At 58.8% G+C, this 57,028-nt stretch carries 53 protein-coding genes, 2 tRNA genes and 1 pseudogene (1 of these 56 only partly in view); 41 read left to right on the plus strand and 15 right to left on the minus strand.

From position 1 onward, the window contains the following. From KFF05_00280 to KFF05_00290, 3 genes are all read left to right on the plus strand, one after another. Window positions 1-66 carry the 3' end of a D-cysteine desulfhydrase family protein gene (locus KFF05_00280; GenBank protein UTW51878.1) on the plus strand. It extends 1,023 nt beyond the left edge of the window, so only the last 66 of its 1,089 coding nucleotides appear in the window; its start codon lies off the left edge, out of view; it ends in the stop codon at window positions 64-66. 17 nt (window positions 67-83) lie between these two features. Beyond that, entirely contained in the window at window positions 84-1,478 is a 1,395-nt protein-coding gene (locus tag KFF05_00285) for a leucyl aminopeptidase family protein (protein ID UTW51879.1), read from the plus strand. A gap of 108 nt (window positions 1,479-1,586) precedes the next feature. Further along, a complete protein-coding gene (locus KFF05_00290) occupies window positions 1,587-1,961 on the plus strand; it encodes a MarR family transcriptional regulator (protein ID UTW51880.1) in 375 nt (124 codons plus the stop codon). A 157-nt stretch (window positions 1,962-2,118) separates the two neighbouring features. Here the strand turns inward: KFF05_00290 and KFF05_00295 are convergent, their stop codons facing one another. Next, a complete protein-coding gene (locus KFF05_00295; GenBank protein UTW51881.1) occupies window positions 2,119-3,081 on the minus strand; it encodes a complex I NDUFA9 subunit family protein in 963 nt (320 codons plus the stop codon). A 323-nt stretch (window positions 3,082-3,404) separates the two neighbouring features. Here KFF05_00295 and KFF05_00300 point away from each other — a divergent pair. The 9 genes from KFF05_00300 to ptsN all read left to right on the plus strand — a co-directional run bounded on the left by KFF05_00300 (window position 3,405) and on the right by ptsN (window position 10,691). Next, window positions 3,405-3,491, plus strand: a tRNA-Leu gene (locus tag KFF05_00300). Between the two features lie 60 nt (window positions 3,492-3,551). Continuing rightward, on the plus strand, window positions 3,552-4,190 hold the full coding sequence (locus KFF05_00305; protein ID UTW51882.1) for a ribonuclease D: 639 nt from the start codon (window positions 3,552-3,554) through the stop codon (window positions 4,188-4,190). Window positions 4,191-4,375: 185 nt separating this feature from the next. Further along, window positions 4,376-5,386 (plus strand): KpsF/GutQ family sugar-phosphate isomerase, encoded by a 1,011-nt coding sequence (locus tag KFF05_00310; GenBank protein UTW51883.1) that lies wholly within the window; start codon window positions 4,376-4,378, stop codon window positions 5,384-5,386. After that, window positions 5,383-6,000, plus strand: coding sequence for an LPS export ABC transporter periplasmic protein LptC (lptC, locus tag KFF05_00315; GenBank protein UTW51884.1), 618 nt, complete (start codon window positions 5,383-5,385; stop codon window positions 5,998-6,000). The genes KFF05_00310 and lptC overlap by 4 nt, the downstream gene beginning before the upstream one ends. Then, window positions 5,997-6,812 (plus strand): hypothetical protein, encoded by an 816-nt coding sequence (locus KFF05_00320; GenBank protein ID UTW51885.1) that lies wholly within the window; start codon window positions 5,997-5,999, stop codon window positions 6,810-6,812. Before lptC ends, KFF05_00320 begins: the two co-directional genes overlap by 4 nt. Before the next feature lie 7 nt (window positions 6,813-6,819). Further along, complete coding sequence (gene lptB / locus KFF05_00325; GenBank protein UTW51886.1) at window positions 6,820-7,602, plus strand: LPS export ABC transporter ATP-binding protein; 783 nt, start codon at window positions 6,820-6,822, stop codon at window positions 7,600-7,602. A 54-nt stretch (window positions 7,603-7,656) separates the two neighbouring features. Then, entirely contained in the window at window positions 7,657-9,255 is a 1,599-nt protein-coding gene (rpoN, locus tag KFF05_00330; protein UTW51887.1) for an RNA polymerase factor sigma-54, read from the plus strand. A gap of 338 nt (window positions 9,256-9,593) precedes the next feature. Next, entirely contained in the window at window positions 9,594-10,175 is a 582-nt protein-coding gene (raiA, locus tag KFF05_00335; protein UTW51888.1) for a ribosome-associated translation inhibitor RaiA, read from the plus strand. A 51-nt stretch (window positions 10,176-10,226) separates the two neighbouring features. Then, complete coding sequence (gene ptsN / locus KFF05_00340) at window positions 10,227-10,691, plus strand: PTS IIA-like nitrogen regulatory protein PtsN (protein UTW51889.1); 465 nt, start codon at window positions 10,227-10,229, stop codon at window positions 10,689-10,691. Window positions 10,692-10,844: 153 nt separating this feature from the next. On the opposite strand, the gene KFF05_00345 is transcribed toward ptsN, so the two are convergent. From KFF05_00345 to KFF05_00360, 4 genes are all read right to left on the minus strand, one after another. After that, the gene (locus tag KFF05_00345; GenBank protein ID UTW51890.1) at window positions 10,845-11,099 is read right to left on the minus strand and encodes a hypothetical protein; all 255 of its coding nucleotides are present in this window, start codon (window positions 11,097-11,099) and stop codon (window positions 10,845-10,847) included. Window positions 11,100-11,289: 190 nt separating this feature from the next. Beyond that, window positions 11,290-11,478 carry a hypothetical protein gene (locus tag KFF05_00350; GenBank protein UTW53512.1) on the minus strand — a complete coding sequence of 63 codons (189 nt, stop codon included), beginning with the start codon at window positions 11,476-11,478 and terminating at the stop codon, window positions 11,290-11,292. A 179-nt stretch (window positions 11,479-11,657) separates the two neighbouring features. After that, a complete protein-coding gene (locus KFF05_00355) occupies window positions 11,658-12,119 on the minus strand; it encodes an Hsp20 family protein (GenBank protein ID UTW51891.1) in 462 nt (153 codons plus the stop codon). 121 nt (window positions 12,120-12,240) lie between these two features. Then, window positions 12,241-13,197 carry a succinylglutamate desuccinylase/aspartoacylase family protein gene (locus KFF05_00360; GenBank protein UTW51892.1) on the minus strand — a complete coding sequence of 319 codons (957 nt, stop codon included), beginning with the start codon at window positions 13,195-13,197 and terminating at the stop codon, window positions 12,241-12,243. A gap of 186 nt (window positions 13,198-13,383) precedes the next feature. Here KFF05_00360 and KFF05_00365 point away from each other — a divergent pair, with 186 nt between their 5' ends. The 7 genes from KFF05_00365 to KFF05_00395 all read left to right on the plus strand — a co-directional run bounded on the left by KFF05_00365 (window position 13,384) and on the right by KFF05_00395 (window position 22,454). Continuing rightward, the gene (locus tag KFF05_00365; GenBank protein ID UTW53513.1) at window positions 13,384-14,961 is read left to right on the plus strand and encodes an ABC transporter substrate-binding protein; all 1,578 of its coding nucleotides are present in this window, start codon (window positions 13,384-13,386) and stop codon (window positions 14,959-14,961) included. 68 nt (window positions 14,962-15,029) lie between these two features. Continuing rightward, on the plus strand, window positions 15,030-16,007 hold the full coding sequence (locus KFF05_00370; GenBank protein UTW51893.1) for an ABC transporter permease: 978 nt from the start codon (window positions 15,030-15,032) through the stop codon (window positions 16,005-16,007). Then, the gene (locus KFF05_00375) at window positions 16,004-16,921 is read left to right on the plus strand and encodes an ABC transporter permease (GenBank protein UTW51894.1); all 918 of its coding nucleotides are present in this window, start codon (window positions 16,004-16,006) and stop codon (window positions 16,919-16,921) included. Before KFF05_00370 ends, KFF05_00375 begins: the two co-directional genes overlap by 4 nt. Window positions 16,922-16,938: 17 nt before the next feature. Continuing rightward, window positions 16,939-17,934: an ABC transporter ATP-binding protein gene (locus tag KFF05_00380; GenBank protein ID UTW51895.1), complete on the plus strand. Its 996-nt coding sequence runs from the start codon at window positions 16,939-16,941 to the stop codon at window positions 17,932-17,934. Further along, window positions 17,931-18,926, plus strand: coding sequence for an ATP-binding cassette domain-containing protein (locus KFF05_00385; GenBank protein ID UTW51896.1), 996 nt, complete (start codon window positions 17,931-17,933; stop codon window positions 18,924-18,926). Before KFF05_00380 ends, KFF05_00385 begins: the two co-directional genes overlap by 4 nt. Further along, window positions 18,923-19,807 (plus strand): N-formylglutamate amidohydrolase, encoded by an 885-nt coding sequence (locus tag KFF05_00390; protein UTW51897.1) that lies wholly within the window; start codon window positions 18,923-18,925, stop codon window positions 19,805-19,807. The genes KFF05_00385 and KFF05_00390 overlap by 4 nt, the downstream gene beginning before the upstream one ends. Before the next feature lie 103 nt (window positions 19,808-19,910). Next, entirely contained in the window at window positions 19,911-22,454 is a 2,544-nt protein-coding gene (locus KFF05_00395) for a PAS domain S-box protein (protein ID UTW51898.1), read from the plus strand. Between the two features lie 36 nt (window positions 22,455-22,490). On the opposite strand, the gene KFF05_00400 is transcribed toward KFF05_00395, so the two are convergent. Further along, window positions 22,491-23,459 carry an LLM class flavin-dependent oxidoreductase gene (locus tag KFF05_00400; protein ID UTW51899.1) on the minus strand — a complete coding sequence of 323 codons (969 nt, stop codon included), beginning with the start codon at window positions 23,457-23,459 and terminating at the stop codon, window positions 22,491-22,493. Between the two features lie 235 nt (window positions 23,460-23,694). Between KFF05_00400 and KFF05_00405 the strand changes: the two genes are divergently transcribed. From KFF05_00405 to KFF05_00420, 4 genes are all read left to right on the plus strand, one after another. After that, entirely contained in the window at window positions 23,695-24,696 is a 1,002-nt protein-coding gene (locus KFF05_00405; GenBank protein UTW51900.1) for a DUF3500 domain-containing protein, read from the plus strand. Window positions 24,697-25,089: 393 nt separating this feature from the next. After that, window positions 25,090-26,391, plus strand: coding sequence for a tyrosine-type recombinase/integrase (locus KFF05_00410; protein ID UTW51901.1), 1,302 nt, complete (start codon window positions 25,090-25,092; stop codon window positions 26,389-26,391). Further along, on the plus strand, window positions 26,388-27,107 hold the full coding sequence (locus tag KFF05_00415; GenBank protein ID UTW51902.1) for a hypothetical protein: 720 nt from the start codon (window positions 26,388-26,390) through the stop codon (window positions 27,105-27,107). Before KFF05_00410 ends, KFF05_00415 begins: the two co-directional genes overlap by 4 nt. A gap of 804 nt (window positions 27,108-27,911) precedes the next feature. After that, entirely contained in the window at window positions 27,912-29,072 is a 1,161-nt protein-coding gene (locus tag KFF05_00420) for an AAA family ATPase (protein ID UTW51903.1), read from the plus strand. Between the two features lie 267 nt (window positions 29,073-29,339). On the opposite strand, the gene KFF05_00425 is transcribed toward KFF05_00420, so the two are convergent. Then, a complete protein-coding gene (locus KFF05_00425; GenBank protein ID UTW51904.1) occupies window positions 29,340-29,819 on the minus strand; it encodes a hypothetical protein in 480 nt (159 codons plus the stop codon). 675 nt (window positions 29,820-30,494) lie between these two features. Here KFF05_00425 and KFF05_00430 point away from each other — a divergent pair. From KFF05_00430 to KFF05_00480, 11 genes are all read left to right on the plus strand, one after another. After that, window positions 30,495-30,734, plus strand: coding sequence for a helix-turn-helix transcriptional regulator (locus KFF05_00430; GenBank protein ID UTW51905.1), 240 nt, complete (start codon window positions 30,495-30,497; stop codon window positions 30,732-30,734). A gap of 211 nt (window positions 30,735-30,945) precedes the next feature. Beyond that, window positions 30,946-31,428 carry a DUF2321 domain-containing protein gene (locus KFF05_00435; protein UTW51906.1) on the plus strand — a complete coding sequence of 161 codons (483 nt, stop codon included), beginning with the start codon at window positions 30,946-30,948 and terminating at the stop codon, window positions 31,426-31,428. Between the two features lie 45 nt (window positions 31,429-31,473). Next, entirely contained in the window at window positions 31,474-35,505 is a 4,032-nt protein-coding gene (locus KFF05_00440) for a hypothetical protein (protein UTW51907.1), read from the plus strand. A 38-nt stretch (window positions 35,506-35,543) separates the two neighbouring features. Next, window positions 35,544-36,083 (plus strand): hypothetical protein, encoded by a 540-nt coding sequence (locus KFF05_00445; GenBank protein ID UTW51908.1) that lies wholly within the window; start codon window positions 35,544-35,546, stop codon window positions 36,081-36,083. Between the two features lie 3 nt (window positions 36,084-36,086). Then, entirely contained in the window at window positions 36,087-36,989 is a 903-nt protein-coding gene (locus KFF05_00450; protein UTW51909.1) for a hypothetical protein, read from the plus strand. Window positions 36,990-38,374: 1,385 nt separating this feature from the next. Further along, complete coding sequence (locus tag KFF05_00455) at window positions 38,375-39,529, plus strand: hypothetical protein (protein UTW51910.1); 1,155 nt, start codon at window positions 38,375-38,377, stop codon at window positions 39,527-39,529. Between the two features lie 41 nt (window positions 39,530-39,570). Next, a complete protein-coding gene (locus KFF05_00460; GenBank protein UTW51911.1) occupies window positions 39,571-40,194 on the plus strand; it encodes a hypothetical protein in 624 nt (207 codons plus the stop codon). Continuing rightward, window positions 40,191-40,514, plus strand: coding sequence for a hypothetical protein (locus KFF05_00465; protein ID UTW51912.1), 324 nt, complete (start codon window positions 40,191-40,193; stop codon window positions 40,512-40,514). Before KFF05_00460 ends, KFF05_00465 begins: the two co-directional genes overlap by 4 nt. Window positions 40,515-40,725: 211 nt before the next feature. Next, window positions 40,726-41,238, plus strand: coding sequence for a hypothetical protein (locus KFF05_00470; GenBank protein ID UTW51913.1), 513 nt, complete (start codon window positions 40,726-40,728; stop codon window positions 41,236-41,238). Window positions 41,239-41,354: 116 nt separating this feature from the next. Further along, complete coding sequence (locus KFF05_00475) at window positions 41,355-41,606, plus strand: hypothetical protein (protein ID UTW51914.1); 252 nt, start codon at window positions 41,355-41,357, stop codon at window positions 41,604-41,606. Beyond that, on the plus strand, window positions 41,603-42,211 hold the full coding sequence (locus tag KFF05_00480; protein ID UTW51915.1) for a zeta toxin family protein: 609 nt from the start codon (window positions 41,603-41,605) through the stop codon (window positions 42,209-42,211). The genes KFF05_00475 and KFF05_00480 overlap by 4 nt, the downstream gene beginning before the upstream one ends. A 141-nt stretch (window positions 42,212-42,352) precedes the next feature. Here the strand turns inward: KFF05_00480 and KFF05_00485 are convergent, their stop codons facing one another. From KFF05_00485 to KFF05_00495, 3 genes are all read right to left on the minus strand, one after another. Then, complete coding sequence (locus tag KFF05_00485) at window positions 42,353-43,201, minus strand: hypothetical protein (protein ID UTW51916.1); 849 nt, start codon at window positions 43,199-43,201, stop codon at window positions 42,353-42,355. A gap of 108 nt (window positions 43,202-43,309) precedes the next feature. Beyond that, complete coding sequence (locus KFF05_00490) at window positions 43,310-44,110, minus strand: hypothetical protein (GenBank protein UTW51917.1); 801 nt, start codon at window positions 44,108-44,110, stop codon at window positions 43,310-43,312. After that, window positions 44,107-45,708 (minus strand): hypothetical protein, encoded by a 1,602-nt coding sequence (locus KFF05_00495; GenBank protein ID UTW51918.1) that lies wholly within the window; start codon window positions 45,706-45,708, stop codon window positions 44,107-44,109. The genes KFF05_00490 and KFF05_00495 overlap by 4 nt, the downstream gene beginning before the upstream one ends. A 122-nt stretch (window positions 45,709-45,830) precedes the next feature. Here KFF05_00495 and KFF05_00500 point away from each other — a divergent pair, with 122 nt between their 5' ends. The 4 genes from KFF05_00500 (at window position 45,831) to KFF05_00515 (ending at window position 49,791) form a co-directional block, all read left to right on the plus strand. After that, complete coding sequence (locus KFF05_00500; GenBank protein ID UTW51919.1) at window positions 45,831-46,706, plus strand: WYL domain-containing protein; 876 nt, start codon at window positions 45,831-45,833, stop codon at window positions 46,704-46,706. Next, entirely contained in the window at window positions 46,685-47,593 is a 909-nt protein-coding gene (locus KFF05_00505; GenBank protein ID UTW51920.1) for a cyclic nucleotide-binding domain-containing protein, read from the plus strand. The genes KFF05_00500 and KFF05_00505 overlap by 22 nt, the downstream gene beginning before the upstream one ends. 483 nt (window positions 47,594-48,076) lie before the next feature. After that, window positions 48,077-48,544 (plus strand): translesion error-prone DNA polymerase V autoproteolytic subunit, encoded by a 468-nt coding sequence (gene umuD, locus KFF05_00510; GenBank protein UTW51921.1) that lies wholly within the window; start codon window positions 48,077-48,079, stop codon window positions 48,542-48,544. Further along, window positions 48,541-49,791 (plus strand): Y-family DNA polymerase, encoded by a 1,251-nt coding sequence (locus KFF05_00515; protein ID UTW51922.1) that lies wholly within the window; start codon window positions 48,541-48,543, stop codon window positions 49,789-49,791. Before umuD ends, KFF05_00515 begins: the two co-directional genes overlap by 4 nt. A gap of 276 nt (window positions 49,792-50,067) precedes the next feature. Here the strand turns inward: KFF05_00515 and KFF05_00520 are convergent, their stop codons facing one another. The 3 genes from KFF05_00520 to KFF05_00530 are packed head-to-tail and all read right to left on the minus strand — an operon-like array spanning window position 50,068 to window position 52,467. After that, window positions 50,068-51,435 (minus strand): relaxase/mobilization nuclease domain-containing protein, encoded by a 1,368-nt coding sequence (locus tag KFF05_00520; GenBank protein ID UTW51923.1) that lies wholly within the window; start codon window positions 51,433-51,435, stop codon window positions 50,068-50,070. Beyond that, window positions 51,432-51,785, minus strand: coding sequence for a conjugal transfer protein TraJ (locus KFF05_00525; GenBank protein UTW51924.1), 354 nt, complete (start codon window positions 51,783-51,785; stop codon window positions 51,432-51,434). The genes KFF05_00520 and KFF05_00525 overlap by 4 nt, the downstream gene beginning before the upstream one ends. 16 nt (window positions 51,786-51,801) lie before the next feature. Next, complete coding sequence (locus tag KFF05_00530) at window positions 51,802-52,467, minus strand: hypothetical protein (protein UTW51925.1); 666 nt, start codon at window positions 52,465-52,467, stop codon at window positions 51,802-51,804. A gap of 293 nt (window positions 52,468-52,760) precedes the next feature. Here KFF05_00530 and KFF05_00535 point away from each other — a divergent pair. Then, window positions 52,761-53,750, plus strand: a pseudogene (locus KFF05_00535) (site-specific integrase). Between the two features lie 188 nt (window positions 53,751-53,938). On the opposite strand, the gene KFF05_00540 reads toward KFF05_00535, so the two are convergent. Next, a tRNA-Ala gene (locus tag KFF05_00540) sits at window positions 53,939-54,014 on the minus strand. A 229-nt stretch (window positions 54,015-54,243) separates the two neighbouring features. Next, window positions 54,244-54,642 (minus strand): FYDLN acid domain-containing protein, encoded by a 399-nt coding sequence (locus KFF05_00545; protein UTW51926.1) that lies wholly within the window; start codon window positions 54,640-54,642, stop codon window positions 54,244-54,246. Between the two features lie 113 nt (window positions 54,643-54,755). Between KFF05_00545 and aroA the strand changes: the two genes are divergently transcribed. Together aroA and KFF05_00555 are read left to right on the plus strand one after the other, a co-directional pair. Continuing rightward, the gene (aroA, locus tag KFF05_00550; protein ID UTW51927.1) at window positions 54,756-56,231 is read left to right on the plus strand and encodes a 3-phosphoshikimate 1-carboxyvinyltransferase; all 1,476 of its coding nucleotides are present in this window, start codon (window positions 54,756-54,758) and stop codon (window positions 56,229-56,231) included. 15 nt (window positions 56,232-56,246) lie between these two features. Continuing rightward, the gene (locus KFF05_00555; GenBank protein ID UTW51928.1) at window positions 56,247-56,873 is read left to right on the plus strand and encodes a (d)CMP kinase; all 627 of its coding nucleotides are present in this window, start codon (window positions 56,247-56,249) and stop codon (window positions 56,871-56,873) included. Window positions 56,874-57,028: the final 155 nt, after the last annotated feature.

Consider the following 57,028-nt stretch of genomic DNA (forward strand, 5'->3'; position numbering starts at 1 on the left):
GCCTACGAGGCCGCCATCGACGAGGCCCTTGCCGCCGCGGGCCCGCAACCGCAACCAGGACAATGACCCGTTAGGGAAAGACCATGATGGACTGTTTCGCCAAGCCGGGGGCCGCCGCCGTCCCCGTTACTCCCGTCGCCGCCAAGGACTTCAAGGCCTGGCTTGCCAAGCAGGACGCCCCGACCCGCGCCTGGGTCACGGGCAACGGCTTCATGGCCGCGGCCGGGCGCCATCTCGTGATCCCCAACGCCAAGGGCGGCGTCGGCCGCGTCGTGCTGGGCCGGGGCGAGGCCGCCAGCATGTGGGATTTCGGTGATCTGCCCAAGAAACTGCCGGCCGGGCGCTATGTGCTCGACGGCCTGAACGCCAAGAAGGACGCGGATGCTGCCACGGCGGCGGCGCTGGCCTGGGCGCTCGGCAGTTATCATTTCGGGCGCTACAAGGCGGGCGGCAAGATCGCGGCCAAGCTGGTCTGGCCGGCGGACTGTGACCGCGTCCGTGTCGAACGCGAAGCCAAGGGCACGATTTTGTGCCGCGACCTCATCAACACGCCGACCAACGACATGGGGCCGGGTGACCTGGCCGATGCGGCCCGCGCCTTGGGGCGTGCCTTCAAGGCCCGGGTGCGGGTGATCGAGGGCGATCAGCTTCTCAAGAAAAACTTTCCGGCCATCCATGCGGTCGGCCGCGCGTCGGACCGCGCGCCCCGGTTGATCGACCTGACCTGGGGGCCGGCCAATGCGCCCAAGGTGACCCTGGTCGGCAAGGGGGTGTGTTTCGATACGGGCGGGCTCGACATCAAGACCGCCGCCGGCATGAAGTTCATGAAAAAGGACATGGGCGGGGCCGCGCACGTGCTGGGTATCGCCAATGTGCTGATGGCGGCGGGGGCCAAGATCAGGCTGCGCGTGCTGATCCCGGCGGTGGAAAATTCGATCTCGGGCAACGCCATGCGGCCGCTCGACATCGTCGCGACGCGGCGCGGCACGACGGTGGAAATCGGCAATACGGACGCCGAGGGGCGGGTCATCCTGGCCGATGCCCTGTGGGATGCGGTGGCCGAATCGCCGGATCTTTTGATTGATTTCGCGACCCTGACGGGCGCGGCGCGGGTGGCGCTCGGCACGGATCTGCCGGCCCTGTTCTGCAACGACGACAAATTGGCCGCCGACATCACGGCCGCCGGTCAGGCGGTCGAAGACCCCCTGTGGCGCCTGCCGTTGTGGGACGGCTACCGATCCATGGTCGAGGGCGCGCAGGCGGATCTCACCAATTCGCCGGAGGGCGGTTACGCCGGGGCCATCACGGCGGCCCTGTTCCTGGAACATTTTGCGACGCCGGAAAAGGGCAAGCCCGTGCCCTGGGCCCATGTCGACCTGATGGCCTGGAACCTGAAGTCGCGGCCCGGCCGCCCCCAGGGCGGCGAGGCCATGGGGCTCCGTGCCATGGCGGCGATGATCCTCAGACGGTTCGCCTAGGCGGCTTGTCAGGGCCGGACAAATGAATTAGAAGTTCCGACAACGTAATGAAAGTCGGGGTGCCGGGCCGGACGGCGGTGGGATGGCCCGCACAGGGGAATTAAGTTCATGGAATTAAACGAACTTCAGGCATTGGACATCTGGCGCCGGGCGATTGTTTCCAGCGTGCGCCTGGATGCCCCGGACCTGTCGGCGCGCCAGATGGCGCTGCTGCTGACGGTGTATCTGACGCCGCCGCCCCATACGGTGCGCGGCATGGCGGATATCCTCAAAGTCTCCAAGCCGGCAGTGACACGGGCCGTTGACCGCCTGTCCGAATTGAATTTCGTGCGCCGCAAGGTCGATGAAAACGACCGCCGCAGCGTGCTGATTCAGCGCACGGTGCCGGGTTCCGTGTTCCTGCGCGAATTCGGCGAACTGATCACCGCCGCGGCCAAGCTGGGCCTGGCGACGGACGACACGGGGCTGCCGCCAGGATACTAAGCCAGGGCGCCGGTCCCGGAAGGTCTGAAATTCGGCCCGCATCGGAATCAAACCGAAAACCCATCGAACCGCTAAAACATCGAATCGACCCGAAAATCGGACCGGTCCAGGATCGAATGGCGTATTCGGCGCGTCCCGTTTTCGGGAAATGGCGGAATCAGGCGTTCTGCACGCCCTGCCAGGCATTGTTGCGGAACCGCATGAGATAGGTCGGCAGGATTGCTTCGGCCGCCCGGGGCGCGATACCCAGATTTTTCAAGGTCTTGACCTTATCGCCGACGACATTGTCCCGGCGCAGCAACTGCACCTGATCCGACGTCAGCGGCGGCACCGGCAGCAGGCCGAGGACCGCCGCCTGAATTCCCGCCGCCCAATAGGGCAGCGGCAGCAGGCAGCGCTTGCGGCCGGTCTGGGCCATCACAAGCTGCATCAGCTCGCGGAAGGAATAGACCGTGGGGCCGCCCAGTTCGAACACTTGGCCGGGGGCCTTGGCGTCGCTCAGCGCCGCCATCACGGCGTCGGCCACGTCACCGACATAGACCGGCTGGAACTTCGGCCCGCCGTCCTTGGCCGAGGCGGCGCCGATCACCGGCAGCACCGGCGACAGCCGGGCCAGGGAGGCGAAGCGGTTGAAGAAATCGTCCTCGGGTCCGAACACGATGCTGGGGCGCAGGATCGTCGCCTTGGCGAAGGCGGCTTTCACGGCGGCCTCGCCGGCGGCCTTGCTGCGCGCGTATTTGGCGGGCGACGAGGCGTCGGCGCCCAGGGCAGAGACATGAACCAGACGTTTCACCCCGGCGTCGGCGGCGGCCTGGGCCACGTTGCCGGCCCCTTCTTCATGGATTTTCTGGAAGGTCGCGCGGCCGCGCTCGTACAGGATGCCGACCAGATTGACGACCACGTCGGCCCCCTGGACGGCGCCGACGACCGTGTCGGCCCGCGCGACGTCGGCGGGCCATGGCACAACCTGACCGACATCGCCCATGGGTTTCAGGAACAGGGCGGATTCGGGATCCCGACCGGCAGCGCGGACACCATAGCCGGCGGCGGCCAGGCGGCGCACCACATGGCGGCCAATGAACCCGGAAGCGCCGAAAACGGTGGCGATGCGTCGATCCATGGATTGTTCCTCCTAAGGGATGGCCCTCCCGCAAGAAGGCCGGCCGGTTACGGCAGGTGATTTTTCAGGGAAAACATAGCAACGCCAAACGGATGTGTCGATTGCCTAAGCGGCCAAAGGGGCCTGAATTCCGGTGTTGGGGGCGGCCCAGAGCCTGGTCCGCGGCGTTCCCCCGCGAGGCGATGCTTGACAAGTCACAGCCCTACCTTTAACGAAGGCCGCTCACGCCGGGGAATTGCTCCGGCGGGTCAAGTTCCAAGCCGTTTTTTCGGCGATCCCGCGCCCTCCCCGATCGTTCTTCGGGGCCGAAGGCCGGGGCCCGTGCCCAGGTGGCGGAATTGGTAGACGCGCTGGCTTCAGGTGCCAGTTGCCGCAAGGCAGTGGAAGTTCGAGTCTTCTCCTGGGCACCATCTTTACCCCCGCAACGGGGGCGGCTTAAAGATTGATTGAATAATAAGGGCGGCAGTGTCATGGACGCGCCAAGTCAATCCGGAACTCCCGTCATTCATCTTCATCAAGGCGATTTGCCCGACGGTGTGACCTTCACCGGGTCGGTCGCCGTCGATTCCGAGACCCAGGGCCTGGACCTCAGCCGAGACCGGTTGTGCGTGGTGCAGCTTTCGGGCGGCGACGGGGTCTGCCATCTGGTGCAGATCGCGGCCGGGCAGCAGGCGGCGCCGAACCTGAAGGCGCTGATGGAAGACGTTTCGGTGATCAAGATCTTCCATTACGCCCGGTTCGACATCGCGGCCCTGAAACGCTGGCTCGCCATCGACTGCACGCCCGTCTATTGCACCAAGATCGCGTCCAAGCTGGTGCGCACCTATACCGACGGCCACGGCCTCAAGGACGTGGTTCGCGAACTGGTCGGCGTCGATCTGGACAAGCAGCAGCAATCCTCCGACTGGGCGCGCGCGACCCTCAGCCCGGCCCAGCAGGGCTATGCGGCCAATGACGTGCTCTATCTGCATCGGGTCAAGGCGGAACTCGACACCATGATCGCCCGTGAAGGGCGGCAACATCTGCTGCAGGCCTGCCTGGATTTCCTGCCCACGCGGGTCGATCTCGACCTTGCCGGCTGGGGTGCGGTCGACATCTTCCATCATTGATCTGCCCGCACCGTGCGGAGCGCCTCCGGTTGACGCTCGGGAATCGGCGGCGCATATTTAGGCAACGTATTTTTTGCGATTCGCCAGTATATTAGACATATTGGCATGAAGATTGCTGGCGCCCGAGGTCCCGCCTCCGGCGTGGCCTCGGCTGAAACCGATCGGCAACGGATAAGAACGGGATCATGAGCGCGGATCAAGCCAACACCCATGCGACCGCCGTCATTGGCGCAGACCCGGCAGGCGCCGATGATCTGGCCGTGGCGCGCCGCGTCCTGGCCATTGAAAGTGACGGGCTGAAGGCCCTGTCGGCGAGCCTGGGCGACGTCTTCGTGCGCGCCGTCGCGATCATGGCCGCCGCCCAAGGCCGCATCGTCGTCACCGGCATGGGCAAAAGCGGCCATGTCGGGCGCAAGATCGCGGCGACCCTGGCGTCCACGGGCACGCCGGCGATGTTCGTTCATCCGGCGGAGGCATCGCATGGCGATCTCGGCATGATCACATCGGCGGATGTCATCTTCGCGCTGTCCAATTCGGGCGAAACGGCGGAGCTTGCCGATCTGATCGCCTATGCCAAGCGCTTTGCCATTCCGCTTGTCGCGGTCACCGGCAAGGCGCAAAGCTCGCTCGCCGACAATGCCGATGCGGCCCTGATCTATCCCGATCCCCCGGAAGCCTGCCCCATGGGCCTGGCGCCGACGACCTCGACCACCGTGATGATGGGCCTGGGCGATGCGATTGCCATGGCGTTGCTGGAACGCAAGGGGTTCTCGTCCGGCGATTTCCACGCCCTGCATCCGGGCGGCAAGCTGGGCCGCCGCCTGATGAAGGTTTCCGACATCATGCACCAGGGCGACGAGTTGCCCCTGGTCGCCCCCGAAGTGCCGATGACCGAGGCCCTTTTGGTGATGACGGCCAAGCGGTTCGGCTGCCTGGGCGTGGTCGATGCAGGCGGGCGTCTGATGGGTGTCATCACCGATGGCGACCTGCGCCGCCACATGGCCGATAACGTGCTGGCGCGCAGTGCCGGCGACACGATGACGGCGGGCGGGGCCAGGATCGAGCCGGACCGTCTGGCGTCGGAGGCGCTCGGCATCATGAACGCCCGCGCGATCACCAACCTGTTCGTGGTCGAAAACGACCGTCCGGTCGGCATCCTGCATATTCACGACTGTCTTCGAGCGGGGATCGCGTGACCACGATGGCCATGGACTCCTATTCCGGGTTCGTCCAAGTCGCCAAGGTCATGTTGCCTGTTGCGGCGGTCGGGTTGATCGCTCTGGTTATTTTGTGGCCGCATCTGCGCACTGAGGATCTGCGGTTCCGCATCGGCTTCGCCGCCATTACCTCCAACGTCGACGGCGACCCCAATCTTCTCAATCCGCGCTATGTCGGCACCGACAACGACAACCAGCCCTATGCGGTGACCGCCGACATCGCCAAAAAACTTGATGGCGAAGGCATGGACATGCGCATCGGCCTGGAACTTCCGAAGGCGGACATCACGCTGAAGGACGGCACCTGGCTGGTGCTGACGGCGGAAAACGGCATCTATGCACGGCGCGCCAAGACGCTGGATCTAGCGGGCTCGGTCAATCTGTTTCACGATTCCGGTTACGAATTTCGCACGGAAAAGGCGACCCTCGATCTGGCAGAGGGGCTGGCCCGGGGAGATGATCCGGTCAAAGGTCAGGGGCCCTTCGGCACCTTGCAGGCGGAGGGCTTCCGGCTGCTGAACAAGGGCCGTACGATCCTGTTCACGGGCAAGTCCAAGATGGTGCTGAAGCCCGGCGCCAAGGGGGTGAAATGACGGGCGCGCGCATGCTTGCCGCCGTCGTGGCCACCTGGATGCTGGCCGGCCTGTCGGGTGCCGCCGTTGCCCAGTCCCTCAACCTGGGGGCCGGGGATGAGACGCCGATCGAGATTTTCGCCGACAACGGCATCGAATGGCAGCAGGACAATCTGGTGTTCCTGGCCAAGGGCAACGCCAAGGCCGTGCGCGGCGATATCACCGTGCTGGCCGATCAGTTGACGGCGTTTTATACGGAGCGCCCCGGCGGCAACACGGAGATCTACCGCCTGGACGCCGACGGCGCGGTCAGGATCAAGTCGCCGAGCCAGACGGCGAGCGGCGAAAAGGCCGTCTACGACGTGGGGCGCGAGATTCTGGTCCTGTCCGGCGGCACGCCCAAGATGGAGACCTCCGACGCCGTGATCACGGCGCGCCAGCAGCTTGAATATTGGGAGCAGCGCCAGATGGCGGTCGCCCGCGGCAAGGCCGAGGCGGTCAAGGACAAGCGCCGGGTGCGCGCCGACGTGCTTGCCGCCTTCTTCCGCAAGACCAAGGAAGGCGAAAGCAAGGTCTACCGGGTTGATGCCTATGACAACGTGTCCGTGCTGACCGAACGCGATCGCGCCTACGGTGACCGCGGGGTCTATAACGTGGAAACGGGTATCGTGACCTTGACGGGATCGGTTAGGATCGAACGCGGCAAGAACGAATTGAATGGCTGCAAGGCCGAGGTCAACCTGAACACCGGCATCAGCCGACTGTTCAGCTGTCCCGGCGGTCGGACCAAAGGCACCCTGTTGCCCGGTTCCGGCGATAGAACGGGAAAATAAGAACAGCATGAGCGAACTCGACAACCGCCCCGAACGTTCCGCCGCCAAGCCGCGCCTGATCGCGGACAACCAGGGTCTGATCGCAAATAACCTGGGCAAAAGTTTCAAGAAGCGGCCCGTGGTGCGCGGCGTCAGCGTCAGCATCCAACGCGGCGAGGTGGTCGGCCTGCTCGGCCCCAACGGCGCCGGCAAGACGACCTGCTTCTACATGATCACCGGCCTGGTGCAGCCCGATTACGGCACCATCGTTTTGGACGGACAGAATATCTCGGCCCTGCCCATGTACCGGCGCGCGCGCCTGGGCATCGGCTATTTGCCGCAGGAAGCATCGATCTTTCGCGGCCTTACCGTGGAGCAGAACATCCGTGCCGCGCTTGAGGTGGTCGAATCCAACCGCGACCGCCGGGAGGCGATCCTGGATGCCCTGTTGGCCGAATTTTCTATCACCCATCTACGGCGCACACCGGCCATCGCCCTGTCCGGTGGTGAGCGGCGGCGCGTCGAAATCGCCCGCGCGCTGGCGTCGAACCCGCATTTCGTGCTGCTGGACGAACCTTTCGCCGGCATCGATCCGATCGCCGTCGGCGACATCCGCGACCTTGTCGCCCATCTGAAGGACCGCGGCATCGGGGTGCTGATCACCGACCATAACGTGCGCGAGACACTCGACGTCATCGACCGCGCCTATATCATTCATGACGGCAGGATGCTCATGGAGGGCCGGCCGTCGGACATCGTCGGCAACGAGGACGTGCGCCGTGTCTATCTGGGCGACCGATTCAGCCTTTAACATGAACCCGCCGGCTCGCCTGCGGATGCGCGCGACGGTCGGGGAGGCCGCGCCATGGCGTTGACGCCGCGCCTCGATCAACGCCAGAGCCAATCTCTGGTGATGACGCCGCAATTGCAGCAGGCGATCAAACTTCTGCAACTGTCCAACATCGAACTTGCTGAGTTCGTCGAGCAGGAGCTTGAGCAGAATCCGATGCTGGAGCGGGACGATGCCGAGGACCGCACCACAGAGGTCGAAGCGGCGGACGGCGGCGACGGGGCCCAGGCCGCCGATGCGGGAACGGACGGTGCCGTGCCCGGTGATGGGCCGGACGACGGGGGCCCCGCCGATGACGGCTCCGATGACGGCCCCGATGACGGAATGTCCATGGATTTCGGCGATGACGGCGACGGCGGTCCGGCCGACGGTGACATGGATGTGGCGCTCGACGATCTGTACACCCAGGACGGCCAGCCGGATGCGGTGCAGGCGGCCCCCGACGCCGGGTACGAGCCGACCCTGCCGACCTCCGCCGCCGGCGGCTATGACGACGACCTGCCGGGTCTGGACCAGACCCTGTCGTCCGACGTCACGCTGCGCGATCATCTGATGGAACAACTCGGCATGGACGTCAGCGATGTGGTCGATCGCATGATCGGCGCCTACCTGATCGACAGTCTGGATGAGACCGGATATCTGACCATCGACCTCATGGCCGTTGCCGAGGCGCTGGATTGCGCGCCCGAGCGGGTCGAGGCCGTGCTCAAACACCTGCAGCAATTCGACCCGCCCGGCATCTTCGCGCGCGACCTGAAGGAATGCCTGGCGCTGCAGTTGGCCGACCGCGACCGTCTGGACCCAGCCATGGCGGCCTTCGTCGACAATCTGGATTTGGTCGCCCGCCGCGAATTCAAGACGTTGGCCAAAGTCTGCGGCGTCGACGCGGAAGACATCGCCGACATGCTGGCGGAGCTTAAGTCGCTCGACCCCAAACCGGCGCTGTCGTTCGGCGGCGAGCTTGCCCAGCCGGTGATCCCCGATGTGCTGATGCGCGCCCGGCCGTCCGGCGGTTGGCACATCGAACTCAACCCCGATACCTTGCCGCGGGTCCTGGTCAACAACCAGTACTACGCCGAGATCAGCACCAAGAAGGCATCCAAGGTCGACCGCCAGTACATCACCGAACAGTATCAGTCGGCGAACTGGCTGGTGAAATCGCTGCACCAGCGGGCGACGACGATCCTCAAGGTGGCCAAGGAAATCGTGCGTCAGCAGGACGCCTTCTTCCTGAAGGGGGTGCAGCATCTGCGGCCGCTGGTCCTGCGCGACATCGCCGATATCATCGACATGCACGAAAGCACGGTCAGCCGGGTCACCGCGAACAAGTACATCGCGTCGCCGCGGGGCATTTTCGAATTGAAGTATTTCTTTACCTCGTCGATTTCACGGTCCGACGGTGGCGAGGCGTTTTCCGCCGAGGCCATCAAGGCGCGGATTCGCGCCATGATCGACGGTGAGCCCCCGGCCCAGGTTCTGTCCGATGACAAACTGGTCGAAATTTTGCGTGCCGACGGCGTCGATATCGCCCGGCGCACGGTGGCCAAATACCGCGAGGCCTTGGGCATTCCGTCGTCCGTGCAGCGCCGCCGCCAGAAAAGCCTCAGTAATTAACGCCGGGTCAATTCGCCCGGGCTTCCGGTCTCGGGCGATCTTGAGAAATTCAACATCTTAATAATTATTAACGACACTGGGCGATTTGCCCCTCCTGACCGAATGGGATGGTTGACAGCGGCGGGTGTCGGAACTAATTTCCGGGCCTTCGTCGAGGCGGACCGATGTCCATGACTGACCGGTCCCGTCAATGTCCTTTCGGCCACTTTGGGTGGCCGTACGCGAGCCCGAGAAAGGGCCCGTCCGGCAAGGCGCCTAAACGTGCATGTTTCGCCGGCCGGAAAGGCACTGATCGCACGGCTTAACCACTGGAAAGAAGAAACGGCTAAGACCGGGACATGAATATCACCATTAAGGGCAAGAACCTGGATGTGGGCGACGCGCTGCGAAGCCACGCCGAAGGCCAGATTGCGGACGCGGTCACCAAGTATTTCGACCGCGCGCTTGAGGCAAATGTCGTGCTGTCCAAATCGGGGCACACGTTTAATGCCGAAATTTCGGTGCATCCCATGGGCGGTGTCGTCGTCCACGGACGGGGCGCCAACGACGATCCCTACGCGGCCTTCGATCAGGCGGCGGAACGTATCGCCAAGCAGCTTCGCCGCTACCACCGGCGTCTGACCAGCCATCACGAGAACAAGGCCGCCCAGGAAAGCTTCCGGGCGCAGCATTTCGTGGTGCAGGCGGAACCGGAACACGAAGAACTGCCCGAAGAGGGGCAGCCGACAATCATTGCCGAATTGCCCACGGAAATTCCGACCCTGTCGGTCAGTGCCGCGGTTATGCGCATGGATCTGGCGGACGTTCGGGTGCAGATGTTCCGTGACAGCAAGTCGGGACGCCTGAACGTCGTCTACCGGCGCGATGACGGCAACATCGGCTGGATCGATCCGGTCGACGGCCGCTCCGCCGACGCGTAAGGGTGCTTTGGGCGCCCCCGGAAGGCGTCCGCGAAAGGCAAAGGACTGGTTATGGAAATCCGCGACCTCCTCACCTCCGACAGCGTGATCGCCAATTTGCGTGTGACCAGCAAGAAGCAGGCGCTGCAGGAATTGGCGGGTGCTGTTTCGCGCGTCACCGATTTGGACGAACGCGCGGTGTTCGACGTTCTGATGGAACGGGAAAAACTGGGCACCACCGGCGTGGGCAACGGTATCGCCATTCCCCACGGCAAGCTGCCCGGCCTGGACAAGCTCTACGGCATGTTCGCGCGCATGGAAAAGCCCATTGATTTCCAGGCCATCGACGAACAGCCGGTCGACCTGATTTTCCTGCTGCTGGCGCCGGAATCGGCGGGGGCGGACCATCTCAAGGCCCTGGCCCGGGTGTCCCGGCTGCTGCGCGACCGCGCGACCTGCGACAAGCTGCGCGGCACGGACAACGCGGAAGCGCTCTACGCCATCCTCAGCAACTCCGCCGACGTTCAGGCGGCCTGAGCCGCCTAAGATCATCCTGATTTAAACGAAAATCGACCGGGACGGCAAAGCCGCCCGGGATATGCGCCGTTCAGGTGGCTTGCTTATTCATGAATCTCGACGGCAGGCGCGGGGCCTTTGGGGCCCCGTCCGCATTTCCGCCGTCAATCGCGGCTAGTGAAGCGTGGCGACCGCGAAGTCGTTCTTGAACGCCGTCGCTTCGGCCAACTCGAAGCTTTCCGCCCAGCCCAGTTCCTCGCCCGACGCCGAATAGACGCCGAAGGCCTTGCTGCCTTCGGCCGCGACCGGTTTCACGAAGACGATCTTGTCCGATCCCAGGGCGAGAAAATCCGTTCCCGACATGCGGCGCAGCGCCATGGCCTTGAAATTGCCGACAGGCTTGCTGTTCGAGTGAGTGTTGTCCGACATCAGTCGTTCTCCCGACTGGCGGTTCCCGTTTCCCCCGCATTCTCCGGGGCCCGTGATGGGCCTGACTGAAGCCCGTTTCTCGGGCCCGAGGGAAACCGCATCCATTCCCTATTCTCGGCAAAAACGGTTAACCGATCCTTTAACCGACGGACAAAAACGGGCCTGTCGGCGGGAATAACGGATACCGGACTTAGTGGACGGAAAACGGCTCCAGGTCGTTCTGGCGCACGGTCGCCTGGGCGACGGCGAGGGATTCCGCATAGCCGAGCGGCTGTCCGAAGGCGGAAAAGATGCCGTAGACGGGTTTGCCGTCGACCTCGATGGCCTTGACGAAGGCCGTGGTCTCGGCGCCCAGGGCCAGGAAATCCTCGGCAGACAGGCTGCCGGGGGCCGGCGGGACATGGTTGTCGGGGGCATTGGTGTTCATGGCTTGAAACTCCTTCTGGTGCCGCGCCCCGTTTTCCGGGCACGCGGTTTTAGGATTTCTTCATGCGCCGCCTGAGAATCTCGGCGGCATCCGGGCGGCGGGGGCGGATGCCGGGACGTGTCGTGCGGGGCCTATTCCTCGGGCGCCACGTCGATGGTGCGGCCCGGTTTCTTTTTCACCCCGCCCTTTTCGATGGCGATGGTCTTGACCTCGGGTTCCGGGACGTGGCGTTCAAGGTCGATGTGCAGCAATCCGTTATCCAGATGTGCGCGCACGATCTCGATGCCCTCGGCCAGGACGAAGCTGCGCTGAAACTGGCGTGCCGCGATGCCACGGTGCAAGTAGATGCGCTCGGCCCCGTCGTCTTGCTGGCGGCCGCGGATAACCAATTGGTTTTCCTCGACCGTGACGGACAGATCGTCGTCGGTGAACCCGGCGACGGCCAGCGTGATGCGCAGCAGATTGTCGCCCACCTGTTCGATATTGTAGGGGGGGTAGCCCTCACCGGAGACCTTGGCGGCCTGGTCGAGCATGCGTTCGAAATGTTCGAAACCCAAGAGCAGGGGGCTGTTGAAGGCGCCGAGCCGAGACATGGGCGTTCTCCTCTGGTGTCATGAGCGAAAACGGCCGAAGGGCCCGCGCAGCGGCAGCACCCTTCGTATCCCTTAATTTGGCAGGAAAAGCCCCCCTGTCAATGGCCGGAAGATGCCGAGATCAGCCGACGACGCGGGCCAGACGGACCGCCGTCGCCCCCCGGTTGAGTCGCCGTGACGGCATGATCAGCACGCAATCATCGTGCGGCGTGACCACGGGCTCGTCGCCGTCGTAACCCAGCACCGTGCCCGCCTTGGCAATCGTCTCAAGCCCGCGGTAATCCTCGGCAAAACGAAAGCGGTCGGTGCGGATGGTGACCGGATGGGTGACTTCGACGATCTTCTGCTTCGGCGGCTGCGGCCCCAGATGGGGGCCCGCGAAATCCATATCCACGGCGCCCGTGTACAGCAGAAAGCGCAGCGCCGTTTCCTTGGCCATGATCTCCGATGATTGTTCCCAATGTTGGCCGCATTCGACCAGAAGCGCGTCCCTGGGCGAGGCCTCGTTGCGGAAATCCGCGTAATCGCGCATGCGCCGGCCGGCGGCATGGCCTTCGTCCATGACCACCAGTTCCGGCACGCCGGTGCCTTCGGCCAGCCTGCGCCCCTTGTCGAGGGGGCCTGACAGCATCAAGGCTCCCGTGGCGTGCTGCATGGAATGGATATCCAAAAGCCGGTCGACCGTGTCGAGGAACGGGCGAACTTCCCGGGCGCGCGTCAGCTCGACCGATTGACGCGGGCCGTCCAGGGTCTCGGCATCCCACAGGCGGTTGAAATCCTCTTCGACGAAACGCGACGCCAGGGGCTCCGCCGGATCGAAGCGGGTATAGGCGGCGACGTTCATGAACCCCAGCGACAGTCTGCCCCGCTTGGGCCGCACGTCCAGTTTCATCAGCCAATCGAGGGCGATGGCGCCGCACAGTTCGTTGCCGTGCACCACCGCCGTGATCATCACGTGGGGGCCCTGTTCAGCCGCCTCGAAGCTGGTGATGTAATCGATGCCCGTGTTGCCCGCTTTGTAGGGGCTGATGTCCGGGGCCTCAAGCTGTACGGGGTATTCGGCGTCGGCGGTCGTCATGGCGGTCCTTATCGGCGGAAAAAGGGTTCATATCGAACGATCAAAGCCTTCCCAGGTCAAGTCCCGAACATCACCCGGCAGCGGTGCTTGTCGGCGGCGCAGGTTTGATGCAACATGATTTCCAAGACCGGGCGTAATGACCCGGATCATACAGGGAGCCTAAACGAAATGTATTTCCGTAAATCAATGATCGCGGCGGCGGCGGGCCTGTGCCTGACCTTCGCCGCCGGCACGGCCGCGCAGGCCCAGGCCATCACCATCGGGCTCGGCACGGAGCCGACCTCGATCGACCCGCACTATCACAACCTGGGCCCCAACAACCAGATCGCCCAGCACATCTTTTCCCGCCTGATGGAGCAGGACCACAAGCAGCGTCTGATGCCCGGTCTGGCCACGGAATGGAAGCCGGTCGACGACACGACCTGGGAATTCAAGCTGCGGAAGGGCGTGAAGTTCCACGACGGATCGGAATTCAACGTCGACGACGTGATTTTCTCCATGGAGCGCGCGGCCGCACACCCGAACGCCAAGTCCAGCTTCAAGGTCTTCAGCCACAGCGGCGGCAAGACCTATGAGCGCGTCGACGACTACACGCTGCGCGTCAAGACGCCGGAGCCCTATCCCCTGATGGCGGTCGATCTGTCGAACGTGCACATCGTTTCCGACAAGGCCAAAGGCCATTGGGAAGGCGACTTCAACAACGGCAGCCAGGCCGCCGGCACGGGCCCCTACAAGTTCGTCAAGTGGATCAAGGGCGAGGTTCTGGAGTTCGAACGCAACGAAGATTATTGGGGCAAGAAGCCCCATTGGAAGTCCGTCGTGATCAAGCCGATCAAGTCGGCGCCGTCGCGTCTGGCGGCCCTTCTGGCCGGCGATGTGGACTTCATCGACCAAGTGCCGACGATCGACGTGGCGGGGCTCAAGAAAAACCCCAAGATTTCGCTCAGCCAAGGCATCTCCAACCGGGTGATCTATCTGCACCTGGACCAGTATCGGGACGTCACGCCCTTCGCCAAGGGCCCGAACGGCGAGGAGATCAAGAACCCGTTCAAGGACGTCCGCGTGCGCAAGGCGATTTCCATGGCCATCAACCGCGACCTGATCATCGAACGGGTCATGGAAGGCATCGCCGTGAAGGCCGGACAGCTTCTGCCCGACGGTTTCTTCGGCGTGTCCGACAAGCTGAAGCCCGACAACTACGACCCCAAGGCCGCCAAGGCCCTGTTGGCGGAGGCGGGCTATCCCAACGGCTTCCAGACGACGCTGCACGGCCCCAATGACCGCTACATCAACGACGCCAAGATCGTCGAGGCGGTGGCCCAGATGCTGTCGCGCATCGGCATCATGACGACCCCGGATACCATGCCGAAAAGCGTGTTCTTCAAACGCGGCAAGAACGGCGGGCCGGCCAAGCCGCCTGAATTCTCGTTCCTGCTGGTCGGCTGGGGCTCGGGCACGGGCGAGGCTTCGTCGCCGCTGCGCTCATTGCTCACCACCTATGACAAGGAAAAGGGCAACGGCTCTTCCAACCGTGGCCTCTATTCCAGCGCCAAGATGGAAGCCGTCCTGAACCAGGCCCTGGCCACGGTCGATGATACCAAGCGGGCGGCGCTGCTGGCCCAGGCCACGGAAATCGCCATCGGCGAAGACATGGGCCTGATCCCGCTGCACTACCAGGTCAACACCTGGGCCGCGAAGAAGGGCCTCAAGTACCTGGCGCGCACGGACGAGCGCACGGTCGCCTACGACATCCAGCCCGAGTAGGGGCACCGCCGGAACAAGGGGGGCGGCCAGCGGCGCGCCGCCCCCACGTCCGGCGGGGGGGGTAATCCATGACCGTTTTCATCATCCGCCGGATTATGCAGAGCCTTGCCGTCGTCATGGTGATGTCGTTCATCGTGTTCGGCGGGGTCAACATCGTCGGCGACCCGGTCGAGATGATGGTGTCCGACGAGGCGACGCAGGAGGAGCGGGAAAAAGTCATCCGCTCCATGGGCCTCGATAAACCCTGGTACGTGCAGTACGGGCGGTTCGTCGCCGGCGCGCTTGAGGGCAACCTGGGCAAGTCATTCGTCTATGGCGAGCCGGCCCTGGAAATCATCATCCACCGCATTCCCGCGACCTTCGAACTGGCGCTGGCGGCCCTGCTGCTGGCGATCGTCATCGGCATACCGCTCGGCGTCTATGCGGGCCTGAAACCGGATACCGTCGCATCCAAATCGATCATGGCGGGATCGATCCTGGGGTTCTCGCTGCCGACTTTCTGGGTCGGGTTGATGTTCATCATGGTGTTCGCGGTGATCCTCGGCTGGCTGCCTTCGACGGGGCGCGGCGATACGGTGCCCTTGCTCGGCATTGATGTCAGCTTCCTGACCCTGGACGGGCTGGCGCACCTGTTCCTGCCGGCGCTCAACCTGGCGCTGTTCAAGATATCCCTGGTCATCCGCCTGGCCCGCGCCGGCACGCGCGAAGTCGTTCACCAGGACTACATCAAGTTCGCGCGCGCCAAAGGGCTGCGCAACAGCCGCATCGTCCTGGTGCATTTGATGAAGAACATCATGATCCCCGTGGTCACCGTTCTGGGGCTTGAATTCGGCGGCCTGATCGCATTTTCCGTGGTCACGGAAACGGTCTTCGCCTGGCCCGGCATGGGTAAGCTGATCATCGATTCGATCCAGTCGCTCGACCGTCCGGTGATCGTCGCCTACCTGATGATCATCGTGCTCATCTTCGTCCTCATCAATCTGGTGGTCGACGTTCTCTATTCCATCCTGGACCCGCGCGTCCGCCTGTCGGAAATGAAATCATGAGTGAGACCGCCGCACCCCCGGCCCCCGCCGACGCGGGCAAGGTGGAAACGCCGTTCCGCCGTTTCTGCCGCGACTATGCGGACAGCCGCATCGCCACGGCGGCGCTGGCGGTGTTGGCGGCGATCATTCTGCTTGCCCTGTTCGCCCCCTGGGTCGCGCCGACGGACCCTTACGATTTGGCCAGCGTCAGCATCCTGGACAGCAAGCTGAAGCCGGGCAGCCAGTCCATGGACGGGCTGACCTATTGGCTGGGCACGGATGGTGCGGGGCGTGATCTGGTTTCGGCGATTATCTACGGCCTGCGTATCTCGCTCGGCGTCGGTGTGATGTCGGGTGTGTTCGCGCTCTGCATCGGCACGGCGGTGGGCTTGGCGGCGGCTTATTTCGGCGGCCGCGTCGATGCCTTCATCATGCGCGTGGTCGATATTCAATTGTCGTTCCCGGCGATCCTCATCGCGCTGATCCTGCTCGCCATCCTGGGCAAGGGCGTGGACAAGATCACCATCGCGCTGGTCATCGCGCAATGGGCCTATTACGCGCGCACCGTGCGCGGCTCAGCCCTGGTCGAACGCAACAAGGAGTATATCGAGGCGGCGCAGTGCCTTGCCCTCGGCCATAACCGGATCGTGTTCCGCCACCTGTTCCCCAATTGCCTGCCGCCGCTTATCGTGGTCGGCACGATCCAGACGGCGCATGCCATTTCGCTGGAGGCGACGCTCAGCTTCCTCGGCGTCGGCCTGCCGATTTCGGAGCCGTCCCTGGGCCTTCTGATCTCCAACGGCTTCGACTTTATGCTGTCGGGTCTGTACTGGATCAGCTTCTTCCCCGGGGTGGCGCTGCTTGTCACCATCGTCTCCATCAATCTGGTGGGGGACCAATTGCGCGACGTGCTTAACCCGCGTTTGCAGAAATAAGGACGCGATAGCAGACCATGAACAACGGCGCGCCCACCCTGCAGGTCGACAACCTGGAAACCCATTTCTTCACCAAGGACGGCGTGGCCAAGGCCGTTGATGGCGTCAGCTTTTCGGTCAACCGGGGCGAGATCATGGGCCTGGTCGGCGAGTCCGGATCGGGCAAGTCGGTGACCGGGTTCTCGATCCTGGGCCTGGTCGATCCGCCGGGTCGGGTGATCGGCGGCCGGGTGATGTTCCAGGGCACGGACCTGTTGACCCTGGATCCGGAAGGCCTGCGTCAGCTTCGCGGCAACCGCATCGCGATGATCTTCCAGGACCCGATGATGACGCTCAATCCGGTTCTGCGCGTCGATACGCAAATGATCGAGACCGTGCGCGCCCATGATTCCTCGGTTTCAGAGGACGACGCCCGGGCCCGGGCCCGCGACGCCCTCGGCCAGGTCGGCATCCCCAGCCCGGACGAGCGCCTCAAGGCCTATCCCCACCAGTTTTCCGGCGGCATGCGCCAGCGCGTGGCGATCGCCATCGCGCTTTTGAACAAGCCGGACCTGATCATCGCGGATGAGCCGACCACGGCCCTCGACGTCACCATCCAGGGACAGATTTTGTACGAAGCGCAGAAGCTGTGCCGCGAAACCGGCACGGCGCTGATCTGGATCACCCACGACCTTGCGGTGATCGCCGGCCTGGCTGATCAGATCAGTGTCATGTACGCCGGGCGCATCGTCGAACAGGGAATGCTGGATGAGGTCCTCGACCGGCCCGCCCGTCCCTACACGCGGGGGCTTCTGGGTTCCGTGCCCGGGCACAACACGCGGGGCAAGCGGCTGTACCAGATTCCCGGCATGACGCCGTCGCTGCTGAAATTGCCCCGGGGATGCGCCTTCAAGGACCGTTGCCCCCATGGCGATGAAGCCTGTGACGTGGCGCCGGAGATCACCAATCCGTTGCCGGGCCGGGCGCTGCGCTGCGTCCATCCGCAACTGGATGCCGGGGGGCGCGCGTCATGACCGCGATTTTGGAACTGACGGACGTCACCAAAAATTTCGTCAAGCATCTGGATGCGGCGGCCAAGCTGGCGCGTTATCTCGGCGCCAACGTCAAGGAAGAGGTCGTGCACGCCGTCGACGGCGTGTCCCTGAAGATCGCCAAGGGCGAGGTCGTCGGCCTGGTCGGTGAATCCGGCTGCGGCAAGTCGACCCTCGGGCGCATGGTCGCCGGCATTCTGGAGCCGACGGCGGGGGCGATCCACTACAAGGGAAATCTGGTCTCCGCCATGGACAAGGATGCGGGGCACAAGACCGCGCTCGCCATCCAGATGATTTTTCAGGACCCCTTCGCCAGCCTCAACCCGCGCATGCGGGTGCAGGACATCATCGGCGAGGCCCCCGTGCGCCACGGTATCGTCACCAAGGCCGGGGCCGCCGACTACGTGGCCGAGGTCATGCGGCGGGTCGGACTCGACCCGGACTATCGCCGGCGTTATCCGCACCAATTCTCGGGCGGCCAGCGTCAACGCATCGGCATCGCCCGCGCCCTTGCCGTGAATCCGGAATTCCTGGTTTGCGACGAAGCCATCGCGGCGCTGGACGTGTCCATCCAGGCCCAGGTCATCAATCTGTTCATGGATCTGCGCGAAGATTTGGACCTGACCTATCTGTTCATCAGCCATGATCTTTCGGTGGTCGAACATATTTCCGACCGGGTCGTCATCATGTACCTGGGCCGGGTTGTCGAGACGGCGTCGACGGAAGACATTTTCGCCAGCCCTAACCATCCCTATACCCAGGCGTTGTTGAACGAGGTCCCGCGCCTCGACATCCGTGGGCTCGATTATCAGCCCATTTCGGGGGAAATCCCGTCGCCGCTTGATCCGCCCACGGGCTGTCATTTCCATCCGCGCTGCCCGCATGCCACGGCGCGCTGTCGGGAAGAGCGGCCCAAACTCCGTGAAATCGCGCCCGGCCGCATCGCCGCCTGTCATTTGAACGACAGCCCATGACGGCGCTCCCCGATCTGGACGTTCCCGGCGTTCTGCGTCTACACGCGGGGGCGGAACCAGCGGTCCCCTTGATTTTCGATTCCCCCCATAGCGGATCGATCTATCCCGAAGGCTTCCGCCCCGCCGTGGCGATCGCGGCCCTGCGGCCGGCCGAGGATGCTTTCGTCGACGATCTTTTCGCGGCCGCCCCCGGGAAGGGGGCGGCGCTGCTCGAAGCCTTGTTCCCCCGGCTTTACGTCGATCCCAACCGCAATGAGACGGATATGGACCCGGCTCATGTCGACGGCCCCTGGGACGGCCCGCCGTTGCAGCCGGGGCCGAAGGCCAGGCTGGGTCAGGGGCTTGTCTGGATGCGCCGTCCGCCGGGTCTGCCCGTCTATGACGGCAAGATCGCCGCCGCCGACCTGCGGGCGCGGATTGACGGTTACCATCGGCCCTATCACGCGGCGCTTGGGTGCATGCTGGATTGGGCGGCGGGGCGGTTCGGCGGCTATTACCATATCAACTGTCATTCCATGCCGGCCGTGGCGACGGCCATGTCGGCGGAACCGGAGGGCACGGCGCGCCCCGATTTCGTGCTCGGCACGCGTGACGGCACGACCACCGGACCCGCCTTGATCGATTGCGTCCGCAACTATCTGTCCGCCCGTGGCTACGATGTGCGGGTCGATCATTGGTACAAGGCGGTGGAGATCGTCCGTCTGGCCGGCGATCCGGCCCGGGGACGCCACAGCCTGCAGATCGAAATCAACCGGCGCCTTTACATGGACGAACGGAAGATCGAGAAATCCGCCGGCTATGCCGACATGAAAACCATGATCACCGGTCTGATCGATGAATTGCGGCGGTTCGCGGCTGCCCATCCTCCTGGACCAAAGTAAGCGATGAAAAATACCGGCAGGCCTGTAAAATCGGCGCGGACGATCTGGGAGCGCCCATGACACAGAATACCGTGAATCACCTCATGGCCGTTGATATGGCGGCATGAAGGCCCCGACACGTCAATTTCTGACGGCCACCTTCCTCGGGCTTTCCTTGGGGGCGGTGTTGGTTTTCGCATCGCACACCGTTTATCAGCGCAACGTCGAGCAGGCCCGAGAAACCACGGCCCGCAAGTCTCAACAGGCGGCGTATCAGATCGAACTCCTGGTCAGCGCACGGCTCGGCGTCGGCCGCTATCTGCAGCAACTGTGGCACGACGGCGGTATATCGACCGAACAGCAATTCCGGCGGCACGCCCGGGCCTTGCTCGGAACCTATTCAGGGATTCGCTTCATCTCGCGGCTTGACGCCGATGGGCGGTTCACCTGGATCGAGCCGGAAACCGTCGGCGCGCACCGTCTCGGCGGCTCCTTACGCGATGATCCGGGCGCGCGCGAAACCTATGATCACGTCTCCAGCGGCGGTGCAGCGGCGTCCAGCCCGCCTTATGACTTTCCGGACGGCGCCAACGGGTTCGTGAACCTGACGCCGCTCACTTCGGCGGACCGACGGGCCGGCTACGTTAACGTAGCGTTCCATACGGCGCCGATCATCGACCGGGCCTTGGGCAGGGGCATCACGGACCGCTTCCGGGTCGAAGTCCGGTACGGCGGGCGCCTGATTCACACGGCTGGCGTCGCTACCGACAAGGCGGCGGCCCGAGTTTTCGCCGCCACGGACGTCCGTGTTCTGGGCCGGGAATGGACAGTGACCCTGCGGCCGGCGGTGACGGTGCTCGCGGTGCAGATCGGCAATACCCATGTCGCGGTGCTGGCGGTCGGCCTGCCGGCGGTTCTCCTCATATCGCTGCTGGCGGGCATGTTCCTGTCACGCCACGAAGCGCTGCGCGCCAGCGAGGCCATGGCGGCGGCCCTGATTGAAAACGTACCGTCGTCCCTCAACATCAAGGACCTGTCCGGGCGTTATCTGCGGGTCAATCGAACGTTCTGCGAATGGGCCCAAAGATCGCTGCCCGAGGTTATCGGCAAGACCGAAAACGAGGTTCATGGCGACCGTGGCGGCACATCGGATTTTGTCCGCGAACAGGATGCCGAGGTGATCGATCAGGGGACGCCGGTCTACCGGGAACGCTACGGCCCGTTCCGCGACGGTGTCATGCGTCATGTTCTGGTCGCCAAATTCCCGATCACCGATGGTGCCGGGCAGATGGTCGCGCTTGGTACGGCGGTCACAGATATCTCGAAGCAGAAAGAGGCCGAGGATGTTCTGCGTCGCTCTCACGAGGAGCTGGAAAAGCTGATCGCAGACCGGACCCGTGAACTGCGCAGCGAGATCCGCGTGCGCGAAATCGCCGAAACCTCATGGCGGGAAAGCGAGGAGCGCCTGCGTGATATCGCGGAATCGGCCTCGGACTGGTTCTGGGAAATGGATCAGGACTTGCGCTTTACTTATATCTCCGACCGCTTTTTCCAGATTACCGGTTTGGACCGCAGCGACGTTCTGGGTAAGACACGCTGGGAATTCGCCGGCAATATGGATGCCGATGAGCGCGCGCGCTTCGTGGACCACCGCGCCGATATGGAGGCCCATCGCCCGTTCCGAAATTTCGAATATGCTCTGTACAGCAAGTTGGGAGCGGAGATTTCCGTGCGCCTCAGCGGCCGCCCCGTGTTCGACGTGACGGGGGCCTTTATCGGCTATCGCGGCGCGGGCACCGACATCACGGCGACCCGCGCGGCCGAACGTGCCCTGGTGCGCGCCAAGGAGGACCTGGAACGCCGGGTCGACGAACGGACCAAGGAACTGCGCCAGGAAATTACCGTCCGGCGCCGGGCTCAGGAATTGGCGGACCAGGCAAGCCGCGCGAAGACCGATTTCCTGGCCAACGTCAGCCATGAATTCCGCACACCGCTGAACGGCATCATCGGGTTTTCGGAAATCCTCGCGGCCGAGGTGTTCGGCCCGCTCGGCGCGCCCCGCTACCGGGAATACGCCGAGGACATCATCCGTTCGGGCCGCCACCTACTGGCGCTGATCAATGACGTGCTCGACGTGTCGCGGATCGAGGCCGGGGCCATGTCTCTGCACGAGGAACCGGTCGACCTGGCCCGCGCCGTGGAGGAATGCGCGGCCATGGTCGAACAGCGGGCCGAGGCCAAGGAGATCGTCTTGGCCAAGAACGTGCAGCCGGGCCTGCCGGCGATGATGGCGGATGTCACGCGTATCAAGCAGATTTTGCTCAATCTGGTGACCAACGCCGTGAAGTTCACGGAACAGGGCGGCGACGTGCGGGTCGAGGCGACCTGGTCGGCGGACGCGGGCCATGCCCTCATCGTGAGCGATACCGGCATCGGCATCGACCCCAAGGACATTCCCAAGGTGCTGATGCCGTTCGGCCAGGCGCACCGTGCCTTCACCCGCGCCCACGAAGGCTTCGGCCTGGGCCTGTCGCTGGTTCATTCCCTGACCGAGGAACACGGCGGCAGCCTGGAGATCGACAGTGCCCCGGGCGAGGGCACCACGGTCACCGTGCGATTCCCCAAAAGCCGCACGGTCGGCGACGCCGGCACAGACGCCGGACAGTAGCCCCTGCGTCAACTGTCCGCGCCACCGCGCCGCGGCTTACATATAGTGGTGAATGATCTTCTCGCCGAAGAACCGCGTGCCCTCCATGGGGGGCATGGGCTGGAACACGATGTGATTGACGCCGGCGTCGATCCATTGATCGATGCGGTCGCGGACCTGAGCGACGTCGCCGATCAGGTTCGATTCCATGACGTCGTCGACGGTGGGCGGAATGGGGAAGCGGTGTTTGCGTTCCTCGGCGTACATTTCGGCCCATTTGCGGGTTTCCTCGGGCCCCTTGTCGGCCAGACCGACGGCGGAGATCGCGACCTCGAACGGCCGCTCGGTCAGCTGCGCCTTCATGCCGTCGACCAGGCCCTTCACCACGGCGGGGGCCTTGGAATACATGAACCACACGTCGCCGTGCTTTTTCATCAATTCCTGGGTCGGCGGCGAATCGCCGGCGATCCAGATCGGCGGATAAGGCTTCTGCGGCGGCTTGGGATGACAGAACGCATCCTTCAGCTGATAGAACCGGCCGTCGAAGGAAAACCCGTTCGCGTCCTCGCATTCGATCAGGCCGCGGTAGATGGCAAGGCCTTCGTCCAGCCTGGCGATGCGCTCCAGCCCGTCGTCGGACCATTCGTCGAAGCCGTAGGACTTGGCCTCGGCGGCGAACCAGCCGGACCCGGGGGCCAGGATCACACGGCCGCCGGTGATATGGTCGAGCGTACAAGCGATCTTGGTCGTCAAGCCCGGGTGGCGGAAGGTGTTGTTGATGGAATGGCCACCCAGACGCACGCGCTTGGTGAGCGCACCGATCGCGGTCATGACCGTCCAGTACTCCAGGATCGGTTTGGAGCGGTCGAGATGCGCGTTCTCCACATGATCGGGGATCCAAACGGAATCGAAGCCCAGATCCTCGGCCACGCGGGCCATCTCCAGTGCGTATTCGAAACCGGACGACGTCGCACCCATTTCGCCCTGCACGGTTAGGCGCACGCCGAACTTTACCTTGTCGGTCATTGAAATCCTCCCAATCGGCCCGCCATTACAGTCCCGGCCGGGTTTGGTCCCGGCCGGTTCGGCGATCCTAGATGCCGCCCCCCTTGAGGCACGACGATAGGGAGCATTCGCCGGGCAGGCAAGGCGCTGGGGGTAAGGGGGGGCAGTCTGGCGGGATTGTGATGCGGCGTCGATTGCACGGTTCGGCCGGACACATTATGTCTTGTGCATGTGGAGACGACTGCTTTTCGCCGGAATGACCGCGGCCGTGCTCGGCGCGCCGTCCGCCCGTGCGGAGCCCGTCGATACCGCCATCGCCGCCGCCGCCCGGGCCTGGCAGCAGGCCATGGGCGACAAGGCGACGTCGGCGACGTTCCCGTTCACGGACGATGAACGCTTCGATTGGGCCTATACACCGGGATACCGCAAGGGGGTACCGATCCGTGACATGACGCCGTCCCAGCGCGCTGCTGCGGCGGCCTTGATGCGCAGCACCCTGTCGACGCCGGGCGTGGCCAAGGCCGAGGCGATCATGGCGCTGGAGGCCGTGCTGGCCGAGGTCGAAGGCTCGTCCCTCGATTACCGCGATCCGGAAAAGTATTTCATCTCCGTGTTCGGGGTACCGGGCCGCCATCCCTGGGGCTGGCGGCTGGAGGGCCATCACCTGTCGGTCAACATCACCGTCGCGGCGCCGGGCGCGGTTTCGCTGACGCCGGTTTTTCTCGGCACCAACCCGGCGGAAATTCCGGGCGGCCCCCGCAAGGGTGAGCGCGTGCAGCGCGATGAATACGTCCTGGCGCTGCGGTTCGCGGCCAGCCTTGATGCGGGCCAGCGTGATCGGGCCCTCTTGAGGGAGCGCTCCCTCGGCAACGTGATCGCCGGCCCCGGCCGGGGCGATTCCCTGGCGGCGCCCGAAGGCTTGCCCGTTGACGCCTTAAGTCAGCCGCAGCAGGCCTTGCTGATGGCATTGATCCGAGCCTACGTCGGCATTGCCCGCGACGAAATCGGCCGCCCCTACATGGAATTGGTGCAGGCGGGCTGGGTCGACACCCGCGTCGCCTGGGCCGGCCCCATGGCCGAGGGGGCGGCCTTCTACTACCGCATCCACGGCCCCCGCATCCTGATCGAATTCGACAATTCCCAGAACGCCGCCAACCACATCCACAGCCTGTGGCGCGATCCGGCCAACGATTTCGGCCGCGACGACCTGCATCATCACTACAAGGAGGCGCCGGAAGCCCACGGACACCGGCCCTAGGGGCGATGCGGGCAAACAAAAACCCGTCGGTTCGCGACGGGTCTTGGTCGATCTTCCTTGAGAAGAAGAATGGTGGAGCCGGACGGAATCGAACCCGTCCCGCGCGGCGGCGCGGGTAAACAAAAACCCGTCGGTTCGCGACGGGTCTTGGTCGATCTTCATCAAGAAGAAGAATGGTGGAGCCGGACGGAATCGAACCGACGACCTCTACAATGCCATTCTAAAGAATCTCGATTTCCGGTGGTTCCTTGAGCTTTCCACACATTCCATATCTCATTGATTCATTGACTTCTTTTAGCTTCCGGAGTCGTATCGGGATTACCGGAGTTTGCTCCCGATTCCTGTTCGGTGCCTACCCGGTGCCTACCCGAACGCGACGTGAAGGAGACGGATATGGCACGCGCAAAGCTCACCAAAAGGGGGATAGAAGCCATACGGCCAGAAACCGGAAGGCGGGTTTACGTGTACGACACGGACCTGACCGGCTTCGGTCTTATGGTCACGCCAAAGGGATCAAAGACGTACTTTGCGGAATATCGAAATGGGGCAGGAAGAGGTGCGCCAACGCGGCGTGTAACCATCGGCAGTACGTCGAAGCTCACCCCCGACGAAGCGCGCGCATTGGCAAAACAGACAATCGCGGATGCGACCAAGGGCGAAGACCCCGCATCCAAGCGCAAGGAAGAGCGCGAAGCCATAACGGTTGGGCGGTTGTGCGACGAGTACCTTAAGCGGCACGTCGCGACGAAGCTCAAGGCGACGACCGGCGACCTTTACTCCCATATCATCGCGAACCACATCAAACCGCGACTGGGAACCAAACGCGCGATCACGCTCAAGAAGCAGGATATCGCGTTTGCGCACCTTGCGATGAAGGATACTCCGGCGATTGCCAACAGCACGCTCGCGGTCATCGGTTCCATGTTCAGTTGGGCGGATAGGCACGGATACGTGCCGGAGGGGTTCAACCCCGCCGCCCGCATTGCGAAGTTCAAGGAACGGAAGCGCGAACGCTTCCTGACGACGGAAGAACTGGAACGCCTGGGGGCGGCCCTACGCGAAGGGGAGACGGTCGGTATCCCGTGGGATGTGGATGACAGCAAGCCGACTGCGAAGCACGCACCGGCTGCGGAAAAACGGCTTGTCAAGCTGAGCCCGCATGTGAGCGGAGCCATTCGACTACTTATCCTGACGGGCGCGCGCCTGCGCGAGATACTGCACCTGGAATGGGCGCACGTTGACCTGCAACGCGGCGTGCTGCTCCTGCCCGATAGCAAGACTGGCAAAAAGACTATCGTGCTCAATGGTCCGGCCATGACGATCCTTTCGGAACTGCCACGCGTCGGGAAGTACGTCATTGCAAGCGACAGTGCCGGGACGGAGGAAGAGAAGCCACGTGCGGACCTCAAGCGCCCTTGGGTAACGGTCACACGTCGTGCGGACCTCAAAGGCGTCCGCATACACGACTTGCGCCATACGCACGCCAGCTACGGCGTGGGTGCGAGTTTCGGGCTGCCTATTGTCGGCAAGCTCCTGGGCCATACGCAAATGCGAACGACGGAGCGGTATGCGCACCTTGAGACTGACCCACTACGCCGCGCATCGAACGCCATCGGCAATACCCTCGCGGCTGCGATGGGGGATAAGCGGATGGCCGACAACATAATTCGCTTGGGAGAGGAAGCGACACGATGATGGACCACAAAGTCCGCATTAGCGATACGCTCGCCACGCAACTGATGGCGGGCTACGCACTCAAGGCAGAGTTCGATGAGACGATAGACGTAGTGAAGTCAGAGCTTGATGGAGTACTCAAGCAATTGGGCGACGCGGGCAATGACAGTAGGTTGCGCCGTGCCGCGATCAACGAGTACCTGTTTAAAGTTGGTTTCCTCCTCGAGAGTGTCTGCGGCGCACAGTACGTTGGGCCGATAAAAGTCTTGGTAACAGCATTGGAGGAAGCGGATCGCGGCAACGTTGATCATCTGCTTAAGCCGACGGTCGAATACGACGGGGAAGGAAACCGGAGTCAGGCAGGAGCGTGGAAGCCGTTGACTGAGCGATTTGCAATAGCCACGTGCAAAGCGATTGCAGAATGTCTTAGTGGTGGCGGCAAAACAGTTCGCCGTGAAGCGGATCAAACTGTCGGAACCGCGCTAGATATTCCGTGCACAAAGTGGACTGAGTTCCGAAGAAAGGTTGGCGTGCACGAAGATGGCCGGATAAACAAAGAAGACCTCGACTGCTATTCAAGTGTGAAAGAGGCGCTGCTGCGCCACGCGAAGCTAAGTGGTCGTCCGATTGAGGCTGTCGCTGCTGAGTATCTAAAACTTGCGATTGAGACCGGCCGCATTCCAAAGATTGCAAAGAGCCATCGGGCGACGAGCCGCGTTAAGCGATCCAAAAAGTAAAAAACACCCGATCTTTTACTTTCCTCTCTCGCCATTGTTTTCCCATTCCAGCCCGTCGCTGGCGCTTCCTGTCAAAGGATCGAATGGAGCGAACAATGAGTAAGAATGCAGAAGAGAACACATCACCAAAGTACCTTCGCCGACGCGAGGCTGCGGAGTACGTGCGTCGCACGTACGGGATACCGTGTGCGACCCAGTACCTTGCGAAACTCGCGTGTGTCGGTGGAGGGCCAACGTACAGATTGATTGGCCGTGTACCCATCTACCTACCTGCGGATTTGGATGCGTGGGTGGATGCTCGCCTGTCTAAGCCGATGAGGGCGACGGGCATACCGGCAGGAGAGAAGGCATGACAGAGAATGCCCAACTGCCTGTGCCTTCCGTACAGGGACGAGGTTCTTTCCGTTTAAGTGACGCGTTCGCACGGAACGAGTTGTCAAGCTTGCGGGCGTGTCACGGCCTCACGTTCTACGACCGCACGATAAACCGCGAGCTGTTGGTGCGACTATGCGAGAACCAGGGATACTTTGAAACCGACCCTAGTTACGACTGCGTCTACATGGTGGAAATCGGGGGCGGGACGGCTGTGATAAGGACTGACCATCTTAAATGGCAAATGTCTTCGGATAAGCGTTGGTCGGACTTCCCTCGTTTCTTGCTGCGTCACATCATAACCAACGGTCAAAAGACGAGCAGGGATTACGCAGAGTGGTTGGCAAAGAGGTTGGTTCGTGCTGCCTATTTTGGCGACTGGAATGGAGTGGACGACCTCACTAATCAGGCAAGGCATCCGCCATGCACCCCTTGATGAGCATTGAAGGCATATATCTTCATCAGCCCGGAGAACGGAGACAGCCCACGGCACAGTTGATTGGCGATTTCATGCCAAGCACCGGAGCGGGCTTGTTGATCGGGGATTCCGGTATAGGCAAGACGTTCACTGCATTAGCTATGGCGTCTGCCTTGGCAACAGGAAAGCCGTTCTTCGATAGGTGGCCGATTGCGGAGAGAAACGGTTGTGATAGGTCGAGCCGTAACGAATGCGGTGCGACGCTCTTCGTGCTTAGTGAGGGACAGGCGTTCTTTCCAAGACGAATGGATGCGGCGTATCACGCGCTTGAGCCGGATGACCAAGCCCGACTGGTTAATCAAGGGTTCTCAGGGCTTCCCGTCTTCCAAATGGATGGGAGCAACTGGCACGAAGCGGAAGCGTATAGTGAGAGCAAGGAGAGGATTGTCACATTGTCGAACAGGCTTTCAGACATGGCCGGCAATGTCTCCCTCGATCTTATAGTTATAGACACCGTTTCAGGTGTCTTTATGGCTCCTGCCGAGAACGATGCGGCAATTACTCAAAGGACAATGAACAACATTAGTAAGCTGTCGCGGGAGGCAGGTGCGTTCGTCCTCGGGATCACGCATCCGGCTAAGGGTAAGGCGAAGAGCGAGCCGCGAGGTTCCATCGTATTCGGCGCTACGGCTGATCTGAAAATTACAGCCGAGTACATTGGAAGATCGAGAGCTCGAACGGGTATCTACATCCCAAAGAGTCGCGAAGGTGCGCGCCATATGGAAAGAACGGAGTACGCACTAGTTGGCGTTTCGTTGCCCGATGGACAAAGCAGTATGGTTGCGCGTGCGGTGCGTAATGGAGATAGCGTAGAGAGAGAGCTAGAAACCGCAGGCAGGCGTTTCTCAAAGTATGAGAAGACTGTTCTAGAGGCATATGAGATAGCAGCCATATCGGAGCCGACCAGATGGCTGGAGTTCAATGGCAATCATTACGAGGTCTTGCCCAAAGAGAGCATACAACGGCTCTCAAATGCAGCGGTGATAGATGATGGCGTGGCGCCTGGCACAGCCCGTCGGTCCGTGAACCGCGCCATAGTGCGATTGGTAGCCGACGGCTACTTAGAAGCGCTCAACAATGGCAGCGGAGAGTATATCGTGTGTCCGAAATCTTGAATCTCAGCGATGCCAATTTTCTTATCGCGCGTTAGGCCTACAGAAGGCCCCCCGATTCCTCAGCCCAACCTCTCGCGCCCAATGGCACGAAAACTATTGAAGGTCTTGCTATCTAGAAAAGGTGGCATTGTTCGACTTGAACTTCCCATCGGCCTTTCCGGTCAGGTAGGGAAGGACGTGCGCTACCTTTAGCGCGCGCACGTCCCTGTCCCTGTCCTGATCAGGCCTTGGAAGCAATTAGCGCAATTGTTCTACGACGGGGGATTGCTATTGGGCACGTTTAAGCTTCTCTGTCACATCTTGGACTCCATCCCAACTCCAAACGCTGTCCCGTAGAAGAAATTTTCCTGAGTTCGTTTCGTCTACGTGGTCGGAGGCGTTCAGCACGAGCCGGTGAGGTATTAGCGCCGCACGCATGACAGTGAAATCTTCATTGAACAGCGCGGCAGCCAATACGTCGAAGTTCTCTTTATCTAGCCGTCTGAGCGCGCCAAGCTGACGTGATTTGTTGCGCTTGTGTATGCGCCTGGATTTTATTTGGTAACGCGTTCCATCACGCCCTATTGCGTCCACGTCTTTGTTGGAGTTCCCCGCGTCTTTCCATCCGAAAGCTTTGCGGAATAGCCACTCCGCGTATCCCCCAAGGGGCGCGTTGGAAGTTGTTACGACTTCGCGTCTGCGTAGCTCTTCGATTGCGGAATTACTCAATCTTAAAAGGTTGATGATTTCGTAGTCCTCAAGGTCCATCGCTACCCCCCTGATACTGCCAGTGGAGGAGCTTACGCGATGACGCGATAGCGATGTAGATGCATCGCTACTTTAGGCCGCTAGCTCTTAGGCGGCATTGCCCATCCATAGAATGTTGCCGGGCGCGGACCATTGCAGCGTTGGGCAATATCTATGTCCGTATTGTCTGATGGTTTAATCAAGGCTTCACGTTCGTAGCGCCAATCGATGAAAATCACTGACTCGCTTGGATTGCCTACTTCTTTCAGTATGAGAGTACCTCTCGTTTGTCCTTGGCCATTTTTGAATATTGGCGATTGGCAGAGCGCGGAAAATGTCCATGCTCCCAATGTGCCTTGCCCGTCGGTTATCGGTAGCACCTCCCACTTCGTGAGGTCGCACTGGCTCAACCCGTTTCGTAGGTCGATGCCTCCCTTGTCGTCGATGTGTATGCCGCTGGCATTCGATCTCGGTGACTCGCACGCAAGGTTTGTATAGTGCCAGTCACCTAACAAAGCGCGGGGTAGTTGAATACTCTGTTCGGTCGCGTTCGCTGGGAACGTCCACATGAGTGCGGCAGCCACCACCAGAAAGGAACGGGGCAAATCAAATCTCCAAAGCGCGAAATATCTGATTTTTAGATAATCTGAATTTCAGATTATTGGAAGTGTCCATTCCAACGGAGTGGATACTCTCATGTCCCGAACACTGGCTTCCCCGCTGCATTCAGCGCTGATCGAGTTTCTAATAGCCAAGCGGAAAAAGGCAGGACTGACGCAGGCTGATGTTGCCGCTCGTTTGAAGCGCTATCAGTCATTCGTTCCTACAGTCGAGCAGGGTCAGAGGCGAATCGATGTTGTCGATCTCATCGAATTTGCCGAAGCAATTGGGTTCGACCCAAGTGAGGCGATCCAATTCTTAAAATCAGGTTCGTGAAATTTTTCGGCACTTAAAATTTGTGACCAGCATAAATAATTCACAATCAATAAGTTACGGAAATTTCTCGCATAAATTTTAGTGAGCGCAAGCCAGGGCTAGCTCTATATCAGGCAAGCCCATTCGCTCAACGCCCCTTACGAAATGCAAATTTGTGACGGAAATGGTATTGAGTATCACATAAAGAGATTTGCAAGTATTGCGAGTTGTCATGGGAACATATCGAACAGCACAAGTATGTATGAACGGACATTCGGCCACCTCCTCATTGGAGACGAGTCCAGAGTTGGCTGAGAAATTTTGTTCTGATTGTGGCGCCGAGACAATTTCGACCTGCCCAAGTTGTCAGGCCAAAATTCGTGGCGACTATCACGTCCCTGGCGTATTCGGCATGGGCGGATATACACCCCCAAATTTCTGTCATGAATGCGGAACCGCGTTCCCGTGGGCACGCGCAAAGATAGATGCAGCGAAAGAATTGGCAGATGAACTTGATGAGTTGTCGGATGACGAAAAAGAAAAGTTAAAAAGTACGATTGATGACTTGGTTGTCGCCGGGCCCAAGACCGAAGTTGCTGCGTTACGGTATAAGAAGCTAGTTGGGAAGGTTGGAATGGCAACAGCGTCTGCCTTACGCTCCATTCTTGTTGACGTTGCAAGTGAAGCGGCAAAGAAGCTTCTCTTTGGAGACTAATATGTGTGTGTCCCGCCCGTATACACGAAATGATTGGTAGACCAAATGACCGACGGGCTTGTTGCCGATAGCAAGAGACAAGCCAATTCCTCGATTCGAGGTTACGTGTATCAAGCGTACCAGAGTATTTTGGCATGGATACGCTTAGGGCCGGACGAAGTGCTTTATCTCGAAGGTGCCGAAGATTTCGACGTTCATTCCAATTCGCACGTTACGGCAACTCAGGTAAAAGACACCCGCACGAGCGGAACTGTGACGTTACGCTCTGGTGACGTAGTCGATGCGGTCAATCACTACTGGGAACATCAAGAAAACAATCCAAGTCAACGTGTGCGATTTCGATTTTTGACCACGGCGTATCCGGGAAAAGAGAAAGGCGCGCCGTTTGAGGATCAAGTGACTGGGATAGAATATTGGTCACTCTGCGCAAGGGATGAAACTCGCGACTGTAAGCCATTGTTGGCTTTCCTACAAAAACTAGACCTCTCCAAGAGTCTGTCAGATTTCCTAAAAGCAGCGACCATCTCAGAATTTCGCGAACGGCTTCTGGTTCGTATCGACTGGGATACCGGAATGCGCCCGATGGATGGTCTGCTTGAAGACATAAACAACCATTTGATCTTTGTTGGGGCCAAATATGGCGTAGATAGCTTCCAAGCAAAAAAGGTCTTGGGGTCGCTCCTGCAAGAGGTGATGGGGCTCCTGTCATCCGAGGGCACAAGGAATCTTACGTACGCTGATTTTGTCAGCTTATTTGAGCGCGTGACCATGGAACTTGTTCCCAAGGACGAGGCGGCGGCGATCCGAAGCGTTGGCCAAGTTCCGGGACATTCTATGCTGGTGGATTTAGGGCAAGCGCCAAATGTTCTCGGTGCACCTTTGCCGCTATTGCAAGGGGCAGTGTCGCGTAGAAACGTGGTTGAAAGGCTATTAGCCGCACTCAACCAATTTGGGGTTCTAATTTTGAGAGGCAGTACAGGCCTCGGGAAAACCTCACTCGCTAGATTGGTCGCCGATGCGACGCGGGCTGATTGGGTATGGGCCGGCTTCCGTGGTCGAGGTGCGACACAGATTGCGGACCAGCTCAACCGAGCGGCATTCGAGATAAAAGCTTATGAGTTGCCTCTTCGAGTGGTCTTGGATGATTTGGATTTAAGTGCGGTACACCAATACGAGCGTGAATTGCTGGCGCTCGCGTTCTCGGTCGTCAACGCCAACGGTCAGCTAATCATCACAACTCAAGGCAAGTGCCCTGATGATGTACTAAGCAAGCTTTGGATTGATAAAGGTTGTGATTTTGAAGTTCCGTACTTGGACGAGACAGATATAGCGGAACTACTTTTTTCACATGGCCTTGAGGACGTGGACAAAGCGGCTAAATGGGCGCGCCTTATTCGCGGGTTGACTACGGGGCATCCACAATTAGCCCATGCAAGAGTACGGAACCTTCAGGCGCGGGGCTGGCCAGATCCTGCTGCGGAGGAAATTATATCCGTACCAAGTGATATTGACGACTTGAATACGCAAACTCGAAAGCGCCTATTGAGCGATGTTCCGAATGACCCGGCGCGCGTTGTCGCATATCGCCTCAGTCTAGTTACGAACAATTTCAAACGCAGTACGGCCATGGACGTCGGTGCTGTAGACCCAGCCGTTAATCTACCGGGCGAGGCGTTCGATTGCCTTGTCGGCCCATGGGTGGAAGCCGTTGGCCAGGACCGGTTTCGAATTTCTCCGCTGCTTAACAATGTCGGTAAGGAGGTTCTTCCAGTTGCCGAACAAAAGGCAGTCCACGAGGCCATAGCGTTTGGCTTCATAAAGGCAGATTCAATTTCACCGGACGAGCTAGGCACGGGGCTTATACACGCGATCTTGGCCGAATCTGACTGGGCTATTGTTTTTCTTTCTCAGGGGATTGTCTCGGCTGATGAAATGGCCCTGCGTGCAATCAGCGATTCAGTTTTCTGGTTAAGTGGAATTGGCCTCGATCCTGTGCGTCAGGTTGTAGCAAATGATGCGGTTGAGATGATGCTGCGCCTAGCCCAATTCAAAGTCCTCGCTGCTGCAAAGCGAGAGAAAGAAGCAGTTGCAGTTATTGAGCACGTAATAGAGCTAATTGGCAGAGAAGATCAGCCGAAACTAAGGGCGTACTCTGAGGTCATGGCATTTGTCGTGTTTCTGAGCACGATAAACATTTCTATTCCTCCCGCGCGATCAATCAGAATGCTCGCGCGTCTGATTGAGTATGGCGAACAAGACGAAGCACTGGCGGACTTAAACGAGTCGGTAAAGAAAGCGTCCCTAGATACCGACACACTTCGTGGCCTCACATCATTTCAAATTTTGTTCTCATTCGAGGCAGCGCGCATCTCCGGCATTTCAGAATTCGAAGAGCTATTGCAGGCGTTGGATTCTATAGACGTGTCAGTACGCGAAAAGCTAGTCGAGGTTCTTGAGTACAAGGGCGAGGAAATAGCCCATCGGTTAGTTAGCAACGCCTGGTGGCGCGACGCTTCACGTGACAGGCTAGACGTAGAGACGGCGCTTTCCGTCTATGAAAAGACAATTGAATCCGCGAAAAAGTGGGGCAGCCCTAGCCTTGAACGGGCAGCGTACATAGCGATTTCAGTGCTACATGACGAGTACCGGAACGACTCGCGTGAAGCTCTGCGAGTGTTGGATCGGGCAGGAGAAAAATTTTCCGCAAGCGATCAGTACCTATTGAATCAGAGAGCAAAGGTGCTTTTTCACAAGCGGGATGATGCTGCCGCAGTTCAAATGTTCCAAGCTGTTCTTGAGGGAACGTCGTTAGATGAAATCGAGCGCGCTTTCGCTGGTCGAACGGGTGGAATCGCGGCAGGGCGGATGAACGATTGGCAGAACGCCGAGAAGTTATTTCGGCTTGCTGCGGAAGCTGCTGACAGCACCAGCCAGGATTCCATGGCGGCCGGGTTATGGGCCGATACCGCATTCTCGCTGTGGAAGATCGGAAAGAAAAAAGACGCGCTGCAACTGTATGCGGAAGTCCTCAGGCGATTAGAGAAAATTCCTGAGAACGGCAGTTTACGGGATCGATTTGCACATGCCGCTGTGCGGCACTGCATTGCATGGATCGAGTTGAGCAAAGATGCATTGGGTCAGGGCGAGTTAGTAGAACCGGTGCCGGGACTCTGTAGTACGCAAGAGCCCCGCGAAGAAATCCGCGAACGGGGACTCGTAGATTTGTCGGCGGTATGGGGGCTCCTAGGAAATATCGACACTCGCCTTGGAACGGGTCTCGGTCTCTCGAAAGTTGCCGACGAGAAATGCAGCGGCGAGGTGTCGTTAAACATACGGCTTTCAGACCGAATAGCGAAATATCAGGGTCTGTGGGCTGGCGTAGACACTGAAAATGCAGCGAAAACCATTATCGAAATGATGGAAGGAAACGAGCATTACCTGAAATCAGAAGGGGATATCAATGACGGTTGGAGTCCGGGCGATATTGAGAGTCTCGAAAGTGATTTTTGGCAGGATGATACCCACAAGGAGAATTTCAAACTCTCAATCGTTGGTGCTGCAATAGTGCGCATGAGCCTACCCACGCGGAAGAAAATACCTGTCCAAAAATGGCAGGCCGATGCGGCGTTGTTCGGCCTCAATACTGAGGATGCCACAAGGTTTTTTGAGCTGTTGTCAGGTGAGAGCAGCAAGTCAGATGGCACGCTGACCGATGAGTGTGCCAAAGCTATTCATATACTAGAGAGTGGCCAGCCTGCGCCGAGCGATCTTTTCATATGCCATTTTCGATTATTGAACGGCCTCGTAAACGGTTCATGGGACAACGGAATCGGTACTTCTTTGGCAAAGGTGGCGGTGCGGAACTGGCGCTTTGTGATCGCACGCCAAAGGTTCGCTCTTCGATCCCCAAACATTTCTGCAGAAGCTATCAAGTCGGCTTGCAACGATGATACGAAGACCAGCTTTGCAAAAGTGGCGCTCATTCTAAATGCGGCTCACGACGCCGTTGGTGTGCCCTTAGCGCCAACGGGTGTTTTGTTTTTAAACGAGACACAAGAAGGGAACAAACCAACATAGAGATCGATTTCTCATGACATGCGACTTGCGAGGCGGACTTGGCGTTTAAGAAACTTAATCCTGAGAATTGGGATCAGCACGACCCGACCAGCAGTGTATTCGTTCTTGTAGACAAGAATGGAGTTTCACGAACCCCGATGGGCGGTGAATGGGCGAGGATGATCCTTGAGCCCGGGCTCAATGACTGTGTGCCTAGAGATGTCATTGAATTGTTTGAAGTGGCACGCGCAACTGTGGTCTACGGTTGGTTTTTCTATCCGCTCTTTGCCGTAGGTTGTGAGCAACTATTCATCGTGCATGAAGCTGCCGTCATTCATCGATGCAAGGATGTCGGAGCGCCGAAGAAGGCGAAGTCATTTGCTGAGAAGATTGACTGGCTTATAGGAAATGGATTCCTCACCGAGAGTAGGCGGGTGCAATGGACGGCGGTTCGCCAACTTCGTAACAGCGCTGCCCACAAAAAGAACCAGAGTATTTTTGATCCAACCATGGCGGTACGGAATGTTGAGATCGCGGCCGAATTGATAAACGAACTGTTCCTCACGGACAAAATAGCCCCGCAGAGCGAATGCGATTAGCACATGATTTTGTTCCTGAAAGTTCTTGTTGGAGTGTTCGCTTTCGTCTCGGCCATCATTACGTTTATCGCTCAGGGAAAGGACGCAAATTGGCATTTGTGGCGAGTAAGCCGGACAATATTGCGTGTGACGGGCTTTACCTGCTTCGTCCTGTCTTCTGTGGGCTATATCTACTTTGACTATCGCGACGAAACATTGAGGCAGGCCGCGGACGCAGAATTTAGGGCTGCAATGATTGATGTTTCGAGAGACATAATGCGGTCAGCTCACCCTTATCATCCCAAGGAAGTGCGCTTTGACTATTGCTTCGACAGCAAAGATTTAATGGCTATTGCCAAGAAAAAATGGGGTGATGTGTCGCTAGCGGAGGCGCAGAGTTCAATTCGAAATTTGGGGGAAAAAGCATTCCGGGAAATATTTGGTTCCAGTGTCACCATTTTTTTCACCAAACAGAAAACGTTCAGGGAAGGGTTTTACCGGGACTTGAAGTCGGACATCGCCGTCATTCACCTAGAGCCTCATCAGGTATCCAAAGTCATTCATTTCCCACGAATAGAAGAAACGTCTGAGAAAGCCTTTTGCCAGCATGTGATATTTAGCGTGCCTGAAGTTGGTTTTAATGCGTTTGATTCATATAACGCCGTTCAAGCGCATTCATATTATGACCTAACCGGTTCGCATTTCTTTCTGTATCTCAAAGCTTCCAAGTTAGCGCAAATCCTCGGATTATCATCGCCATTTGCAAAGAACCTCTCCGTGGCCTTTGGTAACGGAGTGAGGAAATTTTATCTGCAAAAAGACAAGCGGGTTGAAAGCAAAACAATAAAGGCCGGGCGTGCGTATAGGCAGGAATCAGATATACCAGCGATTGAAGAAGATTATCCAAGTCTTCGTGTGCCGTCGTAAGGGTTCCATGTATGTGCTATCGCCTCAATTGCGATTGCGCGTGGCGATGGCTTCGCTACGCACACACCGGGAAATTTTCAAAGCCCCCTCTGGAAAAATAGGGGTCAGCGGCCACTTCGCGATACGGCGATATTCGCCCCTCCCCACCCCCACCCCCACCCCTCCGGGTTCAAATTTTGGAAGATGGAAGATGCTCTGAGTGGTGCCGGGGCATTGTCGCTCCGAGTTAGATCGACGCTCCGTGTAGACGTACTAAGGCACGAGCGGCGGGCATAGATGCTTCGCAGCGCGCCTACGCGGTGGCTAGCTGCGTTGAGCTGTTGGGAGCCGCGCGAGAAAAAAGACACGAAATTGCGTCGCGTGCCTACCCGGTGCCTACCCGAGCGAAAACGCCAACTGCGCTGATTTGCGGGGAATCAAAAACCCCTTGATAATTCAAAGGGTTGGAATGGTGGAGCCGGACGGAATCGAACCGACGACCTCTACAATGCCATTGCACCGGATAGCCAGTCAGATCAACGGCATAACTCTCCAACAGTAGTCAAACGCAAGCACGACGACTCAAGCACTTAGCAGGAGTTGCGTATGAGTTGCGTGTTACTGGTTGGGAGACTGCTGTGAGCGGCATTGTGCGAGTGAAGAGGTTCACGGGCCCGTTCACAGTCGTTCCAGATACTATCCTAGAATTCGACAAGCATCACCCGATGCGTCCGGAGACGCGTCTAGTGCTTGCTTGGCTTATCGGCCGCCCGAATGACTGGACGGTTTATGTTTCTCAGCTGATCAAAAAACTCGGCCTATCAAGAGATAGGTGGCGCCGTGCGCGAGTAGAGTTGGAGCGTTGGGGATACTTGGTCCAGATTCGACGACGAACGCCGGATGGTCGGTTTGAATGGGACCACACCGTTTATGACACGCCGGTAGTTGTAGACGGAACAGAAGCCGAAGGGGCCGGGCATCCTAGACGCCGGCCGGCGACTTCCTCAGATGGATACCGGGTCGATGAGAGGCCAGCCATCGACGGGTTTTCCAACGATGGTCGATCGGGCGTTGGTAAGCCCGGCGATATAACAACACCATCTCACCAACAAGATTCAAACACCCCCCTAAATCCCCCCGCTTCGATCACGCAAGCTTGCTTCGAAGAAGCGCAACGCAGATTCGGCGGCTACAGCGTCGAGCACCTCGAAGAACGTTGGCGGGCGTGGGTCAACGACAAGGGGGAGGCTCCGAAGGACCTCGATAAAGCATTTCTCGCCTGGGCGGCAACCTACGTTCGGAACCATCCGCTGCCAGGAGGGGGAACTTTCTGAAATTACGGCGGGCATTGCGCGCCGCTTCAAAAACTTCACCACTTGATAGTTCGAGAGAGATTGAGACGAAAGATGTTCAACGATTGCTTCACCTGTGAAATCACCCACCACTATGTCCAGCTGGCAAACCAGTTCACTCAAGACCTTAGCCAGGTGTTGCTGACGCCGATGTGGGCGATCTTTCTGGGGATCGCCGGCCTCTGGGTGATCTCTCATGGTTTCCGGATGGTCTTGGGAAAACCGGACGTATTTGGGTTCTTTCACGAATTTCTTTTCCTTGTCATCGCAGCGGCTCTGCTTAGCGGTCAGGGGCCGGGATTGGTTGACCTCATCTACAAGTCGGCGCTGGCCACCATCAGCGGAGCTGCATCGGCGGTTTTGAAAGCTGGCGGTGGGGTTTCGGTGCAGACAGGGGTTTCCGTTCCCGCCATTCCAGGTGTTAGCGGGATCCAAGGTTTGGACGGAATAGCCGGGTTGGTGCAGGTGGCTCACAACGGTGTTTTCAAGGTGTTCGGCATGGCGCAGGCCATGTTGAGCTATGCGACGTTGACCAATCCGTCGCCGATCATCTTCGCGGTTCTATTGCTGCTGCCTTACGGACTTTTGTTGATCGTCTATTTCGCGCAAGTCGTCGTCACAATTTTCCGCGTAATGATGTTTGCCGCCTTGTCTCCGATTCTGATGGTCGCTCTCGGGTTCGGTTGGGGCAAAGACGTCGCTTTGAATGGTGTGAGAACTCTGTTCGCGGCATTCATGGTTCTCTATGGCGCCACTATTGCGCTGGCCGTATGTCTTTACGGCGTCAGCGAACTTGGCATTGGCACTGTAGGGGAGGGCGCGGCCCAGATACCTGAGATGTTGGCGCTCAACAATCCGAAACTTTGGGTGGCTATCGCTCTCGGTTGGCTCGGGACGGCTTTCATGGCCGAAGCGACCGGGATGGCGAACTCAATCGCGGGCTCAAAGCTTACGAACCAGGCAGCTGCTGTCATCACGGCAGGTGCCGTGGCGACCGGTGCTTACGCGGTTAACCGTGCTCGAGGTCAATGGGGCGGCGCACTCTCGGGCGCTGCTGGAGGCGTTGCCTCCGGTCTCGCTACCGGTGCCGGGGGGCTGGTTTCAGCCGGGCTCAATCCTGGGAACGCGGCGCAGGCAGCTGCGAGCAAAATTTCACCCGGCGCACAAAAGGTGATGGATCGCATGAGGAACCCAAACGCTTCCGGGTAAGGCAACAAGGTAGCGAGCAACACGTCACGATGGAGAAAATTATGTCTGAGGTACTTCCCTTCAAGTTTGAGCGTCGCAGAATTCGAGTCGTTTCAGATGATCAAGAGGGCGTTTGGTTCGTCGGTCAGGATATCTGCACTGCATTGGAACTGGCAAAGCCCGAGAACGCACTTTCAAGGTTAGACGAGGATGAGAAACGAACGCATTTGATTGAAACCCCCGGCGGTCGGCAGCACATGACGACCATCAACGAGTCCGGCTTATACAGCTTGATTTTCAGCAGCCGAAAGGCCGCCGCGAGACGGTTCAAAAAGTGGGTTACGCGAGACGTTTTGCCCGCCATTCGCAGCACGGGTCAATACATTTATCAACAATCTGAACCCACGGCAGTTGATGAGCCAGTCGTGACAGTGCCTCAGTCGAAATACACGGAAATGTTGGTCCGAACGATCGATGACCAAGCCAAGATAATTCAGTTTTTGGAAGTTGAGAAAGAAAGGAGGGATATGAGGAAAAATATGAAAATCGCGAAATTCTATATCGAGGAAACGAATTTGTCTGACGCTGAAATTGCACAGTGGATGGAAGATCTGATAGGCGATTATCTTCCTGAGTGGGTAGCTTGGCGTCGCCGCGTGATTAGCGAGAAGGCTAATCAGGTATGAGGCATGAAAAGATATTTCCTCATGGGACGCAGATCCTTGTCTTGCTTTCCATGCGTCGGCGAAAGGGGAGGGTTCTGGCATCAGAAATCGAACAAGATATTCGGAAGGCCACTGGAACACCGATTTCCCGACCGCATGTCCATCGAACCTTAAACGACATGGTTGCCAAGGATTTAGTCATCAAGTTTGAGGTGCACGACTTCCCTGACCGCCGCCGCCATCATGGCTTTAAATTAACTGCATCTGGTCATGCCACGATCAAGTGGCTTGCCCAGAGTTTTCTCGATCTTGATGTGATCAAGGCGGTGGAGCGCCGTTAGAACTGAGCGGCACGGCATTGGTCAGAAGTGGAATGCCAATGACTGAGCCAATGAAAAAACTCCCCGACCAAAGGGCGTGCCGATTTTGCCAACATTGGGCTGTAACCTCGCGTTGTGACTTTGCTCATAGGGAGAATTTTGAATTTAAAGTAATTGTTTCTTCGCTCTAACCTTAGGGGGCAGCCCAGGGGCCTAAACCAAGAGGCGTTGAATGATGCTTTGCCGCGTTCTGATTTACATTGTTGTCTTTTCAGTGGGGGCTGCGCCTTGGGTTGCGTTGGTGGATGAAGGCTTGTTTTTCAAGCTGACCACCGAATTGGAGCGCGTTACAGGTGGCGGCTTCTTTTATGGCCTGGCTTGTGTTGCATGGTTCTTAATCGCGCTTTTCACCGTTCTGGCTGTGCTTGGTGGAATCATCGGATCGATTGTTGGGGCAATTGAATGGTCGAAGGACTCCAATAATCCAATCTGGCTGAGAGGCCTGATTTGGATCGGCTTTGGGCCGATTTGGGTTTTATTCATGGCGGTTGTTTTGATTTTCAACGTGATCGCTAAATCAAATCCAGACGGCGTTACCCCTCCGCCAACGCCGGCAAAACCGAAGAAGAAAAGCGGCCCTGTTTTTGGATCGCACTTCGTTGAATCAGAAATTCTGGGGGAGCACTATCACATTGGTGGTAAGGCTGTGTTGCGGAAGATACTCAACGGCACTCGGCCTTATTGACAGAGGCTGCGGAACCATCAAAATCTACAATCAAAGGGCACCCATAGTAAGGGTACCCTTTCTAGAGATTGCCGCCGGCTCATAAGATCCGCCTTTCGATCACACAGAGGCCCAACATGCAGAATTCCTCCGGCAATGACGACACCGCAGTATCTGCCGATCCCAGCGAGGAAATCTGGAAGGCAATCCGCCGCGCGTCGAAAAAGGATGACGACACGGCCGCGCGAGAGCGCCTGGCTGCTGGGTTCCCGATCTATTACAGCGAAGACGACACCCCAGCCGGCCTTGTCATCAAACGCCATCCTTGCGGCCGTCGTGAACTCGTCCGCTGCGATCCGGCCGGCGACCAGGTTATCCGCGTCCTTTGACATCGAAACCGCAGCTGTGGGTATTCGCCGGGCCTAACGGTGCCGGTAAATCCACTTTCGCAGCTCGCCATGTCGCTGGGCGCATTCCTATCGTGAACCCCGATTTTATCGCCCAGGAGCTCCCGCCTGGCCCTAGTGCCACCGCCACGCTATTGCGTGCCGGCAGGCTCGCCATCGAGCAGCGCGGCCGCTTCGTCGATAAGGGCCAAACCTTCGCTATGGAAACCACATTAACGGGGCAGGGGGAGCTTCGTTTTATGCGTGCCGCTCGTGCAGCTGGGTATAAGGTCAATCTCGTGTTTATCGGCCTTGCCCGTCCCGAGGATTCCTATAGCCGCGTCCTCGGGCGCGTCCAGGCTGGCGGTCACTCCGTTCCCTTAGCCGACATCGAGCGCCGTTTCTCTCGCAGCTTGGCGCACCTTCCGGATGCCATGCGGACAGCTCACAGATCCTTCGTCCTCGATAACACCCGTGATCGGTTTCGCTTGATGCTTGTTCGCGAACGCCAGACGACCAGGTTCGTTAATCGCGCGCTTTCTGCTTGGGTGAAGAATGCCGTTCCGACAGGCCTCCGCCACGCACCCGAAATGGGCTTAGAAATGTAACGAGGCATTGCCTGCTAGTCCGACAGGCTTAACCAAAACAACAAGTCGGCCGCCTACGGCGGCCTCCTTTTTCAACTGATTTCGCCTCGTGTGTTACTGAACACGTTTTCAATGCGTTTCTCCCCTGATGGGGCTCTGAAGCTAGCTGTCTCCGTTAAAACCCCAGACACGCAAAGAGTAATCCAAGTCAGACTCTGATTTCAGACGACTGTACTTTGGAGAAATCTCCACCGTTTCTGGAAGCTGTCTGATAGGATCAAGTTCAGGTTCGGTGCCCTCTCGGTTTTGCGAGATCGCAATGTCCGGGGCGTTTATGCCGTTAACGGAACCGCCATTCAGAGCAGCGTCTATAAATTCCGCTTGCCAGATGGGTGCGATTTCGACGTGAGATTCCTGATGGCCAGGAAAAAGGCGCCATAGGGTCGGAATAGAAAAGTTGAAACGGAAATCCGAGAACAGGGCGTCACCAAAATCAAAATAGACACCCACGTTGTTGTTCGCCCAAGTTTTTATCAGAACGCAATTGCCGACAGGAATTCTCAGCTTGAGTGGTGAGTTTTGCAACACTCGGGCGTGGTTTAGCTGAAAGTCGAAGCGCTTTATCTCTCTTTCGACACGAAGGCCATTTATGACCCACGCCATGCTTTCGTAGAACGCCTCACGTGCTTCTCGCGCTTGGAATGATATCGGTGAATGTTGAAATTCGATCACTCGGCCACAGTCTGTTTTAACATCTGCCCGGTGCTTCTCCCCATCTTTCGAAGTGACAGTCACCTCCCGGCAGTGTTCCGGAAAGTTTCGCTTCCATTCACGATGCCAGTCGGTTTCATGCTCCCACCACGGGTCGCAATTGCTTCCACGCTTATGTGCCCAATGATGAATTCGTATCTTCCCGCATTTGGGAATCGCTTCTTCACCACATAATGCACAGATGCCTCTGCGGCCGCGTTTCGCTGAATGACGCCGCCCGTTGACAATCGCGAACTCCATGCGCAACAGCTCTCAATCAGGGAGACAGCGGATAGTAAAGCCATCCAAAGAGGACGCTATCAATGGCCTGTGAATGAACTCATGGCCCAGTGTCTTGTTGATAACCCACTATCCACGCTCGCGTAGTGGACAGATTTTCATTGTGCCGCAGCATTCTTTTCCCTCGGCGACCAGCTTATCAATGATCTGGGCTTCAATCTTGCGGCGTTCGTATTCATGAAAAATCAGACTTTCTATCACAGTGCGGTTTGGGCAATTTCTGCGAAGTATGGGTTTGTGCTGTCTCTGACAATCTGAATAACATTCATCGAAACCACAGGGGTCTTTTCTGAACAGTTTGTGTTTAAGGGTACAGCCCCGGGGACAAGGCGCGCGGGAATTCAAAATCCGATCACCCGTTTTTGAACGGCGAGGAAGCTTTTCTGCCAGCCAGCCTTTCCCCCGAAACATGGAACGCAGAACATCATCCTTCCAGCCGAGTGGTTCTGCCAGAGCCTCCATCTCAAGCTGTATTTTAGCTGCACTGCCATGACTTAAGCCGGCGGCCAAAGGCCATACAGCACGCCTCTCTGCGTAAAGCTGGTTTGCCAGAAAACTTCCGAGCCCCGACCACCAAGAATTAGCAGCATCGACGTTTGTCAAAAATTTATCAGAGCCGTAATACAAGCAGAATGTGTTGTCAGGGTTTATGTGACGTTCAAGGCAAAACTCAGGAAACTGGCGGTGCTCCATTTGTTCGATTGCAGAGGCGCCGCGCTGGTCGGTAGCTCGAAGTTCAAGGTAAAACTTCTTACTCGACATGCCCCCAGGCAACGGCGGCGTAGCAACTACTTTCACTCCGCCATTATGCCGCGCTTCTATTTCTATCCAAGGCGGCAAATTTTGGAGAAGAAGCTCGACGGAATTCATTCAAACTTCAAGTGAGCGCGCGGTTGCTCTGAGCTCGATGGCACGTGAGCGCGGGCGTATGTTGGGTTAGCAACCGTTGCTGGTGCGGCAGAGAGGCACACCGTGATTTCATCATAATCCGGCTCCGCGGTATAACCTGCTTCGTCAAGAATATCCTCAAGTGCTGCTGGCGCTACCCGCAATGCGCTTGGTCCGATTTTTACCCTATTTTCCTCGCATTCGCGCTGCATCTGTTCGGAACGTGTTGTTGCAACACTTGATGCGATCCGAACTGAGCGATCTCCTCTAATGCCGATCCTTGAAATCGGGGTTTGTCCAAGTTCAAGGCCAACGGCCAAGCCCAAGCTATCCAGATCATCCAGCACGGATTTGCACAGTGCAAAGGACTTATGGAGCCCACCTGCGCACATTGTCGCAGTCGCAACTGAGTTCCGTTCGTTAGTCTCCGTATCTGACCCTTCAGCAATAACGGCATGGATGCAGTCGCCAATAAAGCGGACTTTTCTGCCTCCAAAGTCGTCCTCGACGACATTTTGAAACTCTTGCCGAATTACAAAAAGTGCTCGGACGACATCACGGATGGCACCTTTTTGAACCGCATCATCTACATAGTTTGTGTATCCGGACAAATCGGCAAAAAGTGACACCAGAGCCATTCTAATTGAATGGCTCGGACTAAGCTTGGCGTAGTCGATTTCGCTCAGTGGGGGATGTTGATAGAAGAACGAAAAGGATGCGTCTGTGACGTCCGGCAGGTCACCTTTGTAAATTTCATTACGCCAGTTAGCGACGATTCTATCAGTGAATTCTTCGCGGCTTTGCTCACCAAACACCAAATCACCCTCTGGCGAGCGACGGGCAGAGTTTACTGCCACATCGCCTTCGGACAGGCTCAAAAATTCGAGAGAAACTCCCTCTTCAGCGTGTCCAAGGATTTTGCGAACTCGATCTGAAACGTAGACGCCGGACTCCTCTCCAGCGGCTAGTTTTGCAGCATGGTTTGCGGCGCCGCCAAGAAACATTGGCTCCTGTTCGTCTCCGGTGCCGTTGTTGATGGCAACGCATGTCCCAACGTCCACTCCAATGCGGAAGTTTGCGTCGAATTCACTGCGACCTAGTTCGCGATTGGCGGCGACCGCGACCTTTTGAAAGTCCTCGATGAAGGCAAAGGCTTCGGCGAGTGTTTCGCGGGTGACGCCCTCGTTGCCTTGTTCAAGGACGACGGCATGTACGCGACCGCTATGAAAGTCGACGCGTTGTGCCGACGAGTTTTCGATTACCCGATCCGCGGTGCTGTAGTAGAGGTGCAAGAGACGCATAGCCCTGTCGTGCGATGCCTCGGTCTCAACACCCTCCTCCAGTCGATATTCGTCATAGTTCGTAATGGCGATGTAGATTTGCACGGTATCGACAACGACGGCCTGATTTTTCGGCAGGCTGAATAGCGGCGGGGTAATTGATTCCATTGCCGCTGCAAATGCCACTTCGCGGGTTTCGTAAAGCTGCCGATATTCTTCGAAGCGCTGCACTTCGAACTTTGGAGCTTCTGCAACGTGCTTCTTAATGCGCGCTAGCGCGGTCGCCTCATTCCAGGGCATTTCGATTATCCTTTCTAATTTGCCCGGTCCGAACCGCGCTAATATTTACTGATATCCTATAAAATAGGACTACCCTATAAAATGTCAAGATGGTAGTCTTGGTTTCGAGAGGAATCAGCCGCATGAAGCAAGACGCGTTCAAGCCTAGCCTGCGTAGGCGATATGAATTTATTGAGTTTCAGCTTATGTGGGAGGGAACGGTCGGGCGAAAATTGCTTCAGCAAAAGTTTGAAATCTCGCCACAGCAGGCCACCATCGATTTGACGTCTTATCTCGATATGGCTCCCAAGAATATGTCTTACGACCCCCGTCAACGTACATACGTGGCAGGCAGTTCTTTCCGTCCGAAGTTCTTAAAAGGGGAGGCGTCCGAGTATTTACTTCATCTCGAGATGCTTCACCACGGGTATCGTCAGGCCGAAGAAATCTGGCCTGCAAATATTCCATCGTTCGATGCAGTTGCCGTTGCTTCGAGAAAAGCTGACCCTGCAACGCTTAAATCAGTCTTGCTTGCGATCCGTACTGGCCAATGTGTCGAAGTAACATACGTCTCACTTAGCTCTGAGTTCGAAGGGCCGCGTCGATTGTTCCCGCATGCGATCGCTAGCGATGGGCACCGATGGCATATGCGGGCATTTGATAGCGATAAGAATCGTTATTCAGATTTCGTTTTGTCACGTATTGAAAAGATCGCAGTTAGAGAAGATGACGTTGCGGAGTTGCCCGAAGATACAAGCTGGCGCTCGTTCATCAGTTTGTGCTTTCAGCCTGACCCCAAGCTTTCTAAGCGTCAGAAAGAAAGGCTTCAAATCGAATATGGCATGGAGAATGGCCAACTGGCGATTAGCGTGCGCAAAGCGATGCTCTTCTACTATCTCCGCTTTTACGGTTTTGACCCGTTGGAGTTGGAAGGGGATTACATGCGCAACAAAAGTAGCTTTCACCTGACTTTAAAGAACCTTAAGGAAGTCGAGTCATGTCTGGACCGAAGAAGTTGACGGGAAGCAATGGCAAGATTGGTCCAGAGGAAGCCGAAGCTTCAAACTCGGAGGAACGAAAGCACGCCACTTTGCTCAGAAATGATTTGATTGCGGGTGACGAAGAGATTGTAGCTCGGGTCATGGAATCCGCGAAATTTGCTACTTTCCCTTCGGGTCATAAGCTAATTGAGCAAGGAGATACGGACGACTGCGTTTATTTCATTATTGCCGGCAGCACGAAGGTACGAATTAATAACCGTCATATTGATGTGCGGGGCGCCCCCCACACGGTTGGTGAAATGGCGGCGAAGAAAGCCGGTGAAGTACGAACGGCAGATGTAATCGTACAATCAAAACAACTTGATGCGTTGGTTCTATCGGGGACTGATTTCCGCAAGATCATGCAAGATTTTCCCGGCTTTTCGGATCGTCTTGCTGAGCTGATCGACAATCTCTCTCGAAGCAAAATTGCACAACTCGGTGAGGCGGTCGAAAGAAAGGGGCTTCCGTGGGTTGCCCTGAGCGGGATCGTGAGTGTTGGTGCCGGCGTCATCGGGGGAGCTGCACTATGGGCTGCGAACTTTGATCTTCTATACGTCTTTTGGGGTGGGCTAAGTGTCGCGCTTGCTGGCTTCGTATGCATGGTGCAGTTGAACCCAGATTTTCGTTATCGAAATATCTCTGGTATGGCGGCAATCGCTCTCATTCTCTCCATCGTCTATGGTTCCATAAGCTTTGCAGTAACGGTGGACGGCCAAAGGCTGGACCTCCCATTGATTGATTTTAGCGTCAACACAGATCAGAAGCTCAAGGTACACACGATCAATAGCTTTGTCCTACTCGCTCTGGCTACCATCATGGCTATCTTCGATTTGAAACTCACAAGCTCACGCAATAGCCGATAGACCAGCGCTTCCTATGAGGCTGTCTAATTAGGCCGCTGGGGGCGGCTAGCTGATTGTAAGCTGACGGCGACCCATCGGAGCGGGGGCTCGTTTAAGGTCACTAACGGCGCTCAAATTAAGAGTTCAACTTCCCATAAAACCAAGGGGGTCCCTCAATTTGGGTGGCCTTGCATGGGTTTGCCGGAGTTTGCACGTTTCCGCCGGAGTTCGCCTTGTCGTAGGGGGGCAGGATATGCCGGGTGGGCCCACCTTCTGGGCCGCCCGACGCCCTATGGGCATCCTGCTTATTCGCCTTCCAGGCTCAACGATTTTCCAGTCCATACAGGGCCGATATGACAAAAGGCGGTAGATTGCCGGCTACTCCGGCCTGGTCGTGGGCTGCATCCCTTGTGAAAAAGCTATGACAGCCACCTGACAGCTTCCGACTAGCTGGCGGCCGGCGGGATCGAAATCAGACTCCGCTTGCCTGGCCGAAGCAGACAGATGTATGTTCTTGAAATGTTCACATCTGCCAATCGCTCCCGAATCTTTACGTCCAGGACCAGCCGGCGGCTGGCGCTACCGCTGGTCGCCGCCCGTGTTCCCGCCGGATTCCCCAGCCCAGCAGAAGATTTTTCTGACGGTACGCTCGATCTAAACGACCTGATCGAGCATCCTGCAGCCACCTTCATCGTCCGGGTTTCGGGCTCGTCCATGACTGGCGCCGGCATTTTCGACGGCGATCTTCTTATTGTGGATCGCAGTATCAGGCCCCGACCGGGCCAGATCGTCGTCGCCGTTCTAGCCGGCGACATGACCGTAAAGCGGCTGAGGCGCCGGGACGGGCGGTGGTGGCTGATTCCCGAGGTTCAGGGTCATGACATGCCTGGAGATAGCTTCGCCGCCGTTGAGATGGGCGAGGACTCGGAAATCTGGGGTGTCGTCAAGAACGTGGTCCGGTGCCTATCGTGAGCCGGATTTTCGGCTTGGCTGACGCCAACAATTTCTATGCGTCCTGCGAAAGAGTGTTCCAGCCCGAGCTGCGAGGCAAGCCCACGGTGGTTCTATCAAATAATGACGGCTGCGTGATCGCCCGTTCCCCCGAAGCCAAGGCGCTCGGGATCGGGATGGGCGATCCATTTTTTAAGCTTCGCGAGCGGCCCGAGTGCAGGTCCGTACAGGTGCGGTCCGCAAACTTCACCATGTACGGTGACATGAGCCGCCGCGTCATGGACATCATTGCGGCAAACGTCCCCGACATCGAGATCTACAGCATCGATGAATGCTTCATCGACTATACCGGCGTGGACCAGACGGTTGACCACGCACGGACGCTCAGAAACACGATCCATCAATGGACCGGGCTTATGGTCAGTGTCGGCCTCGGTTCCACCAAGACATTGGCAAAGATTGCCAACCGGCAGGCCAAGGCCGCGCCGGACGGTGTATTTAGCCTGCTCGATCCCGACGCCCGGGCGCGCGTCCTGAAGGAAACGGACGTGGGCGACGTGTGGGGTATCGGCCGGCGATGGTCGCGCCGCCTCGATCGCTACGGTATCGCCACCGCTTGGGACCTGGCGCAGATGGACCGTCAATGGACCCGCGATATCATGGGCGTGACCGGTCTCCGCACAGTAGACGAGCTAAACGGCATTCCCTGCCTGGCGCTGGAGCAGGTGACACCCGACAAGCAGACCTTATGCGTCTCCCGCAGCTTCGGCACCACCGTCCGGAACCGCGACGGCCTGGCGTCCAGGCTCCGCCATTTCGCCACCAGTGCGGCCGAGAAGCTGCGCCGGCACGGACTAGCCGCCGGCGCTGTCAATGTGTTCATTCGAGGCAACCCGTTTCGTCCGGAATCGCCGCAGTATTCGAACAGTGTCACCGTGGGCCTAGCGTCGGCGTCATCGAATACCAGTGACCTCGTAAAAGCGGCACTCCAGGGTCTGGATAGGATTTACCGGCAGGGCATCCCTTACAAAAAGGCTGGCGTTTTATTGATCGACATACGCCGACAGGCGCCGCCGTCCCTGTTCGACGTCTCAGACCCACGCCGGGAGATGCTTATGCGGACTTTGGACGCGCTCAACGCCCGGCATGGGCCGGGAACGCTCTGTTACGGTCATATGCCCCGCCCCAGGACCTGGTACATGACCCAGCGGCACCTATCCAGGCGCTACACAACTTGTTGGAGGGAACTGCCGGTTGCCAGAGCTTGACTGGAACCTTATCGACGACAGCTCCGGTGAGCGCCCCGCTCTGCCCTCAGCTTCAAGCGAACGGCTGTCTGTCGCGGACGGTTATCTCGGACGGCAACATGCCGGCAGCCTCATCGCTTGCCGTGGACCTGGTGTTTCATGATCACGGTAACGCCACTTGGAGAAACGCGGGCAGTCCAGGGGCGGACCGGCGCGGCTCACTTTGGCTCCAATGTCGTGGCCGTCGAGGTAGGAAACGCCCGCTATCGCCCTTCGCTTTGCTCCTGTGGAATTGTCCTAGCCTATGCCTCGACCTAGTGACTTATCTTTGCCTGACCCTTTCCCCTTCACCCACATTTTCAATGTTTCCTTCGGCCCCAGCGCGCAGGCCTTCCCCTTGTCATCGATTACGACCAGACCAACAAGGTCGGCCTGGTCATTTTTCACCAATGCGACTGATCGACCGGCGCCGACATCGAGCATTTCCGATTCACAGCCCGCTGCTGTTAAGCGCCTTTTTGGCACATCAGTCCACTTCCTCGATTTCGTCACTTCTTCCAGTGCGGGCGCTGCGATCTTCGGAAACAGGCGTGGTGACGGAGGTTCGCCGAACACGGCCCGTAGGGCCTCCGTGTGCGCGACCACTAGGACCATCGCCAGTGGATCTTCGTAGGCTTCCATCGCGAGCCACATTTTCCAGTTGCTCGCCACTCGGCTGATCAGACCCTTGCGAGTCAACTCGTGACTTTGTTGGCCGATATACCGCGACCAAAGCGGCCCTATGTTCGGGTGCCGACTGAGTAGGGGTGGACGATGATAGCGGGCCTTCGCGATCCCAACGCCTCGTTCTATCCTGTTTGCTGGGGCTTGGAACGGCCCTAAGCGTTCCTCAAGTGCATTCTTTGAACACTGGCGCCCCATGGCGCTAGCTTTCATCGTTCCTTGGCCATCGAGGTCATAAAAAACCAGGCCATTTCCGCGTGGTTTAACACCGACGTTCCAGACAGCGAGCTGACTATGAAGGTGATTCCATCCTCGCGCTTGTTCTACTGCTGCCAGTACTTCCGGCTTCCGGTCGAGCATGAACCGCTGAAACGACTGCTGCCAGGTATGGCGTTCGTAATCTCGCGCCTCTGGGCTCAATGGATTTCTCCCGCTTTCCCGATCCGACATGCCCCGGTCCACAGATAACCCGAACTCCTTTTCAAACCCCCGACTAATCCGCTCTAGCGTCTTAAAGTCGTTGAAAGGCGCAATGATCTTGTTGGTCCCAGGATGAACCCGATTGATCGCGATATGCATATGAAAATTGTCTGTGTTTTCGTGAGCCCCGGCGACGTATTGGTGGCCCTCGAACCCGAGCGCTTCCACGTAGCCGCCAGCAATTTTCCGCAGGGCATCATCGCTCAGCTTTGATTCTTCCCCCGAGCGAAACGAAACCACCAGGTGATAGGTTCTATCTGTCGCTTCCGGCCGCATCATTCGCGTGGCTTCGATTTCAATGAGGGCTACTTCCAGGTCTTCAAGGCCCGCGCCTGCGTTGCAGTTTCCGAACCAACAATTCCGCAGCTTTTCGCCCGGATGGTCTGCGGCCGCGATATAGCGGCCGAGCCGTTCGAAATTGTCAGCAATGCCGGACTGCTTCGGAATTTTTTTGGCGATCATTTGCGCGCCGGCTTCACCGCATTGCGGATCTCGATCACGCAGCTCTTGATGTCGTTTTGCGTCGTCTGAATTGAATCGATCAGCTTCGCAAAAGAAGCCGTGTCTTCCGGCCGCTCGTCGATGGCGAGCTTGAGTAAGTTGCCCAGCCTGGCCAGGTCTGCATTGACCTTCAATAGATCACTAATGCTTTCCCAGGCCGCGAAATCTTGCGGGTTCGGAATCGGGTATCCGACGCCGAGCCGCAGCAGAAATTGAGAGACAGACAACTTCGTTTGCGCGGCCACTTCAGCGATCCGCGCCTTTTCTTCGTCTGTGCCGTAGACTTTAATCAGTTTTCTATTCGTCGCCATCGCCGCGCATTCTGGTTTACCGGTTAGGTTTGGAATTACGGATCAGGTCCACGACATCTGCGTATGAAATTCCGACTTTCCGTGCGGCCGCGCGAATGTCATCCACGGTCGCTGGTGGAGTGTGGTCACTCCAAAGTCGATCAAACTCGTCGATGGTAGGTGTTCCTTCAGACCACGGTGCGACCGGTTCGGATAAGTTCAAGTGGGATTTGACCTCTGTGCCACCGCGCCACTTAATGGGGGCCTTGATCTGACTCGCCTGTAATTGCACGCCAGGAACCAACCGTAAAACAGCTCTAAAGCGCCCATCTGTCAGCGCATAAACAGCCTCTGCTTGAAGGGGGTTGAGATTCGATACGCCCTTTTTCCCCAAAGGGGCTCTGGCAATTTGTCCTCCCTGCGGCATGTAGAGTGAGAACGCAGCAGCAACATTTACGCTTGTTATGCCCGTCATAGGGACGGTGGTGATATGCCAAATATGTACACGACTGAGATCTGGCTCGAAGTTTGGCAGGCCTATAGATTTTAGGACCAGCCCAACGTTTGGTTCGGACAACGTTGCGTTACCGCGAAGCCACTTCGAAAAATTAGAAATATCGACGCCGGCATTTATCGCGACTGTTTTGGGTCGACCAAAAAAGAAGCATGCTTCTTTGATTCGGGTGCGGGTCTTTTGGTCCATGAGCATACCAAAAAATATAATATATTGACAAAAGTAATTGGTATCTACCAAATTATCGGAGATGGGAGATGATAATACATGGTAAGAAATGCGGTCAATGAAGGAGCGCGCATGGTAGAGACACTTCCAAAATTATTCACCGAAAAGGAGGCTGCCGAATATCTCGGTTGCTCAATTTCTACGATCCGACGAGAGCGAAGGCTGGGGCGGATTGGCTGTACCTACGTAGGCAGGCGCCCTCGCTACACAACAGGCATTTTGAACGACTACTTACGAAACCAGCAGGAAGAACCATGTCATCACCGCGAAAACAACGCTTCGGTCAAATTGGCGGCTTCTGGCTTTCGCAGCGCCCCAACAGCCCAGTCTGGTGCCGCACCTGGTTCGATCCAAATACCCGGCAAACACGCCGCGCATCTCTTGGCACAACGGACGTTCGGGAAGCGGAGTTGAAGCTCGCGGAATGGGTCACGAAGAACCAACAGATGGTCGATGCGAACCCGCGAGGCGTTCCTTTGGAAACGATCTTGGTGCGGTTCTATGAATTTCAGGCGAAGGACCAAGCCAGTGAAGTGCAGGCCCGAACAGGTCTGCGACTTTGGTCTGACTATTTTGCGGAATCGCGAGTGTCCGATCTAACCCCTGATCGCCTAGAGGCTTTTATCGATTGGCTGAAAGTGAAAGGTCATTCGGACGGGTACGTGAACCGGACCCTTGCGGTAGGTCGCGCCGCATTGAACCGGGCCCGGAAGCGACAAGAAATACAGAATGTTCCCTTCATTCCTTCATTGGCGCCAGGGGAGCCCCGCGACGTGTATCTATCCGCCGACGAAAGTGCGGCCCTATTCGATGCCTGCGACGAGCCGCATGTCCTTCTGTTCCTGATGTTGGCGTTCAACACACTCTCTCGCCCGACCGCGTTGCTCGAACTGCAACACAATCAGATCGACTTTGAAAATCGATTGATCAACCTGAACCCAGATGGTCGAAAACAGACGAAGAAATTCCGCCCGACCATCCCGATCACGTCCACATTGCGTCCGTGGTTGGAGCAGATGGGGCGCGGGCCATTGATTACGTATTGGGGGCGGTCGATTAAATCGATCAGGAAGGGGTTTAACGCGGTTCGAGACGCAGCTGGGCTTGGACCGGACGTGTCGCCTTATGCAATCCGCCACACCATGGCGATCGAACTGCGTAAGCGCGGAGTTCCGCCTTGGGAAGTCCAGGGGATATTGGGTCATAAATCTGGCGGCTATCGGACCACGGAAATCTACGCGAAATATGCGCCGGACTATCTTGGCAAAGCAGCGCAAGCGATTGACGAGTATATGGAGGAAGTTTCAAAGCGGACGAGCCGGCCGCTTAATCCCGCTCTTATGGACGAGTTGCGTGCTAGCAGCGTGCTAGTTGGAAAGAATATGAAAGTGCGCGGTAATAAAAAACCCCCTGTAAATACAGGGGGTTCGAATGGTGGAGCCGGACGGAATCGAACCGACGACCTCTACAATGCCATTGTAGCGCTCTCCCAACTGAGCTACGGCCCCACGGGGTCCCGCCGGCATGTGCCCTGGCGGGAAAATTTGGGAACGCCGGCGAACCGGGACCCGGAAAATACGTCTGCCGGGTGCCCCGGTCAACCGGGACGCGGAACATAAAGACGGTTGGGATCGGATGGCAAGGGGAAAATGACGCGGCGCCCGCTTTAAGGCCCCGCTTTAGGCATTGCCGGCGCCGCATCCTTATCCTTGATCTTCGCCCGACCGTGTTCCGGCCCTATTCCTTGACCGGGTCCTCCGTCTCGATATGTTCGCGGACCTCGTCCAGGTCGTCGTCGTCTTCGCCCAGGTCGGCCGTGTCTTCGATGAGGTCGTCGTCCTCGTCGTCGTCGAGCACGTCTTCCACGTCGTCATCGTCCAGGTCGTCGTCGTCGTCGACATCGGGCAGGACCGCGTCCAAATCATCGTCGTCCTCGTCGGGAACAACCTTCGCCTTGGGCTTGGCTTCCTTCTGAGGAACAGGTTTCGCCGCAGCGCCCCGTTTCGGGCGGAACGCCTGAAGCGGGTCGTTGGTGGCACCGCACGACGGGCACGTCGCGGGTTCGCGTCTCATGTCGTAAAACTTATTGCTGCAACTGGCGCAGGTGACCTTGCGGCCCCATTCGGGTTTCGCCACGGGCTGCCTCCCGCTGTCTGGAGTTGTGCCTGATTCCCCCCAAGGGAATGCCGTTTCTTATTCGTTTCTTGCCGTGCCCAATGCCATGAACGCCGCGCCCTGTCAAAAGCAAAATGCCGCTGATTTCACATTCCGTGGGTGATTGGCGGCGAGCGGCCCGATATGCTAGAGACCTGCGACGGCAAAGCGCCGCCCGCCACCCTTCTTTTTCAAGGGGAGACCCCGTTTCCGTGAGTGATGCAAACACCACCAAGACGCCGCTTCGGGCGGGCCCTTCGGGGCCCTTATCGGGCGCCGTGCGGGTCCCCGGCGACAAGTCGATTTCCCACCGGGCATTGATGCTGGGCGCGCTTTGCGTCGGCGAGACCCGGGTCACCGGTCTGCTTGAGGGCGAAGACGTCCTGGCCACGGCCGCCGCGGTCAACGCCATGGGCGCGCGGGCGGAGCGATACGCCAGCGCGCCCGACGGCAACACCTGGCGGGTCATCGGCTGCGGCGTCGGCGGCTTGTCCGAGCCCGAGAACGTGATCGACATGGGCAATGCCGGCACCGGTGTGCGCCTGATGATGGGGGTCGTCGCGGGCCACGACATGACGGCGACCTTCACGGGCGATGCCTCCCTGTGCCGCCGGCCCATGGGCCGGGTGACGGCGCCGCTGGAACGCATGGGCGCCAAATTCACCGGCCGCGACGGCGGTCTGTTGCCGATGACCGTCAAGGGGGCGGCGGAACCGCTGCCCATCGAATACGCCCTTCCCGTGGCCTCGGCCCAGGTCAAATCGGCGGTGCTGCTGGCGGGCCTCAACGCGCCGGGCGTGACCACGGTGGTGGAACCACAGCCGACCCGCGACCATACGGAAAACATGCTGCGCTGGTTCGGCGCCGAGGTCACCGTGCAGGACACGGCGCGCGGGCGCCGGATTTCACTGATCGGGCGGCCCGAACTGGTTGCCCGCGACGTCGCCGTGCCGGCCGATATTTCGTCCGCTGCCTTTCCTCTGGTCGCGGCGCTGCTGGTGCCGGGCTCGGACGTTACGCTGAAGGACGTCGGCCTCAACCCGCTGCGCGCCGGTATCCTGACCACGCTGCGCGAGATGGGGGCCGAGATCGAGGTATTGGGCGCACGCGAGGAAGCGGGTGAGCCTGTCGCGGACCTGCGTGTCACGGCGGGGCCGCTCAAGGGCGTCACCGTTCCGGCGGACCGCGCCCCCTCGATGATCGACGAATACCCCATCCTTGCCGTCGCCGCGGCCCTGGCCGAGGGCGAAACCCGCATGGAGGGGCTTGAGGAACTGCGGGTCAAGGAAAGCGACCGTCTGGCCGCCATGGCGCGCGGGCTTGCCGCCGCCGGGGTCGAGGTCGAGGAAGGCCCCGATTATCTGGTGGTCACGGGATCGGGCGGCAAGCCGCCCCGGGGCGGCTGCACGGTGACGGTCGATCTTGACCACCGCATCGCCATGGCCTTTCTGGTTCTGGGGCTGGTCACGGAACAGCCGGTCACCATCGATGACAGCGACGCCATGGCCACCAGCTTTCCGGGCTTCGCCGCCATGATGCGGGGCCTCGGCGCGGATATCGCGGATATTTAAGTAGGGAGTGGGGGCATGATCATCGCCATCGACGGGCCCGCCGCGGCGGGCAAGGGGACCCTGGCCCGGCGCATCGCCCGCGACCTGGGCTTTGCCTATCTGGATACGGGCCTGCTCTACCGGGCCACGGGCAAGCGGGTGCTGGAGGCCGGGGCCGACCCGGAAGACGCCGAGGCGGCCGAAGCAGAGGCCCTGGCGCTGGCGCCCCGGGATCTGGAACGCCCGGACCTGCGCACGGACGCGGTCGCCCAGGCGGCGTCCAAGGTCTCGGCCGTGCCCGGTGTGCGGGCGGCGCTGCTGGCGTTCCAGCGGACCTTCGCGGCCCATCCGCCGGAGGGGGCCAAGGGGGCCGTTCTCGACGGCCGCGACATCGGCACGGTGGTTTGTCCCGACGCGGATGTGAAGCTGTTCGTCACGGCCTCCGACGAGGTCCGCGCCCGGCGCCGATTCAAAGAGTTGCAGGAAAGCGACCCCGACGTTATATATGCGCGCGTTCTCGAAGAGATGCGCGAGCGGGACGCCCGGGATAGATCTCGGGCCGTCGCGCCGCTGGAGCCGGCCGAAGACGCGATCCTGCTTGATACGAGCGACCTGAATGCCGATGAGGTGTTCGCCAAGGCCCTTGATATCATTAAGAAATAACAGGAATCCTGGGCCCGGCCGGCCCCGTCCAAAATCTGTTCGAAACGAAGCGCCCACCCACCACCGCCAGGAAAAAGGCGGGGTGTCGTGGGTATTTGTGCAACCGCAGACCGCCGGAACCAACCGGCCGGCCAGATAAAATCGAAAGGTTTGAA

This window comes from bacterium SCSIO 12827 (genome assembly GCA_024397995.1).
GTDB lineage: Bacteria > Pseudomonadota > Alphaproteobacteria > Rhodospirillales > Casp-alpha2 > UBA1479.

Excerpts from the sequence above, each read along its gene's own strand:
- KFF05_00285 (UTW51879.1), top strand. The coding sequence starts at position 84 with ATGATGGACTGTTTCGCCAAGCCGGGGGCCGCCGCCGTCCCCGTTACT.
- KFF05_00290 (UTW51880.1), top strand. The coding sequence starts at position 1,587 with ATGGAATTAAACGAACTTCAGGCATTGGACATCTGGCGCCGGGCGATT.
- KFF05_00295 (UTW51881.1), bottom strand. The coding sequence starts at position 3,081 with ATGGATCGACGCATCGCCACCGTTTTCGGCGCTTCCGGGTTCATTGGC.
- KFF05_00305 (UTW51882.1), top strand. The coding sequence starts at position 3,552 with ATGGACGCGCCAAGTCAATCCGGAACTCCCGTCATTCATCTTCATCAA.
- KFF05_00310 (UTW51883.1), top strand. The coding sequence starts at position 4,376 with ATGAGCGCGGATCAAGCCAACACCCATGCGACCGCCGTCATTGGCGCA.
- KFF05_00320 (UTW51885.1), top strand. The coding sequence starts at position 5,997 with ATGACGGGCGCGCGCATGCTTGCCGCCGTCGTGGCCACCTGGATGCTG.
- lptB (UTW51886.1), top strand. The coding sequence starts at position 6,820 with ATGAGCGAACTCGACAACCGCCCCGAACGTTCCGCCGCCAAGCCGCGC.
- rpoN (UTW51887.1), top strand. The coding sequence starts at position 7,657 with ATGGCGTTGACGCCGCGCCTCGATCAACGCCAGAGCCAATCTCTGGTG.
- raiA (UTW51888.1), top strand. The coding sequence starts at position 9,594 with ATGAATATCACCATTAAGGGCAAGAACCTGGATGTGGGCGACGCGCTG.
- ptsN (UTW51889.1), top strand. The coding sequence starts at position 10,227 with ATGGAAATCCGCGACCTCCTCACCTCCGACAGCGTGATCGCCAATTTG.
- KFF05_00345 (UTW51890.1), bottom strand. The coding sequence starts at position 11,099 with ATGTCGGACAACACTCACTCGAACAGCAAGCCTGTCGGCAATTTCAAG.
- KFF05_00355 (UTW51891.1), bottom strand. The coding sequence starts at position 12,119 with ATGTCTCGGCTCGGCGCCTTCAACAGCCCCCTGCTCTTGGGTTTCGAA.
- KFF05_00360 (UTW51892.1), bottom strand. The coding sequence starts at position 13,197 with ATGACGACCGCCGACGCCGAATACCCCGTACAGCTTGAGGCCCCGGAC.
- KFF05_00365 (UTW53513.1), top strand. The coding sequence starts at position 13,384 with ATGATCGCGGCGGCGGCGGGCCTGTGCCTGACCTTCGCCGCCGGCACG.
- KFF05_00370 (UTW51893.1), top strand. The coding sequence starts at position 15,030 with ATGACCGTTTTCATCATCCGCCGGATTATGCAGAGCCTTGCCGTCGTC.
- KFF05_00375 (UTW51894.1), top strand. The coding sequence starts at position 16,004 with ATGAGTGAGACCGCCGCACCCCCGGCCCCCGCCGACGCGGGCAAGGTG.
- KFF05_00380 (UTW51895.1), top strand. The coding sequence starts at position 16,939 with ATGAACAACGGCGCGCCCACCCTGCAGGTCGACAACCTGGAAACCCAT.
- KFF05_00385 (UTW51896.1), top strand. The coding sequence starts at position 17,931 with ATGACCGCGATTTTGGAACTGACGGACGTCACCAAAAATTTCGTCAAG.
- KFF05_00390 (UTW51897.1), top strand. The coding sequence starts at position 18,923 with ATGACGGCGCTCCCCGATCTGGACGTTCCCGGCGTTCTGCGTCTACAC.
- KFF05_00395 (UTW51898.1), top strand. The coding sequence starts at position 19,911 with ATGAAGGCCCCGACACGTCAATTTCTGACGGCCACCTTCCTCGGGCTT.
- KFF05_00400 (UTW51899.1), bottom strand. The coding sequence starts at position 23,459 with ATGACCGACAAGGTAAAGTTCGGCGTGCGCCTAACCGTGCAGGGCGAA.
- KFF05_00405 (UTW51900.1), top strand. The coding sequence starts at position 23,695 with ATGACCGCGGCCGTGCTCGGCGCGCCGTCCGCCCGTGCGGAGCCCGTC.
- KFF05_00410 (UTW51901.1), top strand. The coding sequence starts at position 25,090 with ATGGCACGCGCAAAGCTCACCAAAAGGGGGATAGAAGCCATACGGCCA.
- KFF05_00415 (UTW51902.1), top strand. The coding sequence starts at position 26,388 with ATGATGGACCACAAAGTCCGCATTAGCGATACGCTCGCCACGCAACTG.
- KFF05_00425 (UTW51904.1), bottom strand. The coding sequence starts at position 29,819 with ATGGACCTTGAGGACTACGAAATCATCAACCTTTTAAGATTGAGTAAT.
- KFF05_00430 (UTW51905.1), top strand. The coding sequence starts at position 30,495 with ATGTCCCGAACACTGGCTTCCCCGCTGCATTCAGCGCTGATCGAGTTT.
- KFF05_00435 (UTW51906.1), top strand. The coding sequence starts at position 30,946 with ATGGGAACATATCGAACAGCACAAGTATGTATGAACGGACATTCGGCC.
- KFF05_00440 (UTW51907.1), top strand. The coding sequence starts at position 31,474 with ATGACCGACGGGCTTGTTGCCGATAGCAAGAGACAAGCCAATTCCTCG.
- KFF05_00450 (UTW51909.1), top strand. The coding sequence starts at position 36,087 with ATGATTTTGTTCCTGAAAGTTCTTGTTGGAGTGTTCGCTTTCGTCTCG.
- KFF05_00455 (UTW51910.1), top strand. The coding sequence starts at position 38,375 with ATGTTCAACGATTGCTTCACCTGTGAAATCACCCACCACTATGTCCAG.
- KFF05_00460 (UTW51911.1), top strand. The coding sequence starts at position 39,571 with ATGTCTGAGGTACTTCCCTTCAAGTTTGAGCGTCGCAGAATTCGAGTC.
- KFF05_00465 (UTW51912.1), top strand. The coding sequence starts at position 40,191 with ATGAGGCATGAAAAGATATTTCCTCATGGGACGCAGATCCTTGTCTTG.
- KFF05_00470 (UTW51913.1), top strand. The coding sequence starts at position 40,726 with ATGATGCTTTGCCGCGTTCTGATTTACATTGTTGTCTTTTCAGTGGGG.
- KFF05_00475 (UTW51914.1), top strand. The coding sequence starts at position 41,355 with ATGCAGAATTCCTCCGGCAATGACGACACCGCAGTATCTGCCGATCCC.
- KFF05_00485 (UTW51916.1), bottom strand. The coding sequence starts at position 43,201 with ATGGAGTTCGCGATTGTCAACGGGCGGCGTCATTCAGCGAAACGCGGC.
- KFF05_00490 (UTW51917.1), bottom strand. The coding sequence starts at position 44,110 with ATGAATTCCGTCGAGCTTCTTCTCCAAAATTTGCCGCCTTGGATAGAA.
- KFF05_00495 (UTW51918.1), bottom strand. The coding sequence starts at position 45,708 with ATGCCCTGGAATGAGGCGACCGCGCTAGCGCGCATTAAGAAGCACGTT.
- KFF05_00500 (UTW51919.1), top strand. The coding sequence starts at position 45,831 with ATGAAGCAAGACGCGTTCAAGCCTAGCCTGCGTAGGCGATATGAATTT.
- KFF05_00505 (UTW51920.1), top strand. The coding sequence starts at position 46,685 with ATGTCTGGACCGAAGAAGTTGACGGGAAGCAATGGCAAGATTGGTCCA.
- umuD (UTW51921.1), top strand. The coding sequence starts at position 48,077 with ATGTATGTTCTTGAAATGTTCACATCTGCCAATCGCTCCCGAATCTTT.
- KFF05_00520 (UTW51923.1), bottom strand. The coding sequence starts at position 51,435 with ATGATCGCCAAAAAAATTCCGAAGCAGTCCGGCATTGCTGACAATTTC.
- KFF05_00525 (UTW51924.1), bottom strand. The coding sequence starts at position 51,785 with ATGGCGACGAATAGAAAACTGATTAAAGTCTACGGCACAGACGAAGAA.
- KFF05_00530 (UTW51925.1), bottom strand. The coding sequence starts at position 52,467 with ATGGACCAAAAGACCCGCACCCGAATCAAAGAAGCATGCTTCTTTTTT.
- aroA (UTW51927.1), top strand. The coding sequence starts at position 54,756 with ATGCCGCTGATTTCACATTCCGTGGGTGATTGGCGGCGAGCGGCCCGA.
- KFF05_00555 (UTW51928.1), top strand. The coding sequence starts at position 56,247 with ATGATCATCGCCATCGACGGGCCCGCCGCGGCGGGCAAGGGGACCCTG.